This window comes from Acetobacterium fimetarium (assembly GCF_014284475.1).
Lineage (GTDB): Bacteria > Bacillota > Clostridia > Eubacteriales > Eubacteriaceae > Acetobacterium > Acetobacterium fimetarium.
The window spans coordinates 1-57,671 of record NZ_WJBC01000018.1 but is presented as its reverse complement, the minus strand read 5'-3'; the positions used below and the strand labels follow the sequence as shown (position 1 = coordinate 57,671).

39 protein-coding genes and 3 pseudogenes are annotated in these 57,671 nt (G+C 47.4%); 14 read left to right on the top strand and 28 right to left on the bottom strand.

Annotation, left to right across the window (positions count from 1 at the left end; translation table 11 throughout):
* Nucleotides 1–132: 132 nt before the first annotated feature.
* From GH808_RS11555 to GH808_RS11545, 3 genes and pseudogenes are all read right to left on the bottom strand, one after another.
* On the bottom strand, nt 133–1,320 hold the full coding sequence (locus GH808_RS11555) for an RNA-guided endonuclease InsQ/TnpB family protein (protein ID WP_186842952.1): 1,188 nt from the start codon (nt 1,318–1,320) through the stop codon (nt 133–135).
* Nucleotides 1,298–1,915 carry an IS607 family transposase gene (locus tag GH808_RS11550; RefSeq protein WP_186842951.1) on the bottom strand — a complete coding sequence of 206 codons (618 nt, stop codon included), beginning with the start codon at nt 1,913–1,915 and terminating at the stop codon, nt 1,298–1,300. The genes GH808_RS11555 and GH808_RS11550 overlap by 23 nt, the downstream gene beginning before the upstream one ends.
* A gap of 591 nt (nt 1,916–2,506) precedes the next feature.
* Nucleotides 2,507–2,935 (bottom strand): annotated as a pseudogene (locus GH808_RS11545) (Y-family DNA polymerase); the annotation flags it as partial.
* A gap of 208 nt (nt 2,936–3,143) precedes the next feature.
* Between GH808_RS11545 and GH808_RS11540 the strand changes: the two are divergent.
* The gene (locus tag GH808_RS11540; protein WP_186842949.1) at nt 3,144–3,860 is read left to right on the top strand and encodes an XRE family transcriptional regulator; all 717 of its coding nucleotides are present in this window, start codon (nt 3,144–3,146) and stop codon (nt 3,858–3,860) included.
* A gap of 111 nt (nt 3,861–3,971) precedes the next feature.
* Here the strand turns inward: GH808_RS11540 and GH808_RS11535 are convergent, their stop codons facing one another.
* Nucleotides 3,972–4,505 (bottom strand): VanZ family protein, encoded by a 534-nt coding sequence (locus GH808_RS11535; protein WP_243166195.1) that lies wholly within the window; start codon nt 4,503–4,505, stop codon nt 3,972–3,974.
* A gap of 179 nt (nt 4,506–4,684) precedes the next feature.
* Nucleotides 4,685–6,691: a hypothetical protein gene (locus GH808_RS11530; protein WP_186842948.1), complete on the bottom strand. Its 2,007-nt coding sequence runs from the start codon at nt 6,689–6,691 to the stop codon at nt 4,685–4,687.
* A 258-nt stretch (nt 6,692–6,949) separates the two neighbouring features.
* On the opposite strand from GH808_RS11530, the gene GH808_RS11525 reads away from it, so the two are divergent.
* Entirely contained in the window at nt 6,950–8,686 is a 1,737-nt protein-coding gene (locus GH808_RS11525) for a S8 family serine peptidase (RefSeq protein WP_186842947.1), read from the top strand.
* Between the two features lie 193 nt (nt 8,687–8,879).
* Here the strand turns inward: GH808_RS11525 and GH808_RS11520 are convergent, their stop codons facing one another.
* The 4 genes from GH808_RS11520 to GH808_RS11505 form a co-directional block, all read right to left on the bottom strand.
* Nucleotides 8,880–9,134 (bottom strand): hypothetical protein, encoded by a 255-nt coding sequence (locus tag GH808_RS11520; RefSeq protein WP_186842946.1) that lies wholly within the window; start codon nt 9,132–9,134, stop codon nt 8,880–8,882.
* Nucleotides 9,135–9,158: 24 nt separating this feature from the next.
* The gene (locus GH808_RS11515; protein WP_186842945.1) at nt 9,159–13,265 is read right to left on the bottom strand and encodes an Ig domain-containing protein; all 4,107 of its coding nucleotides are present in this window, start codon (nt 13,263–13,265) and stop codon (nt 9,159–9,161) included.
* Nucleotides 13,266–13,523: 258 nt separating this feature from the next.
* Complete coding sequence (locus tag GH808_RS11510) at nt 13,524–17,936, bottom strand: Ig-like domain-containing protein (protein ID WP_186842944.1); 4,413 nt, start codon at nt 17,934–17,936, stop codon at nt 13,524–13,526.
* A gap of 267 nt (nt 17,937–18,203) precedes the next feature.
* Nucleotides 18,204–19,997: an O-antigen ligase family protein gene (locus tag GH808_RS11505; protein WP_186842943.1), complete on the bottom strand. Its 1,794-nt coding sequence runs from the start codon at nt 19,995–19,997 to the stop codon at nt 18,204–18,206.
* 300 nt (nt 19,998–20,297) lie between these two features.
* Here GH808_RS11505 and GH808_RS11500 point away from each other — a divergent pair, with 300 nt between their 5' ends.
* From GH808_RS11500 to GH808_RS11485, 4 genes and pseudogenes are all read left to right on the top strand, one after another.
* Nucleotides 20,298–22,331, top strand: coding sequence for a leucine-rich repeat protein (locus GH808_RS11500; protein WP_186842942.1), 2,034 nt, complete (start codon nt 20,298–20,300; stop codon nt 22,329–22,331).
* A gap of 124 nt (nt 22,332–22,455) precedes the next feature.
* Entirely contained in the window at nt 22,456–22,830 is a 375-nt protein-coding gene (locus GH808_RS11495) for a hypothetical protein (protein ID WP_186842941.1), read from the top strand.
* Between the two features lie 233 nt (nt 22,831–23,063).
* A complete protein-coding gene (locus GH808_RS11490) occupies nt 23,064–23,378 on the top strand; it encodes a hypothetical protein (protein ID WP_186842940.1) in 315 nt (104 codons plus the stop codon).
* Between the two features lie 84 nt (nt 23,379–23,462).
* Nucleotides 23,463–24,542: pseudogene (locus GH808_RS11485) on the top strand (methyl-accepting chemotaxis protein); the annotation flags it as partial.
* A gap of 217 nt (nt 24,543–24,759) precedes the next feature.
* Here the strand turns inward: GH808_RS11485 and GH808_RS11480 are convergent.
* Both GH808_RS11480 and GH808_RS11475 read right to left on the bottom strand, forming a co-directional pair.
* Nucleotides 24,760–25,959, bottom strand: coding sequence for a sensor histidine kinase (locus GH808_RS11480; protein ID WP_186842939.1), 1,200 nt, complete (start codon nt 25,957–25,959; stop codon nt 24,760–24,762).
* A gap of 121 nt (nt 25,960–26,080) precedes the next feature.
* On the bottom strand, nt 26,081–26,809 hold the full coding sequence (locus GH808_RS11475; protein ID WP_186842938.1) for a LytR/AlgR family response regulator transcription factor: 729 nt from the start codon (nt 26,807–26,809) through the stop codon (nt 26,081–26,083).
* Nucleotides 26,810–26,998: 189 nt separating this feature from the next.
* On the opposite strand from GH808_RS11475, the gene GH808_RS11470 reads away from it, so the two are divergent.
* Nucleotides 26,999–27,400: a hypothetical protein gene (locus GH808_RS11470; RefSeq protein WP_186842937.1), complete on the top strand. Its 402-nt coding sequence runs from the start codon at nt 26,999–27,001 to the stop codon at nt 27,398–27,400.
* 109 nt (nt 27,401–27,509) lie between these two features.
* Entirely contained in the window at nt 27,510–29,066 is a 1,557-nt protein-coding gene (gene putP, locus GH808_RS11465) for a sodium/proline symporter PutP (protein ID WP_186842936.1), read from the top strand.
* A 243-nt stretch (nt 29,067–29,309) separates the two neighbouring features.
* Here putP and GH808_RS11460 read toward each other — a convergent pair whose 3' ends face one another.
* The 10 genes and pseudogenes from GH808_RS11460 to GH808_RS11415 all read right to left on the bottom strand — a co-directional run bounded on the left by GH808_RS11460 (nt 29,310) and on the right by GH808_RS11415 (nt 45,408).
* A complete protein-coding gene (locus tag GH808_RS11460) occupies nt 29,310–30,383 on the bottom strand; it encodes a hypothetical protein (protein WP_186842935.1) in 1,074 nt (357 codons plus the stop codon).
* 197 nt (nt 30,384–30,580) lie between these two features.
* A complete protein-coding gene (gene dprA / locus GH808_RS11455; protein ID WP_186842934.1) occupies nt 30,581–31,708 on the bottom strand; it encodes a DNA-processing protein DprA in 1,128 nt (375 codons plus the stop codon).
* Nucleotides 31,709–31,716: 8 nt separating this feature from the next.
* Nucleotides 31,717–33,255, bottom strand: a complete 1,539-nt coding sequence (locus GH808_RS11450; RefSeq protein ID WP_186842933.1) for a YifB family Mg chelatase-like AAA ATPase — start codon at nt 33,253–33,255, stop codon at nt 31,717–31,719.
* Nucleotides 33,256–33,275: 20 nt separating this feature from the next.
* A complete protein-coding gene (locus GH808_RS11445) occupies nt 33,276–34,130 on the bottom strand; it encodes a transposase (RefSeq protein ID WP_186842932.1) in 855 nt (284 codons plus the stop codon).
* A 335-nt stretch (nt 34,131–34,465) separates the two neighbouring features.
* A pseudogene (locus tag GH808_RS11440) lies at nt 34,466–34,588 on the bottom strand (Rpn family recombination-promoting nuclease/putative transposase); the annotation flags it as partial.
* 68 nt (nt 34,589–34,656) lie between these two features.
* On the bottom strand, nt 34,657–35,721 hold the full coding sequence (locus GH808_RS11435) for an STAS-like domain-containing protein (RefSeq protein WP_186842931.1): 1,065 nt from the start codon (nt 35,719–35,721) through the stop codon (nt 34,657–34,659).
* A 453-nt stretch (nt 35,722–36,174) separates the two neighbouring features.
* Entirely contained in the window at nt 36,175–37,185 is a 1,011-nt protein-coding gene (locus GH808_RS11430) for an Rpn family recombination-promoting nuclease/putative transposase (RefSeq protein ID WP_186842930.1), read from the bottom strand.
* Nucleotides 37,186–38,670: 1,485 nt separating this feature from the next.
* A complete protein-coding gene (locus GH808_RS11425; protein WP_186842929.1) occupies nt 38,671–42,873 on the bottom strand; it encodes a hypothetical protein in 4,203 nt (1,400 codons plus the stop codon).
* A 766-nt stretch (nt 42,874–43,639) separates the two neighbouring features.
* Nucleotides 43,640–44,818 carry an anti-sigma-I factor RsgI family protein gene (locus GH808_RS11420; protein WP_186842928.1) on the bottom strand — a complete coding sequence of 393 codons (1,179 nt, stop codon included), beginning with the start codon at nt 44,816–44,818 and terminating at the stop codon, nt 43,640–43,642.
* Nucleotides 44,818–45,408, bottom strand: coding sequence for an RNA polymerase sigma factor (locus GH808_RS11415; RefSeq protein WP_186842927.1), 591 nt, complete (start codon nt 45,406–45,408; stop codon nt 44,818–44,820). The genes GH808_RS11420 and GH808_RS11415 overlap by 1 nt, the downstream gene beginning before the upstream one ends.
* Before the next feature lie 261 nt (nt 45,409–45,669).
* Between GH808_RS11415 and GH808_RS15560 the strand changes: the two genes are divergently transcribed.
* Complete coding sequence (locus GH808_RS15560) at nt 45,670–46,728, top strand: PocR ligand-binding domain-containing protein (RefSeq protein WP_186842926.1); 1,059 nt, start codon at nt 45,670–45,672, stop codon at nt 46,726–46,728.
* Here GH808_RS15560 and GH808_RS11405 read toward each other — a convergent pair.
* Nucleotides 46,725–46,946 carry a hypothetical protein gene (locus GH808_RS11405; protein ID WP_186842925.1) on the bottom strand — a complete coding sequence of 74 codons (222 nt, stop codon included), beginning with the start codon at nt 46,944–46,946 and terminating at the stop codon, nt 46,725–46,727. The genes GH808_RS15560 and GH808_RS11405 overlap by 4 nt on opposite strands.
* 184 nt (nt 46,947–47,130) lie before the next feature.
* On the opposite strand from GH808_RS11405, the gene GH808_RS11400 reads away from it, so the two are divergent.
* The 5 genes from GH808_RS11400 to GH808_RS11380 all read left to right on the top strand — a co-directional run bounded on the left by GH808_RS11400 (nt 47,131) and on the right by GH808_RS11380 (nt 50,609).
* Nucleotides 47,131–47,538, top strand: coding sequence for a phage holin family protein (locus tag GH808_RS11400; RefSeq protein ID WP_186842924.1), 408 nt, complete (start codon nt 47,131–47,133; stop codon nt 47,536–47,538).
* Nucleotides 47,539–48,031: 493 nt separating this feature from the next.
* Entirely contained in the window at nt 48,032–48,580 is a 549-nt protein-coding gene (locus GH808_RS11395; protein WP_186842923.1) for a D-Ala-D-Ala carboxypeptidase family metallohydrolase, read from the top strand.
* A gap of 533 nt (nt 48,581–49,113) precedes the next feature.
* Nucleotides 49,114–49,338: a DUF1659 domain-containing protein gene (locus tag GH808_RS11390; RefSeq protein ID WP_186842922.1), complete on the top strand. Its 225-nt coding sequence runs from the start codon at nt 49,114–49,116 to the stop codon at nt 49,336–49,338.
* A 158-nt stretch (nt 49,339–49,496) separates the two neighbouring features.
* Nucleotides 49,497–49,724 (top strand): DUF2922 domain-containing protein, encoded by a 228-nt coding sequence (locus GH808_RS11385; protein ID WP_186842921.1) that lies wholly within the window; start codon nt 49,497–49,499, stop codon nt 49,722–49,724.
* Nucleotides 49,725–50,030: 306 nt separating this feature from the next.
* Nucleotides 50,031–50,609, top strand: coding sequence for an RNA polymerase sigma factor (locus GH808_RS11380; protein WP_186842920.1), 579 nt, complete (start codon nt 50,031–50,033; stop codon nt 50,607–50,609).
* Between the two features lie 378 nt (nt 50,610–50,987).
* Here GH808_RS11380 and whiA read toward each other — a convergent pair whose 3' ends face one another.
* From whiA to GH808_RS11350, 6 genes are all read right to left on the bottom strand, one after another.
* Complete coding sequence (gene whiA, locus GH808_RS11375; RefSeq protein ID WP_186842919.1) at nt 50,988–51,992, bottom strand: DNA-binding protein WhiA; 1,005 nt, start codon at nt 51,990–51,992, stop codon at nt 50,988–50,990.
* A gap of 177 nt (nt 51,993–52,169) precedes the next feature.
* A complete protein-coding gene (locus tag GH808_RS11370) occupies nt 52,170–53,180 on the bottom strand; it encodes a gluconeogenesis factor YvcK family protein (protein ID WP_186842918.1) in 1,011 nt (336 codons plus the stop codon).
* A 346-nt stretch (nt 53,181–53,526) separates the two neighbouring features.
* Nucleotides 53,527–54,399: an RNase adapter RapZ gene (rapZ, locus tag GH808_RS11365; RefSeq protein WP_186842917.1), complete on the bottom strand. Its 873-nt coding sequence runs from the start codon at nt 54,397–54,399 to the stop codon at nt 53,527–53,529.
* A gap of 21 nt (nt 54,400–54,420) precedes the next feature.
* Complete coding sequence (locus GH808_RS11360; protein ID WP_186842916.1) at nt 54,421–55,152, bottom strand: PHP domain-containing protein; 732 nt, start codon at nt 55,150–55,152, stop codon at nt 54,421–54,423.
* Between the two features lie 207 nt (nt 55,153–55,359).
* Nucleotides 55,360–56,265, bottom strand: a complete 906-nt coding sequence (gene murB / locus GH808_RS11355) for a UDP-N-acetylmuramate dehydrogenase (RefSeq protein WP_186842915.1) — start codon at nt 56,263–56,265, stop codon at nt 55,360–55,362.
* 132 nt (nt 56,266–56,397) lie between these two features.
* Nucleotides 56,398–57,624, bottom strand: coding sequence for a double zinc ribbon domain-containing protein (locus tag GH808_RS11350; RefSeq protein WP_186842914.1), 1,227 nt, complete (start codon nt 57,622–57,624; stop codon nt 56,398–56,400).
* Nucleotides 57,625–57,671: the final 47 nt, after the last annotated feature.

The window sequence follows — 57,671 nt, the reverse complement described above, 5'->3', positions numbered from 1 at the left end:
ATAAGACTTATACACATGCTTTCGTCTTTATCTTCCTGTTTCTTTGCATCCAGTTTTGCCGAAGCTACTTCTGTTTGATATAATGCTCCACAGGCTTAAATTCCGCAGTATCGTTGCGTACATACTCAAAGCTTATTGCGTGTTAAGTCCTTTGAGTTGATAATTTGCTAAATTAACACTGGCATTAAAATCCCGATCCATTTCTAAACCACAGTTACATCGATAAACCCTGTCTTTTAGTTTTAAATCTGATTTTATCTGTCCACAGCATGAACATGTCTTTGATGAAGGAAACCATCTATCAGCCTCAACAAATGCAATACCATACTTTTCGCATTTATACTTTATTTGTCGTTTGAATTCACACAACTTCTGCTGTTGTATGGCTTTTGCCAGATGTTTATTCTTCATCATACCTTTTACATTCAAATCTTCCATCACAATACGAAACGGTTTGGTTTTCACAATTTCGTTTGAACATTGATGTAAATGATTTGTCCGTATATCAGTCAATCTTTTATGTAATAACTGAATAACCTGATTTTGTTTCTGAATGTTTTTCATCTCTTTTAATGATGTCTGATAGACTGGTCTTCTGTTTTTGGTATAACCCTTTGTGTTAGCCATTAATTTACGACTCAACTTTCGCTGCTCACGTTTTAACTTCTTTTCAAGTCGTTTAACTTCTTTTGTCTTGTTGACATTTTTCTTAAAAGAACCGTCTGAACAGACAGCCAGTTCTTTAACGCCAACATCAATACCCAGACTTACGTTTGTCAATTCAACCGCTTCAAAGATTTGGTTATACCCAACTGATAAAAACCAGTTTTTACCATCAAAAGAGATACGAGGGTTTTGATATTTTTCGCCCTCTCTTAGCTCGGGGAGTGGTTGACAGGTTTTAACAACACCAATCTTTTCACCCCTGAAACCATCTTTTATTCGTTTCAGGCTTTCATAGTTTACATAAAAACTTGGTTTGCTTCGATGCTTGCTTTTAAACTTAGGTTTTCCAGAAGTTCCTTTATGCCATCTCTGATAAGCCAGATCAGCATCCTTAACAGCCTGCTTCATGACGTTACTGCCAACTTCTTTCAGCCAAGTATGCGTTGTCTTTTTAATTACAGTGTTAATATACTTTCGTACATCTGACTCTTTTAAGTATTTCTCTGACTCCAACCCCTGTTTATAAGCAACATAATGTTCCTCCCGTCGTCCGACAAGATAATTATAAGACCATCGTGCAACCCCTGCTGATTTTTTAAAAAGGTCTTCCTGTTTTTTTGTAGGTTTCAGTTTAATCCGTATCGCCAGTATCATGTTGTTTCACCTCATCAATCAGACGTTTTGTCTTCTTAGACCGCTGACCATACAAACGATTGGCAAAGACGGTAATGATTTGTACTAAATCATCCGTTAATTCTGCCTCTTTTGTTTTTTCTGTATGGTCAATAACCTCAAGCTCAACACCATTGATATGACAAAAATATTCAATCATTTCATATCCAAACCTCACCAATCGATCTTTATACAAGATTACGATTCGATCAATCATCTGACTGTTTATTTTGTCTATCAATTCTTTCAAACCTTTTTTGTTGTAGTTAATACCAGAACCAATATCGGTAATAACATTAAACTGATATCCTCTGGCTATCATATAAGATTTGACATTTTCAACCTGAGTCTCTAAATCGTCTTTCTGACTCGGTGTACTGACACGACAGTACCCTATTGTCAGTTTCTTTACATCTGATTTTGAAGTAAACTGTTTTAACTGTTCAATCGAATAATAACGTGTACCACCTTCGGACTTATGGGCCGGTATCAATTCACCGCTTTTTTCCATCCGTCGGAGGGTCACAACGTCCACACCTACACGTTTAGCAAATTTACCAATGGAAAGCAATTCCATCTGTACACACCTCCAATCCATTTATTAATTAAATAATAACATAAGATCGGATATTTATCTATATTTTTTGGAATTGTATATATTTTTCTTGTTCACTATAATTCGCAACATTATAGCAGTCTTATTCTCACGAACAGACCTCTCATGCTTTCACATGAGCGCAGACTATATCTTCATCTCACTATAATAATGATGAGATGAGGGATTTTTCTTCCACCCTTAGCTTGTGGTTTTACTCCCCCTCAAGGGGATAGTCGTTGGAGGTTTCCCATATCTTTCGACTTAGGGCTTTCCCTGCTAAACATCCATTTTTACAGCACTTAGCACTGACGTTTTCTGTGTGTCACGATCATCCATTCACAAACACTGATCAGCTTTTGTTTCAGCTTATGCCATCCTTGTTGTTTTTTCTGCTTTCGCACCGTTACGTCTGCCGTTTCCAGTTCCGCTTTGGTCACAAGGCTTTAGGAATTAAAAGCAATTAACACCTAGTCTGCACCGCTCACACGATACAGAGGGTACTCTGTTGAAATCTATACGACTATACAGATTTGTATAGTTTTATCTAAATTTACTGCAACAGTTCTGTTACCCAATCGACACGGTCACGCCCAGCTCATCCTGAATCCGCCGGCTGATCTTCCGGGCGATTTCCTCGCCGCTGCCATGCAGGCCGACACTGCTCGTCACATCAATCCAGGCCTCATCCAGCCCGAACGGCTCCACCAGATCCGAATACTCGTAATAGATTTTTCGGGCCAGTCGTGAGAACCGGAGGTAGCGGCCATAATCAGGCAGCAGCACCACCAGACGGGGACATTTCCCCTTTGCCTCACCGATGGTTTCACCGGTTTTAATCCCGGATTTCTTGGCCAGCTCATTCTTTGCCAGAATGATGCCATGGCGTTTTTCCGGATTTCCCCCGACCGCCACCGGCAGGCCGGCCAGTTCCGGATGGTAGAGGCATTCCACACTGGCATAAAAACTGTTCATATCGCTGTGTAAAATAACGCGGTCCATTGTTTACCTCCTCTGTGCAGCATCACGATGATTATACCCGGCATGATGCTTGGCGTTTTCTTTTTCATCATAACCGTCTGTGATCTTTTCTTTTATAATATACCCATTAATGATAATTTGTCAATCTTTAAATATATTTTTAACCGTTGATGGTTATTATTATTGAAAATTTTCTGTCTATCCTTTATAATAAAGCCGAGGTGATAAAATGATTACTGAAAAAATCAAGACATTAAAAAAACAGTCAAAAATGACTGCTCATGATTTATCTGAAAAGTCCGGCATTCCGTTGCCGACCATCCATAAATTATTATCCGGTGAAACCAAAAATCCCAAATACGACACGTTAAAAGCCGTGGTGGCAGCCATGGATTATCAACTACAGCTGGAGCCGATCCAAACCGAAGGGACCGATCACTATTCTGACCAGGAAATCCAGATGATGGTTCTTTACCGTCAACTGTCAGCCGACGGGCAGTTCCTTTTTGCTGAGAATCTCGCCCAGTTCATTGCCTACGAACAGGAGCGCATTCCAAAGCAACCCGCACAACCCACACGCGAGCTGCCGCTTTATCTGCTGCCCGCCTCTGCCGGGGTCGGCAGCTACCTGGACTCCGACCAGTATGAATTCCGGCCCTTTCCGGTTTCTGCCGCGCCGGCATCGGCCAAATATGCCGTCCGGATTACGGGAGACAGCATGGAGCCGGCCTTTTTCAACGGGGACATCGTCTTTGTAGAACCCGTCGCCGATCTGAATGAAGGGGATGTCGGCATCATCGTCATCAACAGCGAAGGCTACATCAAACAATACCGGGATCAGCAATTTATTTCCTTCAACCCCAAATATCCGCCGATTCTTCCAAAAGCGTATGATTCCGTCCGCATCGCCGGGAGGGTTTTGTCCAAATATCATCAGACGCAATAAAAAATCACGGGTGATCCATGGCTCACCCGTGATTTTCTTATTGATTTCAAGAGCATCATTTTGTCGGGGCGAGGGTCTGACCCCTAGGTCATTATCAATCGCCCGCAGACATTAGTCAATCCGGGAAGGCTGCGGCCTCGCCGGCTTGTCTTCCAATGCTGCTTGCTTCCTTGCCAGATACAAATAATTTATCTTCACAACCAGCTTGATCAACAGCACACAGAGAATGATCCCCATTGCCGCACCGACGCTGTCAATCAACACATCGCGGACTTGCGCTGAGCGCCCCAGAGCAAACAGCTGATGAAGCTCATCGCTGATGGCATAAAAGACACAGATGACGAATGCCACCACCGTGGCCCGGGAAACCCTGCTCCATTTTAAAGCATGCAAGGTCAATCCCCCAAGCATCAGAAAAATAAGAAAATGGGCGCTCTTTCTGATATAATGCTCCAGCGCATCAATCCCCATGTTGACCCCGAAAAAGCTGATCGTCAGCTGGGTGACATGGGTACTGAGTTTGGCTGACTGAACCGCCGGCTGACTGGAAAAATAAAAAATCACAGCCATCCAAAACACCACTAACATCCATGCGATCAGGCACTTCATGTTGTCATTTCGTTTTTCTTTTTGATTGGTCATCATTAATTACTCCGTTCTCCGATTAACGCTCCTGCCAGCTTCCCAATCGCGTCAGCCAAAATTCTTTTTCCTTCTTTCTGCATTTTAACATTTTATTTTATTAAGTTGCTTAAATTCTACCCGATTTCCCCATCTAAAAGAACCCCCGGCAAAACCTGGGGGTTCAAATAATAAATTGTTTCTCAGTTAAGAACTACTTTTACGTTGTCTGTCGTAGCTGCTTCCGAACCATCCTTAGGCGTAACCGTGAAGGTCACCGTTACCGTACCGGGGCCAATATTTAAAATCACACCGGTCGTCGGATTGATCACAGCGATGGTATTATCAATACGGGTAAAGGAAACCGTATAATCGTACTGATTGAATCCGGCATCTGCGATCAGGTGTTCAGCGCGCGTAATGATACTGTCACCGACATGCTGCACGCCAAAGTTGGCCGTGTTGATCTTGGCATTTTGCAACACATAAGCTGCTGTATAGACCAGATTTTTCTGGGCTGCTACGATCTCCGCTGTCGCCGCCGCAACATCTTCCTGTGTATTTTCATAAGTTACAACATTAGCTGCAACAACGGTCTGGTAGGCTGTCCAGGAAGCAGGTGAGTAATTGCTCTCTTTAACAGCAGCTAAAGCCGCATTGTAATCCGTCATATCCGCGCCCATAACCAGTATTTCATTCTGAAGCGCAATCAGCGTATTGGTGTAACCATCCACGACACTCTGCGAATAACCTTTCAAGGTATCAATGGGAATCTCGGTAATCGCTTTGACCTGGCTGTCCTTACTGTAAGCGGCAAAGGAAGCCGTCGTATAAGGGCCATCTGTGACTTTGATATTCTTTGCGGTATTAAACGCTGTGATATCAGCTGTTTTAACCAGTTTCATGATATAACCGCTGATATCGTACATCGCCGTTTTAATCATGTTCTGATCGCTGTTCTTTGAGATTACATCGTATGACCATACGCCGTTTTCCAGGGTTCCGTACAGTTCGCATTCTGCCGTATAGGCATCCCAGGTCGATTTGGTATAAGGCGCATTGTCGGCCTCTGCACCATATTGCAGATACAGCGCAATGGCCTTGTTAAACTCCGTCATATCGGAATAAAACGTCAGGTTTTTCTGGGCCGCTAAAATGGCCGTTGTTGCCGCATTCACTTTCACCTGAGTATCCGCCGCGGTGACGACATTGGCATCCACTACTGCTTTATATTCATTCCAGCCGGTTTTTACCTGATCCTCTGTGACCGCCGCCAGAGCCGCCTCATAGTCGGCCAGATTAGTTAATTTAACCAGCTTTTTCTGTGCTCCAAGAATGGCAACGACAGCCTCATTAACCTTGGCCTGAGTATCTGACTCCGCCACAACGTTAGCGTTCACCACTGTCTGATAAGCCGACCAGGAAGCCACAGTGTAATCTTTTTCTGTTACGGCTGCCAACGCATCATTATAGACGCTTAAATCTGTTTTCTTGACTAAACTTTGCTGGGCTTTAACAATCGCCGCCGTCGCCGCATTGATTTCCGTTTGCGTATTGGCCATGGTGACCACATTACCATCCACCACTAATTTATAGGCAGCCCAGGACTCCGTCCGATAATCCGCCTCTTTAACAGCCGCCAGGGCCGCATTGTATTTGGTCAGATCGGATGTCTGGATCAGCACAATCTTGATCGCTTCCAGTCGCAGGCTCTCACCGGTAGTACCGGCAGCCTCTCCGCCGACAAACCAATTGGTGTTATCATTTTCATCCTTCAACCACCCCTTATTCTCAACCTGCACATTGTACTTCAGCACATAGCCGGGAAGATTATTAAGAACCAGTTTGATGCTTTCAAGACGCAGCCCTTTACCTTCGGTACCGGCCACTGTCCCCATCTCAACAGGACCTAAATCGCCTTGATCCTGAACATGAACATAGGTTTGAATATTGGCACCCGTCGGCAGCGTACCCGTCAGTTCCACTCGCAGCGCTTCCAAACGCAAAGCTTCACCAACCGTACCGGAAAGGGCGCCATTGGTTTTCCAGCTGGACTCCCAGCCCTTATTCTCGATATGTGTTGTATACCGAACGCCGGCAGCTTCAGCCACCGTCGTAACCGTATTTTCTTCAGCGGCAAAAGCACTGGATGATAAAACCATAAACAGCATTAAAATTGCTGATAAAATACCCACCGTAATCTTCTTCACGCGTTAATCCTCCATTTATTTATTTTTAATTCTTTTAAATACTAGCACTTCACTCCTTTGAATTTTACACCTTCTGATGATTTTTTGCAACGTTTACTTCTGTCAGTGAAAAGCCTCTGACAGCATCGCTGCCAACCATCAGCGATGGAAACGGCGCTTTCTTCATTAAAATGAAAAAAAATTGTTTTTTTTAATGTTTTAAGACAACGGATGTATTATAATATGGGCATATACACAAACCAGAAAGGAACACCCCCAGTGAAATTAAAAAAATCAATCGTATTTTTACTGATGATGGCTTTAATTGCAACTACCAGCCCCTTAGGGGTATTCGCAGAGAACCAACCCATTTTAAATCAGACAGCCAGCCAATCAATGGTTGTCCAAAGCCTGGACGAAGTCTCAACGATCAATGAAAATTCAAATATCGACCAGGAAATCATCGTCATTTATAAGGATCATCAGGCCAGCATCGGAAATCTTTCCCTGACCACCTCGGAAATTAAAAGCGGAGCAACACTCTCCCCCCGGGTGGATGTCATTGAAGTCAATGATGGCATCGATGCAGATTCGATGATCACCGAGCTGCAGACCAATCCCAATGTACTGGTGGCTGAAAAAAACAGCTACCTCCAGACGACAGCCCTGCCTGACGATCCTGATCTGACGACCGCCTGGCAGTTCGGGCGCATCGGTACCGACGTCACCTGGAATCAAATAACCAACAGCGAACCCATCGTTGTCGCCGTTATCGATACCGGTCTCAACATCCAGCACCCGGACCTGATCGGAAAAACCGTTGCCGGTTACGACTACGTCGATGACACACTGGATATCAAAGACATTGCCGGCCACGGCACCAAAGTCAGCGGGGTGATCGCCGCCACCGCCAACAACAGCATCGGCATCGCCGGCATTGCCGGAACCGCCAATGTCAAAATTGCCCCCTACCGGGTCGGCGGAACCTTTGAAGGCGATACCAACTTGAGTAAAGCCAGCATCTGCGCGGCCTTGTACGATGCCGCAAGCCGATCTGATGTGAAGGTTATCAACATGAGTTTTGGCTGGTACGATGCTTCGCCGGCTCTGGAAACAGCCATCACCAATGCCACCAGTGCCGGCAAAGTTCTGGTCTCATCATCGGGAAACGAGGGAAAAGCCGATAATATCAACGCCGGGCAATATTCCTATCCGGCCTCATACAACGGCGTTATTTCGGTCGGAGCAACGACCAGTGCCGACACCATCGCCAGCTATTCCCAGTACAACGATCAGGTCGATCTGACTGCCCCGGGAAATGCCGTCTACACGACCACCAGTGATGGCAGCTATAAAGCCGTATCCGGGACATCCTTTGCCAGTCCGGTCGTCGCCGGCGCCTGTGCCGTTCTGATGGCGGCCGACCCCAGTTTGACCAGCGCCAAAGTGGAAACCATTCTAAAAAGCACCGCTCAGGATTTTGGCGATGCCGGTAAAGACAGTTACTACGGCTACGGACTGATTAAACTGGATGATGCCCTGGCGGCCCTGCCTAATACCCCTTCAATCACCTATCAGACCCATGTTCAGGATGTGGGCTGGCAGGGATGGAAGACCGATGGCGAACTCAGCGGCACTGCCGGACAGGCCCTCCGCCTGGAAGGCATTGAAATCAATGTGGACAAAAAAGCCGCCGACCTCGGTGTGAAATACAAAACTCAGGTCGAGAATATCGGCTGGCAGGATTATGTCGCCGATGGCACGATGAGCGGTACCTACGGCCAGTCCCTGCGGCTGGAAGCGATTCAGATCGAGCTCACCGGTGCCGATGCCCAATTGTTTGATGTCTACTACCAGGTGCATGCCGAAAACCTCGGCTGGCTGGGTTGGGCCAAGAATGGCGACAGCGCCGGAACCGAAGGCCTGGCCTATCGGCTGGAAGCCATCCGCATCGAGATCGTACCGAAAGGCATGAAGGCTCCCGGCTCTACCGCTACCGCATTTGTGAGCAATTAAACACGCGTTCACGGGCGATTGGCAATCACCCCTACATATCCAATACCCAATAAAAAAAACTGGTTTCCTAATCTGGAAGCCAGTTTTTTTGTTGGGATTAATTTTTAAGGGGCGACCTGCACGCCCGGATGCTGCTGTTGATAAACAACGATTCTCGGTGATTGAACCTCACCGCTGTAAAATTGCCGGAGACCTATTTTGAAACGGTCAGCGGTGTATAAGCTGCCGGTGACGTTTCACCACCTACTGGCATTGTTACTGTAATTGAAACCGTTTTTTCCACACCAAAATATGTTACCACATCGCCTTTCGGTGCAAATGTCACTGTTGCCGTGCCGGCTGCCGCCGTGTAGGGATCTACTGCACTAACTAAAAGCTCAGGAGATGCGGTTTTTGTTACTTGAATTTTGTTAGCATAAGCACCAGTAGTCGGTACGGTTACTGTCAAATCTGCAAGAGTCGGTGCATCAACTCAAGGCATTGTTATGTCCAATTCGCCTTGATTGGTTGTTTGATCTGCTGCAACGTTTGCTTTGAATGCACTCTCCAAAATAAGCTTGGCATCAGCTTTAGTAGCCGTAACATAGTCGTTCGCTGCGGCTGCCGTGGCGGTGGCAGCCGCATTAACGCCTGTTGGTGCTGCTGCTGTTGACAGTTTTTCCAAAGCCGTTTTTAATGCACCTACCGTTGTCTCAGAAATTCCGTTATCAAATGCCGTTTTCGCAGTAACCGCAGCGTCATAGGCTGTTTTGATGTTCTGAGCGGCGGTATATAGCTGATCTGCCGCGGTCATTCTGGCATCAAAATAAGTAAAGCTGTCATCAGTCTTATAGGCTTTTATTGCATCTTCCGCTGCTTTTTTTGCCGCAGTCGCAGCTGCCGCATTGCTGTCGTCCAGAAGATTTACCTCGGCCGCTGCTTTGGCTTTATAATCGGCCAGCGCCACTTCCGCTGCCGCCGCCTTGGCTTCCATCAGACCGGTTATGGTTACCGTTGTCGTTGGATCGTCAGCATGCGTAATCATAAAGCTGATGGTGATACTGGTCGCACCGGGAATGACCTTCCCGCTTGCATCGATGCCGGCGTTCTTTGGATCGGTGGGTGTGGCCAGCGCAACCGTATAGCCGGTGTATTTAGCGGCAGTAACCAGATCTTTTGCCCTCGTTAACAGATCAGTATCGACATTAACGCCGCCTGTTGCCAGCTTGTCTTTGGTGATCGCGCTTCCCACATGGCCTGCCGAAAATACCAGCGCCGCTCTCAGTTTTTTAAGCTCATCTCCGGCCAGATCATAGTCCGTCTGCGAATTCTTTTCAACACTATAATTGTTGATGTAGTAATTGTATTTCGCTTCATAAGCCGTCCAGGTCGCCGCGGTATAGTTGCTGCTGTCCGGACTCAAATTGCCAAATGCTTCAACTTCATTTCCAAACTTGGTACCGATGCTGATATTCGGTTTTACCACCAGATGGGTCTGGGCCGTCGCAAGAATACCAGTCGCTTTGGATACCACCGCCTGATGCGTAATCAAAATCGGTTCCTTGATGATATTGTCTTTGACATTGTTGTAGGCAATCAGATACACGTCCAGACTGCTTTTGGTATATTTTTTGGTGGTTTCGGCTATTTCCGCTTCCGTCCCATATGGCACTTTGTTCACCGCCGTGTAATAGGCGGTCATGTCCACCAGCGGCGTCACCTTGTTTTTATCCTTCAAAATGGTGTTTGTTGCATCATTGACCACCTCGGCACTGGCACTCAGAAGTACCGCATTCGGGGTACCTTTTCCTGCCGCATCGAAATTTGCAAAGCCTTCCACCGTGGTTTTGTAAGCATTCCATTGATTCAGATAGGTCTGATTTCCGGAATCGATGTAGCGCTTCGTGATGCTCCCGATTTTGTTGGTCTGATGCTGCAGATCATAAGTGTAAAGCTCAATGGCTTTTAAAAACCCGTCAAACCGGCCAACCGGAATCAGTTTTGCCTGGGCCGCCGCAATAGCCGCGGTGGCCGTCTCTATCTCCGTCCTGCTGTTTTCCCGGGTCACAATATTGGCCGGCAGTGCCAGGACTTTCAGGTAATCCGCCCATGAATCTGTCGTATAATCCGCCTTATTCACACCGTTCTTCAGGGCAGTATAGGCTGCCAGCGCGTCTTTTGCGACCAGACCAGTCTGATTGAGGACATCCTGAGCCGCCTGAATTGCGTCGATGGATGCTTCAATCTTGGCCGTATCGTCCTCGGTGGTTCTCACATTGGCCTTGACCACTGTCTGGTAGGTATTCCAGTAGGTGGTCCGATAATCGTCCTTCGTGACCGCTGCCAGCGCCTTCAGGTATTCCTGATAAGGCCCGACGGCAATATCCACCAGCAATAGTTGTGCATCCTCTATTGCCGCTGTTGCAGCTGTAATGTCATCCTGTGTATTCTCCGTAGTCATTTTATTTATACTGATACCTGATATTTTTGTACTGGTTAATTTATTCTGGTAAGCTGTGTAGGAGGCCGTCGTGCACGTCGCTTTTCTTGCCTCGCCTTTTGCCAGCGCCACGTTGTATTTTGTCAGATCGCCTTTTTCAGCCAGGGCTCTCTGAAACTCGGTAATCGCCACAATGGCCGCATCGATCTCTGTCTGGGAATTATCTGTCGTCATGACTTTGCCTTTCAAACTGCTCTGGTAAACGGCCCAGGACTTGACCGTATACTTATCCTGTTCCAGGGCTTTAGTATCGATCAGCGCCCGGTAAGCCGTCAGATCGCCCTTCTTGGCCAGCGCTTTCTGGGCCTCCAGAATCTTTGCCGTCGAAGCATCAATCACAGTCTGGGTATCGTCAAAGGTTCTGACATTTGCATTCAGAACACTTTTATAGACTGCCCAGGTCTTTGATGTATAGGCGCTTTCTTTGCACGCATTAATGGCTGCATTGTACTTGGTCAGATCACCCCGGCGCACCAGTTTCAGCTGCGCCGCTTCAATCTTGATGATGGCAGCATCGATCGCGGACTGCCCGCTGGCCGCGGTTACCGGGCTGGCCGCCACGACTTTGATGTAAGTATCCCAGGATTTGGTGGTGTAGTCCGACTGTTTGACCTTCAGCAGCAGCTCATCGTATTCGGTCATGATACCGACTCTGACCAGTTTTTTCTGGGCAGCCTGAATGTTCGCCACAGCAGTGTTGACCTCAGCCTGGGTATGGTTGCCGGTGACCACATTCGCTTCGACCACTTTCTGATAAATCACCCAGGAAGCGGTCGTATAATTCGCTTTGATGGCAACACTTAATGTCGCTGTATATGCAATCAGATCGCTGGCCCTGACCAGTTTTTTCTGGGCGGTTTCAATATTTTTGATGGCGGTTTCAATTTCACTCTGGGTATTACTGCTGTCCACCACATTTTCACTCAAAATGATCTGGTAGATGGCCCAGCTGACATCGGTATAGTCTTTCTGTTTGACTGCCTCCAGCAGCGCATTGTAAGCACTGAAATCGTATTTGCGCACCATCTTGTTCTGAGCTTCAATGATCTTCTGTGTGGCGGCATCCACCTCGGTCTGGCTGCTTTCCTCGATGATGACGATCCCGCTAATCGTGGCCTGGTATTCTGCCCAGGTCTCTGCTGTAAAGTCTGGTTCTCTCACCGAAGCCAAGGCTTCTTTGTATTTTGTGAAATCGACCTTTCGTTTGAGCTTTTTCTGAGCTGCCAGAAGATTCGCAGTGGCCTTGTCAATTTCAGCCTGGGTATTGAGCTGACTGACTACATTGGCATCTAGGACTTTCTGGTATTCTGCCCAGGTGTCCGCCGTACACTCGACTTCCACCGCAGCAGCAAGCGCTGCTTTGTAGTTGGCCATGTTTTTTCCTTTGACTAGCTTGGCCTGGGCCTTGGTGATATTGGCCGTTGCCGTTTTTATTTTGGTGGCGGTATCTTTCGCCGTTGCCGCATTGGCTTTGACGACCGTCTGATAGGCCGTCCACGAATCGGAGGTATAATCGGATTCCGTCACCTGCGCCAGCGCCGCCAGATAGGTGTCATAATCGGTATTCAGCTTGACCAGCTTGATCCGGATGGCTTCCAGACGCAGGCCATAACCTTTGGTGCCGGCGTATTCGCCGCCGACAAACCAGGTTGAATCGTCCAGCTGATCCCGCAGCCAGCCCTGATTCTCCACATGAACGTTGTATTTGATGGTGTAACCGGGAAGATTCTTGAGTTCCAGCTTGATGCTTTCCATCCGAAGCCCCTCGCCCTGGGTTCCGGCCATTTTCCCCATGGCAACCGGACTCATATCGCCCTTGTTTTCCACGTGGACGCTTGTTTCAATTGTCGCGCCGGCTGGCACATCGCCGGTCAATTCAACCCTCAACGCCTCCAGACGCTTGGCCTGACCGACAGTTCCGGAAAGATTTCCATCCGGCACCCAGCTTGTTTCCCATCCGTAATCCTGAATATGGGTTTCATACTCGACTCCGACCGTTGCTGCGGTATCAACCGAATTATCCTGCGCCAGAGCTGTCGCCGGAAAAGCCCCTGTTGTCAGCAGAACGATGATCAGAATACCTGTTACTGTTTTTTTCATCGATGCAACCGCCCTCTCTTTGTCATTGTAAATCTGTTATCACTTTTCATTTTTTCGCTCCTATTTCTAAAGTATTAAAAATACTTTTATCTACAGTATCTATATCGGATATTTTACACTTTAATTAAGGTTTTTGCAATGATTCACAAAAATTCAATGCAAAAAAGCTCTCCCTGAAACAGCTGACAGACAGGGAGAGCTCCGATGATCATCGGTATTTTTTGTTTTTACCCGAATCCATCCGGGGGTACGCGCTTGTTAGTTTGGGTAGAATACTTCGACGAGGCTACCGTAGGGAATGATTTTCGCATTTATCGTCTGATTGTCTCTGACCACCGACTGGACTTTAAAGTTCATGCTGTCCACATTAGTTGAACTGAAATTTACGGTAAATCCATCTGACTGGTTGAGAATCAGATTGGCCTCCGTCATTGTCAGCCCCAGAATTTTTGACAGATACAGAGTCTGTTGCGAACCATCCAGGTGAACAGGTTTATCACTGCCAAAAGCAGTAATCGTAAAGTCGCCATGGACTCCCGCCGGAATGTAGATCGCCGCATCCGCATAATATCCGTTTAACAGAGCTTTCTCATTCGGTTCCAAAGCTGTAGCCGGCGGGTTTTTATAGTCTACCGTTACTTCATATTTTCCCGTTACCGTGTTTTTCGCCGATGTGATTGTCGGTTCAATGACTTTCAGCACCTGATCCTGGGTCGGCGCCAATATGGTTGTGCCGGCGGCTATTTTAATTACACAGGAAATCTGGTCGTTTTTCGTCTCCCAATTTCCGTCATAGTCAACCGTCAGCGTGATGCTCTGATCCAGGGATGACGCGGCCCCGATATAATAGAAGTAATCATCGCCATCCATCCATTGGTCTTTGGCATCATACGTATTGGTCACGGACCCCACCGACTTGAAGGCAGCCTTGGTTTTATCCACATTTGTCAGCTTAACCTTCAGTTCAAAGAGATTCGTGCCCGCTTTGAAGCCTGCGATGCTGGTCGTCTGATAAGGAATCGTTCCGCCCACCGTTACGATGTTGTTTGCAAAACTCACTGTCGTTGCACCATCGTCCGGCACGTATTTGGTTGTATCGGTATTTTTTGTAATACTTTCAAACGCAAAATCAACCACATCAATCGTGATCGTTTTGATATCTGAACCATTCTTTATTTTGAGGGTTCTTTGTGCGGCAACGTCGGTCTTCATCCAGAAGACAAACTGACCCGCACCGGCACCGACTGTTAACGCTTCTGCTTTATCGGCAGTGGTGAAATCGTAGTATTTGCCGCTGCCGGTATCAACGGAAAGCCCTTCAATGGTTTTCAGCCCAGTATTTATCACAAAACCGGCCCATTTGCCGCTGCCCTGATTCGGATCAGCGGAGAGATAACTTTGCAACGGCGCCTTCGCTCTGAAGGTGTACGCATTATTGGGAGCGCCTGAATCCTGAACCAGGGCCGCCTGATTGGCCTGCGCTTCCGCCGGTAAACTGTTATTGCCTTCCGCTATTTTGCTCAACGTGGTGGCTTGCAGCGTTGTTGTCGTCTGGATCGTCACCGTCACCTTGTGCGTTGCGATCTTGTCGCCTTTTTTAAAGGTGATCAGAATGCGTTCGGTGGCATCACCCGGCGTTATTTTCTGCTGTTTCAGGATAACTTTCCCGTTGTCAATCTTCAGGTATTGGTATTTGTCTTCCGTCACCGTCGAATCCTTATCGTCCAATACGGAGTAACTCAACTCGATATTGGTGCCGGCGGCCTTGCTGTCCAGCAGTTTTGCCACCGTGGCGGTGACGTCTGCATTCTCTGCCACTTCCCTGGGAACAGTCACCGCATCCTGATACTTCAGTGCTTCAGCATCGACGATTGCCTGGTTCTGCGCATTGGATGCCGTCACCTTCACTGCGCAGGTAGCCGCTTTCTTGCCATCATAACTGATCGCTGTGATAAACGCCAGTCCTTCATAATGCGCGGTGATCAGACCGTCCTGATCAACCGAAGCCACGACATTTTCACTTGATTTCCAGCTCAGGGTTTTTATCGAAGCGGACTCCGGCAATACCGAGGCCGTCAGCTTGCTGCTTTCTCCCGCAGTCAGCTCCAGATACGGCGAAATTATGATCGCATCAACCGGGATCGGCGGCACCGTCACGGCAACCTCGTTGCTGACTTCGGCATTGACTGTCGCCGTTTCCTTGGTCTTAAGCTTAAAGTCGCCATACTGGGCCGTCCCTTTCAACAAAATGGTGACCTGGGTATCACTGTCTCTGGTAATGGTATCGATACTCAGTCCGGTTGTGCCGGCTACCGTCCAGTTATCCTTGTTCTCAACAAGCGACCTGGCGGTAAATTTGTCGTTGGTCAGCGTAATGACAAGCTTCGGATCTTTGCTTCCATTGGCAATGGTGGTCGGATTTGCCGAAATCGTCGTCTCAAACTGGTTGGATACCTTGATGGTGACCTCACTGTAAACGCCCGAGCCATCGGCCGACGTGCCCCGGACGACCACATCGCCATCCTTCAAGGCCGTCAGCAATCCGTCTTCACTGATTTTGGCACAGCTTGCACCGCTTGTGATCGACCAGATGATTTTCTTGTTCGTGGCATCCGTCGGCGATACCGAGGCGCTCAGCTGAGCACTGCCGTTATCGGCGGTGATATTGGCCCCCGCAACGGCAACGCTGGTAACATGAATAACCGGCACATCGATGGTCAGGATATTGCTTTCCAGACCTCTGGTAAGGGCAGCTGACTTGGCTTTGATCGTGATCGTGCCCGCTTTCGCTTTTCCTGCGGTGTGTACCGTTACCTGGGTGTCGCTGTTTCGGTCGATCGATGCGATTGTCAGTCCCGTCTCGCCCATTGTGCTCGTCCAGTTGGTCAGGACATAGGCCGCCTGCGTAAAGGTATCATTTTCAAGCGTCAGCACAAAGTCCTGATTTTCAGCATTGTAAAGTATATTCGTATTGGAAAAAATGGTTGGCACTCCGGGATCATTGATCACAATGGTTCTGGTGGCGGAAACCTCTGAGCCATCCAGCGCTTCGGCCTGAACCGTCACTGCTCCGGTTTTTCTGGCATAAACCAGCCCAGTACTTGTGATCGTCGCAACCCCGTCCGGATTCAGCAGTGACCATTTCACATTTTTATTGGTGGCATCGGAAGGTGTGATGACCACACTCATCTGCAGCGAACTACCCACTGCAATCGTTGTTGTGTCATCGGCACTCTGAATTTTCATATCGGTAACCAATACGACCGGTACAGTTACCTCAACTGGTGGTACGGTAACATGAGAATCCACTTCGACAGCATCCGGTATTTTTTGATAGGTGACATTGTCCGCATTGATTTCTGCCTTGACGATTTGTCCCTGTCCCCGAATGTCCATCTTGGCATCGACGACCAGCTTATCCACACAGGCGCCGGTATTGATGACGACCTTGCAACCGGCTGCCGCTTCGGATACGATCATCTTCTTGATAACCGTCGTGCCGCTGGTTGAAACAATCACCCCTGGTGCATCAACCTGAACGGTATCAAAACTGCCTTCCAGAATGACCGTATCGTTAACATCACCTTCCGCAATTTCAACATCAAGACCGGCCACATTGGTCGCGACGATGCGAACCTTTCCGGTGGCGGTCTTCTGTACCGTTATCTTACTGTAGCTGCCGCCATTGATGTGGATGCTGTCCACTCCGCCGCCCCGGACAAAGGTATTGCCATCCACGGTGACATTGTTGAGCATCACATCACCGTCCCCCACTTCTTCGGAAATAATCAGATTTCCGGTGATATGGGTGTTCTGAAGCGTGACGCCATCCGCTTTGATCACCACGTCCTGAGCCAGCTCCGCCATCCCGGTGGCCGGTCCGTAGGTTCCGGCCTTACTGTAGTAAAGAGCATTATCCTTTAAAACAAGGGCATTGAAAGCGTTCTGGATGGCTCTGGTTGCCACATCCACCTCGTTCTGGGTGCTGGTTGAAGCGACTGCAAAGCCGGTCAATGTCGCCTGCAGATAGGCCCAGGATTCCGGCGTATATTTTTCCTGATCGACGCTTTTGGCAACGGACAACACTTCGTTGTATTTCTCCAGATCACCCGCATTTTTAACGATCATGATCTGAATGCCTTCCAGTCGCAGACTTTTCCCGACGGTTCCAGCAATTTCGCCATTTTCGGACCATTCCGATTCCCAGCCCAGATTCTGGATGTGACAACGATAGCGGACCGAGTAGCCCGGCATGTTCACCAGTTTGATCTGAATGGCTTCCAGTCGCAGACTTCTTCCGACGGTTCCGGAGATATCCCCGTTTTGCGACCATTCCGATTCCCAGCCCTGATCCTGAACCTGGGTCCGATAGATGATCCTTGCGTCCGCCGGCACCGCTCCCGTCAGTTTGATCTGAATGCCTTCCAGCCGCTGACTGCGTCCCTGCGTGCCTGCTGTATAGCCGTTGGTCATCCAGTTTGTTTCCCAGCCGATATCCTGAACTTGGGTACGGTAGGTTACGCCGCATTCCTGAACTGAACGTGTTGTTAAGCTGCCAAGCAATGATTTCAACCCGGTAGCCATTGGATTTTCTTCCGCAAAAACGCTGGTTGCACACACCGTCAGAATCAACATAATCCCCGTTAAAATGCCGATACATTTTCTTTTCATTGATTTTTACCTTTCCTATTGCACTTGTCTTATTATTTCAATTTATTCTATATATATTATCGTTTCTTTTTACCAGTAGTTTACCATCAATATAAGAATTTGTGAAATAATTTATCGAAAAACAGGATTATCCCGATCGTCTAACCAAATCAGGGTCACACCGGGCCCTGATAACGCCATTAGAAAAACTATTTGCAAAAAAATTTGAACTTTATTTTAAGAGGAGTTCAAAATACCGTTTCGCTATGTTTTGCTTTGCCCCCGGTTTTACTTCGCCGCCAGTTCATCGATCACTTTTTTCAGATTCAACAGATAAACCTGTTCGTTTTGGGTCAGCTCCAGTTCCGGTTTTTCTTCAATCTGATTGGCCAGTTTGCTGGTTCTGTTTTTCACTGCGTCCAGACGCTCCGGTATGCTTACGGCAATCCGGGCAAATTTTTCCAGCTTTTTGGTATCGCCCTGATTATTATAATAATTCATCGCTGTCTCCAGCGCTTTTAAATACTCCTGGTATTTTTCAAGCTGATAGGGATCATTTTGCAGCACTTTATCCATATTTTCCGCCATGGCATCAAAATCATTCCGGCTGACGGCAACGGCTGCCCGCCCTTCATAGGCCAGGGCGATGGTTTTGTTTTGAGCAAGGACCTGGTCCGACCAGTATTCAAAGGCCTCCGCTGTTTGCGCCTGACTCAGGGCGTAGATTTTTATTTCTGTATTAAATGGCAGCATTTTCAGGGCATTTTCCCGATCCCCCAGACGTTCCGTCAGAAGGGCCGCAAAGAAATACAGATATATTACCCCCAGCGCAATCAGCGAAACCTTAGCCGCCGTCAGCGCCGAGCCCGCTGCATATCCTTTGCTTTTTCCGAAATCGAGGGTCATCATCAGAATGTAAAGAATCACCAGATACTGAAAATCAAAGTCCAGACAGGCATGAAGTAAGACCACCGTCAGAATGAGCTTTTCCATTTTTGACCGGCTTTTTGAAAACAGGCTGCGGATGCAGACAAACAGGAAGGCCATCATTGCCGGAATGCCGGCGTCCAGTCCCATCTGCAGAAATTCCTGATGGACAAATCGGGTGGTGTAAACGCCGGTCTGAAACTGGGGCTGCAGATAATAATAGCCCATATACCCCGTCCCCATCGGGTGTTTTAGCAGCATGAACCAGGCATCCCGGGCATATAAAAGACGTCCCAGCAAGGTGCTGGAATCCGAAAAAATGGTCGTAATACGGGTTATCGTACTGAGACTGCCACTCAACAAAAAAAAGCCGGCAATCACTGCCAATGCGGTTGCACCGATAATGATGACGGTTTTTCGCATTTTTTTTGAAAAAACCGCATAGTATATCAGCACCCCCAAAAGCATGATCAGAGTAATTCGCGAACCCGTTAACAGCATGCCGCCCGTCAGCACCGCCATTTTACTGATTTCCAGAGAATTGATCAAATTTGACTCGGCCAGAACAATTACGCCAATCAGCAGAAACAGTGCAAAGGTGTTGGCATACTGAAAAAAGCCCCCCAGACGTCCGGCATCGATAAAACAGCCCGCCAGATCCGGAATAAAATAAGTCATGCCGGTCAAAATGACCATCGCACAGCCGGACCAGGGGATCACATTGAAACAATCGGCTATTTCAGCCCGCTCGAACTGCATCAGCACCAGGATAAACAGAATGACTGTTGAAAACTTCATAAAACCGATCAGTCCGATTCCCCAGTCTACCGACCAGGGTAAAACCAACAGGTAGCTTAGGAAGACAAAAATGAGCAGCAGCGAATAAAGATTGCATGCTAGCCTGATTTGTCCGTTCTTTTTTATCAGATACAGCAGAAAAACAACCAGAATGATCCCTGCAAATGCTACCGTAAATTCAAAAAATAAACCAAACAGGAACGGAAAGGCAAAGAGCATCCATTTGAAAATACGAACTTCATTGCTGATCGAGTGCGCCATTCCATTATCTGACGCAGAGGTCGTTTGTTGCGATGCCGTTTGCCTGGTAATCGGATGATTCTTTTTTGATTTCTGCTTTCGTCGATTATGGGTCATACAAACTCCTTGTGAAATAAATTAAGTGTCGAACTGAAAAGACACGGCTTCTTCAATTATAGAGTGCTTGCTTCTTCATTTCAACCTGTGGCAACTGGTGTGCCAGTTTTTTTTTATTTTTTATGTGAGCTAAATGCATTTAGTTGTAATGCTATGCTATTTTCATTGAAGATACTCATACTAGTGTCGCTGTTTTATTCAAATTTAAAAAATAATCATGGCACACAAACTGCCACATCTTGTAAACCTATTCAAATTATGCAAAAATAGGACATGACTTAAAAGTTGAGAGGAGAGCTTATGAAAAATGAATTTAAGAAAACTTTGTCCTTGATGATGGTGTTTCTATTCACCATCAGTATGATGCCTGCGGGTGTCTTCGCTGAAAACGTTCAGCCTGACCCGACTATCGGTGCGGTTGCAAGTGTGCCGGTAGAAGAAAAAGTGACTATGGATCTTTCCGTTAAAACGGATACCGTCTCGGCCGAAAATCCTGCCACTGAAAAAACGGCCGCCGAGACCCCTTCATCCGTTGATCAAAAAATCAATCTGCCCCAACTGGATAATCCGGCATCCGTGATTTCGGATACCGCGGTTCCGGAAACAGTTCAGACTGAAGCAGTTTCCGGAGAATTTACCTACGAGGTAATTGCCGGTGGCGTTGCCATTACAAAGTATAACGGATCGGCTAATGACGTAACCATACCTGATACCATCGACGGTAAACCGGTTATTGAAGTCCGCAGTGGTTTTTCCAAGAATAGCCTAACCAGTCTGATTCTCGGCAACAATGTCAAGACCTTTAGAGCCGTTTCTTATGGTTATACCTGGGTTGAGAGGATTGTCGTTCCGGAGGCAACCACTCAAATCGATAGTGCTTGCCTGTATTCTGGTAATGCCTTGAAAGTAATCGGCAAAAAAGGTTCGTATGCCGAAACTTATGTTGCAAATAATTCGAATAGTGCGGTATTTATCGATATGGATCTTCAGGTGAATGGTTTTTATGGCGAAGAAACACCAGGCGGCATTAAAATCGTCGATTACAATGGATCGGAAACAAATCTGACCATTCCGTCTGCGATAGCCGGAAAACCGGTTGTTTCCATTGGCTTAAAAACCTTTAGCAAGAATACTAATATCACTGAGGTTGTCATCCCTGATTCGGTTACGAATTTTGAAGAAAGCAGTACGCTCTATTATTGGGACGGAATTTTTGCCTCTTGCAAATCACTTGTCAAATTAACCTTTGGTAAAGGCATCACAAAAATTCCTGCCAATGTGGCCATGTCGTGTTCTAATTTAGAAGAAGTTGTTTTCAATGGCAATGTCGTTTCAATTGGCAACAATGCCTTCGATCAATGCGCCAAACTTCAGGCTCTAAAATTGCCTGAATCACTTGAAACTATCGGCAACAATGCATTCAGTGGATGCGCCAAACTTCAGACTCTAAAGTTGCCTGAATCACTTGAAACTATCGGTAACAATGCGTTTTTCCGATGCAATAGTATGACCAGCCTGACGATTCCCGATAAAACAACAACCATCGGTTCAGGCGCTTTTGTCTATTGTGACAAACTGGAAAATTTAGTCCTTGGCAACAGTCTGACCACCCTTGATAACAGAGCATTTGAATATTGTAGCAGCTTGAAGGAAGTGACATTGCCCAAAAGTTTAACGACCATTAACGCCGGGAATGTTTTTACCGGCTGTTTATCCCTGTCAAAGGTCGTCATCCCGAACACCACCACATCGATCACCAGTAATATTTTTGATCAGAGTCCGTTGACCACCATTTACGGGTCAAACGGCTCCTACGCCCAAACCTTTGCTGAAAAGTATGGCATTCCGTTTGTCCCTGTCCAGGCAACCTCTGCCATCGATGTCCTCTACCAGACCCATGTTCAAAATTATGGCTGGCAGGACTGGAAAAAGAATGGCGAAATGAGCGGCACCAGCCACGAAGCCCTTCGACTGGAAGCCATCAACATCAAGCTGGACCAGCAGAAATACGATCTGTCGGTTAACTATGCCACCCACGTTCAGAACTATGGCTGGCAGGACTGGAAAAAGAATGGCGAAATGAGCGGCACCAGCCACGAATCCCTCCGCCTGGAAGCCATCCGGATTAACCTTTCCGGTGCCGATGCCGATAAATTTGACATCTACTACCATGTTCATGCCCAGAACGTGGGCTGGATGGGATGGGCCAAAAACGGTGCCGATGCCGGAACCGCCGGTTTTGCCTATCGCCTGGAGGCCATCGAAATCCTGATATTGCCAAAAGACAGCCCAGCTCCCGGATCAACCGAAAATCCATTCCAGGAAAATAAATAATTCACATTCCCCCATAAGAAAGCAGCGCACTCATAACGAGTCGCTGCTTTTTACTTAGCATCGAACTCCCCGGAACAATGATAACGATGCCGTCACACAAAAAATTATAACCGATGAAACCAGCGTGCTGAAAACCATCCGCTATACCATCGACCGGGAGCTATTCAATAGCGAAAAAACCCACATCCGTATGTTTATCCCCGGTGAAAAAGAGCCAGTTTACGACCATATCTTTCAGCAGATGATGGGAAATAAAAAATACCTTATTTTAGACGATGTGATTCACCTGCCCATGCTAAGCGACGGGTCAGCCACCGATAAATACCTGACCACGCTGAAATACCTGATCTCCATTTCGGTTTTAAAAAACGTAACCTACCAGTCCAATTATGTCTATTATACTGAAGCTGGGGAGATTGAACATCGTGCGCTATTTCCTTACTACATTCTGACCTCGGACCGGACTCTGACCATCTCATCATTTTTTCGATATTTATGATTTCATCACTCCTCTTGCTCCCCTAAAAACAAATAATGTGATTGCGTTTACTAATTGCATCAGATATAATATTGAACGTATGTAAACAGGCTTGATTGAATACCCCTGCTGTGAAGAGTAACAGCATCTATGGAAACATAGACCAGTGGTATAATCTTTCATGGAAAAGTGGTGACGAAAAGGCAAAATGATCAACTGAATATACGTAACCCCAAATTAGAAAGGAACAAAGAATGAAGCATGAAAAAAGTTTGTTGTCAAAGATCCTGATGACCGTTGTTTTGCCAGTTGCTTTGGTTTTTTTGGTAACCGTCGGCATTTCAATGGTGGTTGTGGGGCAGAATTCCAGCCAGTTTTCTGATATTCAAAGTAGTCTGGTGCTGATTGACGGAATCGGATTAGCTGTCATCATTGGCGTGATGGTGCTGGGCATGAAAAAAACCTCCAATCAACTAGCCAATCTGACCGAAGTTGCCAACCGCATCGCTGATGGTGATCTTGAAGCAGCTCGAGGCGTTGAAAAATCACCGGATCAGCTGGGAGAATGAGGCCATCGGTCAGGTCAATCTGGTAATGGCAACGCTATCCGATCAAAGAGACTACTTTCGGGCCATCCTGGATGCGATGCCTTGCAGAAGCTGATTAAAGGCATGAATGGCATTCTTGAAAAAATCGCATAACCGCTGGACGAAGTCGTGACGGTTATGAACGCCATGTCCGAAGGCAGTTTGAATGTCTCCGTGGACGGTACTTATAAAGGAAGCTTTGAAGCATTAAAATCGTCCGTCAATACAATGGGAAGACGTTTCACCACCGTTGTGACCGAAATTTCTGAAATCACTGAAGAAATTGGCAACGGGAATCTCAATATTGACGATGTCCGGACTTACACCGGCGATTTCAACACGATTTCCAAATCACTCAATACCATTATTCTGAAACTGAATTCCCTGTTGAGCGATATCAACAATGCCGCCGAGCAGGTCAATGTCGGCGCCAATCAGGTTTCTGACAGCAGTCAGTCGCTGGCCCAGGGTTCCACCGAACAGGCCAGTTCCATCCAGGAATTGACCGCCTCCATCGCGGAAATTGCCGATCAGACCAAAAACAATGCTGTTGACGCGAATCGAGCCAAAGAACTGGCCACCGATGTCATGGGAAATGCCGAAAATGGCAATCATCAGATGACGGAAATGCAGCGATCGATGGTCGAAATCAACAAATCTTCCGAGGATATTTCCAAAATCATCAAGGTCATCGATGATATTGCTTTCCAGACCAATATTTTAGCGCTCAACGCAGCGGTGGAAGCCGCCCGAGCCGGGCAGCACGGAAAAGGATTTGCTGTCGTTGCGGAGGAAGTCAGAACACTGGCAGCCCGAAGCGCCGACGCTGCCAAAGAAACCACCGGATTAATCGAAGGTTCGATCCGAAACGTCCAGGAAGGTACCAAGATTGCCGACGAAACCGCCGGCGCACTGGATGAAATTGTCACTGGTATCAGTCAGGTTACCAGTCTGATTGGCAACATCGCCACCTCTTCCAACGAACAGGCCACCGGCATTGCCCAGATCAGCATGGGTGTCGAACAGGTTGCGCAAGTCGTGCAGCAGAACTCGGCGACCGCCGAGCAAAGCCCTGCCGCCAGTGAAGAACTGTCGGGTCAATCGATTATGTTAAAAGAAATGATTGGCCAGTTTCAGCTGCGCTGATCTGAGCACCACAACCATTTGGAAACCATTATCAAACAGCATTAAAAAACAGCAGGGGCTTTGCACTTAAACCGCTATCATTGTCCGAGGCTGCTCATTATCCGGTGATGCGCGTTGTAGCGAACACTCATTAGAGTGTCCGATCTCATGCGTGTCATGGATAATAGCAGCAACGGACAATCACATCGGAGTTTTGCAAAAGCCTCCTGCTGTTTTTTTATCCCCGCATCACGATCGATACCCGGAAGCGCTGATCCCCCGCTTCAAACGATGCCTGACCCATATATTTCTTGGCAATGGCCGTCACTGACAAGATGCCGATGCCGGGTTCTTCTTTTCTCTTTTGAGAGAGGTAGACCCCTTTTTTTATCTTTAATTCTCCGGCATAACTGTTGTCCACCGTGATGAATAATTGATTGCCGACCTGATGGGATGAAACTTCGATGACCCGATTTGCATCCGCCATTCTGCGGCATGCTTCAACGGCATTTTCCAGCAGATTACCAAAGACCACGCACAGATCCGATTCATCAACTGAAAGATCACTTGCCGCTTCCGTGGCGATGCGCAAGTCGATGCCTTCCTGCTTGCAGACATTTGCGTAATAACCCAGAATGGCATTGACCGCATCGTTGCTGCAATACATCATGTCGGAAAGGTTCAACTGGTTCCCCAGCAGTTCCTGAATATAATCATCCGCGTTTTCGCCATTACTCTGGTGAATCATGCCCTGCAGGGTTCTGAGATGATGGCGCAGATCATGCTCGGCTTTTCTTGTTTCTTCGATGCATAAACTGAATTTCCGGTAATAATCCGCCTGAACCAGAAGCTGCTGGCGGATGGTCCGGTTACTTTCAGAAAGCAGAATGTTCTTTTCCGATTGTTCCAGCATTTCGATGACAACATAATAGATCAGCAGAAATCCAAAAAACGAGACCAGATTGAAAACCAGAAACTGCCACTGGGCAATCAGGGTGTAATTCATGGCTGTAAAAGACAGACTGATGATGTAATAGACCAACGGAATGATCCATAAAAAGCCCCAGGCTTTATTGTGCGTCTTCATGACATGGGTGACTTTCTTTCTCAAAAAAGCCCAGACCAACGGATAGGTCAACAGCAGAATCAGGCACTGAAACAGATTAAAATAAAACGAATAGGAGCTCTGAACATAGATCCGATGTTCAATATGACTGATATAATTGACTTCCAGCAGCTTGGCCATGTTGACGATGAAATCGGCATAAGTCTTGACCAGAAAAGCCAGAAAAACAAGTTTGGCCGGCGTCCCCCTGACCATCACAATAAAAATAACGACATATAATAACAGGAAAAAAATACTGTGAAAAAAGCGGAAATTGTTCCAGTTGGGAAATGTATGAATAATCACAATAATCGATGCAATATTCAAAAACATGCATAAACCTGCTGACAGCACCGCTGCTTTTTTCGAATAGCGCTATTGATCCCAGACCGGTATGAAGGCCAGAATAAAATATGGAAAAACTGACAGAAACACGCCCCAGACGATATTTAAATTAGTGAATGTCACGATGCTTACCTCTAATCTTATTGAAGATGAAATCCAGATAGAGCTGTCGAATCTCCACACTGCCATTTCTGCGAATGGCAACCTCATGATCGTTCTTCATCACAAAACAGTCATTGGTGTAGTCAGCCACCTGGTTCATGTTGATGATGCTGCATCGATGACAGCGCAGAAATGGACTACCGCCCAATTCCTGCTCCAGTTGCGATAACGGCATGTGGATTTTAACATCTTCGTTTACCGTATGCAGAATACACAGTTTATCAAACACTTCCGCATAAATGATATCTTTGAGCCGGACATTGATCACCAGTTTACCGGTCGGAATACAGATACTTCGGCCATCTTCATTCACCATTTGTTCACAGCGTTTTAACGCCTCAAAAAGCTGTTCTTCTGACACCGGTTTCGTGATATAGTGCTGGGCATTCAGTTCAAAGCCTTCAATGGCGTGACTTCTGCTGGATGTGATAAACACAATGGCGCAGTCTTCTTCCAATTGGCGGAGTTTTCTGGCGATCTCAATGCCGTTTCCATTTTTCAGATAGATATCCAGAAATACGATGTCCGCTTTTTCATCACGCTGCCGCCAGAAATCATCATCCGTTTCAAAGAAGTTTATTTCCAGATCCCAGCAATTGATATCAGCATATTTTTTTATCAGCAGATTGATCCGCTCCTGCTGTTCTTTTTCGTCCTCACATACCGTTATTTTCAATATTGGTCCTCCAAATGACAATTTGCTTCCACTCAGTCTCTGATTGAATTTTACCATAGTCCTGCTGCTTTTACAATTTTAAGTCGAAAATTCATTGCGCGAAATGTCGTTTTTCTTCGCGAACGTGAATTGCTATCAGAGCGGTCGCCTGTTATGATAAATGTAATAAAACTTTATAAGAGGTGTAAAATGAAAAAACTAAAAATTATCAGTTTGTTATCGGTTGTTTTGTTATCTGTGTTTCTCCTGGCCGGATGTGGCGGTTCTTCGGATAAGTCATCATCAGATGAGGAAACCAGTTATTCTCAGGACTTCACGGTTGTCAATGACACCGGCATTGAAGTCTATTCACTTTATGTATCACCAACCGGCGAAGACAGCTGGGGCGACGACATCCTGACCACCGATACCTTACCCAGCGGCAGCTCCACAGACATCGTCTTTGACAGCGAAGTCAATGATCAGTACTGGGATTTAATGATCGCCGACTCTGCCGGAACCACCGTGGAATGGTCAAAGATCGATTTATTCTCAGTTTCAGAAATTACCCTGAAAATAGAAAATGGCACGCCTACTGCATCTTTCAAATAAACAACTGCCTTTCCCAAAAAACCGTCTGGAATCAAATTTCCAGCGGTTTTTTTTGTATACTTATTCATTCTATGCTATAATACATTGAATTCAATTTAGGAGGAAAAGAATGAACAATGACAGCATTCAAATACTGATTGCCATGATTGTCTATATCGTGGCGATACTCGGAATCGGCGTCTATTTTTTAAAGATTGCCAACGAGAACAGTGACAATTATTTTATCGGCGGCCGCTCGCTGGGACCATGGGTTGCAGCCATGAGCGCGGAAGCCTCGGACATGAGCGGATGGCTCCTGATGGGATTGCCCGGCGTAGCCTACTGGTGCGGCTTCGCCGATGCTTTCTGGACAGCCCTGGGGCTTGCTTTGGGAACCTATCTGAACTGGAAGATTACCGCCAAACGACTGCGGAACTATTCCTCAATCGCTGGTGATGCCATCACCATTCCGGAATATTTCAGCAATCGTTTCAAAGAAAACCGGAAAGTGATCATGCTGATTGCTTCCATCTTTATTCTGGTTTTCTTCACGGTCTATGCCGCCAGTTGTTTTGTAACCGTGGGAAAACTCTTTAATTCCCTCTTCGGCATTCAGTACCAGGTGGTCATGATCGCCGGCGCCTTTTTTGTTATTTTATATACCTTACTAGGCGGATTTCTCGCCGAGAGCGTTTCCGACTTCATGCAGGGCGTCATCATGTTCATCGCCATCATTCTTGTGCTCGTCATGGGTGCTGCTGCTGCCGGCGGTTTTGGCGCTGTTATGACGAATATCCAGAGCATTCCCGGATTCTTTGATTTCTTCGGGATTGCCAGCCCAACGCTTGTTGACGGTGTCCAGCAGGTCAGCGCCACCGGCGACCCCCTGTTCGGGGCCGCCTTGCCTTACACCTTCCTGACCATCATCTCCACAATGTCCTGGGGATTGGGCTATTTCGGTGTTCCCCAGGTACTGCTGCGATTTATCGCCATCCGGGATGCTGATGAAATTCCCAAGGCCAGACGGATTGCCACCAGCTGGTGTGTCATTTCGCTTTTTGCCGCTGTGATGTTCGGGATGATCGGCCGGGTCCTGTTCCCAACTGAGCTGCTGACACCAAGCGGTGCGGAAAGCATTTTTATCGTGATGGCAACCAATCTGATGCCGCCACTGATTGCCGGGTTTGTGATGGCCGGCATTCTGGCCGCCACCATGAGTTCTTCGGACTCCTACCTGCTGATTGCGGCATCGGCTTTTTCCAAAAACATTTATGAGGGCATTCTGAAAAAGAACGCCAGCGACAAAGAAATCATGCGGGTTTCCCATATCATCCTGATTTCGGTAGCAGTCATCGGCGTACTGCTGGCTTTGGACGAAAACAGCGTCATCTTCACGATTGTCGCCTTTGCCTGGGCTGGATTCGGTGCCACCTTTGGACCACTGATGCTCTTCTCGCTGTTCTGGAAACGCACCACCCGCGAAGGTGCGATCGCCGGCATGCTGGCCGGTGGCGGCATGGTCTTTATCTGGCGGCTTTTAATCAAGCCTTTAGGCGGTGTTTTCGGTATTTACGAATTATTGCCGGCCTTTTTAGTATCCTGTGCCTTTATCGTGGTGGTATCCCTGCTGAGCAAGGAACCATCCGCGGAAATCCAGGCTGAATTTGAACAGGCGAAAGCCGCCTAGGGACTACGTTCCTGGCGCTTAGCCGGCACTAAAAAAAACCGCTGCAAATAAATTTGCAGCGGTTTTTTTATTGGGATATCGCATTATTGCCTACATGGCCTCGCTATGATTCTTTACTCCAGGTAGTTTCCTCCAATTTATATGTTCCAGCCGCTTTTCCGTTATTATCATACACTGTTTTAAACCAAGCTCCCCGGGTGCCTATTGCCTCACCGGTGCCAATATCGACATCTGCTCCAATGGTTATTTGACATTAGGGTTGTGTATTTGTACAAAAACAGAGTAGTATAGAATGCTCTTGTCTTCTGCCGTAACCCGAATAATGAAAATATCACCGTCAGCTATAGCTTCATTATTATAAGCATCTGCTTCTTCAAAGTTGCTGAAAGCTGATGTACCGTTTGGATACTTAACAACTTTTACTGCTGCTGCAGCATCCGCCGGATCAAACAATGTGATGAAAGGTTCTAAAGGTGAAGTATCCGCGGCTTGTTCTGGAGTAATTGATACGTATCCTTGCGTTGCTGAATCAAGATCGGCATTAGGTGTTCCTAAATCATCAACAGTTACGCCTTTAATTGTAGCTGAAGCTAATTGGGCAACACTGCTTGCTGCTGTCTTAGGAAACACTGCTGTTACTACTCCTGTATCAGCCGCATTTGTTGCTGCAGCTTCTGCTACAGTAAAGAAGTTTTCAGCCACACCTGTCAAAGTATATCCTGCTTTTGGTATGATTGTAATTGTTGCTGTGTATTCTGTATCAGCAGCATAGGTTGCAGCTGATGGAGACCAGGCAATTGCTGCTGTGTATTCAGCAGTTTCCGCAATTGAATCTACTGGAGCCGCTCCTTTTACTGGTGCTGTTACTCCTGCAATTGCTCCGGTTGTGATTACTTTTTGTGCAACAACTCCTGTAGCCACACTCGTCACCGTCCCAGAATAACTACCTACCCCAGTTGCTTTCAACTTAATGTATTGCCCAGCATCATCAGCTGCCGGTGTATACGTACTTGATGTAGCGCCGGTAATATTTGTATATGGGCCATCTGCTGTATTACATATCAGCCATTGAAAATTGATCGTTGCGGCGTTCGGTGCTATTGTCCCGGCTGATAACTCGACACCAACCTGTGGAACGCCAACAATGGCCGAAATTGAACTTAACGGTGTATAGCTGGAACCCCCGCCGCCTGGCGTCGGCGTCGGCGTCGGTACTACTGGTGGTGGCACAACCGGCGGCGGCGGTACTACCGGCGGTGGCACAACCGGCGGCGTCGGCGGCGGTACTACCGGTGGCGTCACAATCGGCGGCGTCACCCCTGGCTCCACCACCTGTTTAACCGGGGCTTTCTTGCATATACGGTACCTGTCACTTAACTTATTAACTTATTGAGTTGGCGGTTGAGAAACAGAGCAATAAAAAAGAGAGACGATTCGGGTTCTTCGGAACTCGGGTCGTCTTTTTTAGTTTTTTAAGTGGTTAGAAAATCTAATATTAACCATCCCTGATTGGCTCAATAAAACGGCTCCTCATCCGTCAATTTATAGCAGCCACTGCCGGATAATGTGACCAAGCCTTCCAGCTCCATGATCGCCAGTTGTTCAATCAGATGCACCTGATCGATGCCGGTGAGCGCTTCAATCTGTTGAATGTTCTTTTCCGAGCTGATCAGAACCGCCTGAATCTTGGCTTCATCCGGCGTCAGTTTTCTCGGTGACCGCTTTGGCAGCCGGTTTGACGGTGAAGTTGTCACCGGTGCCGCCATTTCATCCGTTTCACTTAAAAACGGTGCTGCCGAAAAAATAAGCTGGGCCGGCTTCAGATACAGGGTGGCCCCGTTTTTGAGCAGCTGATTGGTTCCCTGACCGCTCGTACGATAAATTTCATGCGGCGGAACCAGGATTTCCCGATTCAGCGCTTTGGCAAACTGAGCGGTGCTCAGCGCGCCGCTTTTTTCGCCCGCTTCCGCCACCAGCAGTTTTCGGCTCCAGCTGCTGATCAGCCCGTTTCGCTGGGGAAAATGTTCCGGCCGGGGCTTTGTTCCCGGCAGATATCGGGAAATCACGGCGCCGTTTTCAATGATGGCCGCCTGCAACGCCCGATGTTCCTTCGGATAACACAGATCCAGGCCGTTTCCCAAAAAAGCAATGGTATAACCCCCGGCTTTCAGACAGGCGGTGTGGGCATAGCCATCAATCCCCTTGGCCAGTCCGCTGATGACCGGGATGTCTTGTTGCGCCAGCCACTCAGCGGCTTCCACGGCCACTTGCTTGCCGTAGGCCGAACATCGTCGGGAGCCGACAATGCCCAGACCAACGCTATTTTTTCGGATGGTTCCCAGATAATAAAGAACCAGCGGTGTGGCCGGCCATGCTTTGGCCAGATTCGGGTATCGGGGATCATCATAGACCAGCACTTTCATATTCTGCTGATTTAGCTCCTCCAAAACGCAAAAAGCCCCGTCCAGTGAACGGGCTTCGCCGATTGACTGCGCCAGCGCCGAACCCATTCCCGGAACGCTCGCCAGTTCGTCTGCAGATGACTCGTAAATGCGCTGCGGCGTTTTGAAATGCGCAAGCAGTTTTTTCTGAGTGACGGGGCCGATGCCCCTGAGTTGATTTAACCAGATCCAGTATTCCATTTTTCCCCTTACAGAACAGTCATGCCTGCCCGATCCTTCTCTAAATCTCTGGCCATGATGGCCAGGGCCACATCCTTTTTGCGGATCTTTGCCGATGCTTCCATATCGGCAAAGGTTCTGGCCACCTTGAGATACTTGTGATAGGCTCTGGCACTGTACTGATACCGCTGATAGGCCAGCATCAGCAGCTTTTTTCCATCGTCTTCCAGGATACAGTGTTCCTTAATCAGTTGATTGCTCATCTGGGAGTTGCAGTTGATCCCCGGTATCTTGGCAAACCGCTGCTGCTGGATTTTACGGGCCGCTTCAACCCGCTGTCTCAGGCTTTCAGAGGTGGCGCCCTGATAGTCGTTGGACAGATCCATAAAGTCAACCGGCCGCACATATTTCTGGATATCCATCCGATCCATAATCGGCCCGGAAATTTTCTGCCGGTATTTCATCACTTCATAATCGGTGCATTTGCAGCGATCCGTGCCAAAGTAGCCGCAGGAACAGGGGTTCATGGCTGCCACCAGCATGAAGCTGGCCGGGTAGGTGTTGGTATATCTGACCCGGGAGATGGTAACCCGCTGATCCTCCATCGGCTGGCGCAGGGATTCCAGGGTATTTTTCCCAAACTCGGCAATTTCATCCAGAAACAATACCCCGTTATGGGCCAACGAAATTTCACCGGGAGTGGCATCCTTGCCGCCGCCAATCAGAGAGTTGGTGGAAGCATTGTGATGAGGCGATCGGAACGGCCGGTTGCGGATCAGGCCGCCTTTTTCCTTCAGAATGCCGGCAACACTGTAGATTTTTGTGACTTCCAGAGCTTCCTCTTCCGTCATGCTGGGCAAAATGGTCGGGATCCGCTTGGCAATCATCGATTTACCACAGCCGGGCGAACCAATCATCAGCAGATTATGACCGCCGGCAGCGGCCACAACGATGTACTCAATCAGGCCATCCTGTCCCTGAACGTCGCAAAAATCAACCCCTTCCATCCCGTCACGGGCAGGGGATTCGGTATTCTTTTCATCCGCCTGATAGGGCTTTTTATCCTCCAGAAATTCCGCCACATCCTTCAGCGCCGCAAAGCCGTAAACCTGGATACCGGCGACCAGCGACGCCTCCCGCAGATTATCCCGCGGCACGATGATGTTTTTGACGCCGGCATTTCTTGCCGCAATCACCATTGGCAGAATCCCGGAGCAGGCCCGCAGCCGGGAATTCAGGGACAGTTCACCGATAATCCCGAATTTTTCTTCTTTTTTCAGTACCAGCTGGCCAGTTTCAATCAGAATGCCGATGGCAATCGATAAATCAAAATGAGACCCGCTTTTTCTCAGATCGCTCGGAGCCAGATTGATGACCACCTTCTTCTGGGGAAAGGTGTATCGGCTGTCGTTGATCGCGGCTTCAACCCGTTCCCGTGCCTCTTTGACCGCCGTGTCACCCAAACCCACTATTGAGATCATCGGCTGGCCGGGGATGGTTTTCACCTCAACATCCACCAGATAGGCCTCAACTCCTGAAATCGCAAAACTGTTTACAATCGATGCCATATTTCCCTCCCGGAAGATTTTCACTCTTTAACTGACATTTTATAAATCGCCACTTCGCTGACGGAGATATGCTCACCAATCTGCCGCATCGTGTAGTTTTCCCGGATCGCCATCAGAATAAAAGTTTTTTTATGGGTGCTTAAAAACCGCTTTCGCGAACCCGATTTGATGGCATGATAGATTTCTTCATCCCCTGAAGCAGCTCTTAAAAGCTCATCCAGCGTTCGCTGACTGGTTTTTTGCTCTGATTTTTTATCCGGCGCCAGGGGCGTCGCCGTTTTTTTCGTCGTTTCATTTTGGTCTGGTGTTTCAAAATCAGACTGATTTTCCAGCTGTCTCGCGTCCATAAACTCGCAGTAGGCCGGTATCGCCTGGCTACGATCTTGCGAAAATATAGCCAGCACGAAATCGATGTTGACCAGGCTCAGGGGATTGTTTTTTCGATAATACTGATCACTGCTCCACCGGTATTCCCAGACATGGCCACAGATTTTTGCCGACACCGGATTCTGATGCACGTATCTGAGCAGTGACAACAGGTAGCGATCATCCTTGACATGGTAGCCTTTGTACCGGTTTTCAAAAACGTGGCCGGTACGTTTGTTTTTCTGGTTGTAGTAGCGACTGAACTGGGAATTGATCCGATGCATGATCTCATTGATCGGGACCTCATGCCTTTTGAAGATCAGGTGATAATGATTCCCCATGATGACAAAACCGTAGCATTCAAACCCCATCCTTAACTGAACCTCACGGATCAGTTCCAGAAAGAATTCCTTATCCTCATTGCGACTGAAAATGTATTCGCGGTTATTTCCCCGCTGGATCAAATGATAGACCCCGCCACTGTATTCCACCATCGGTTTTCTGCCCAAACAATCACCCCGCTTTGATATTATTTTATCAGAAACTGGCATCGTTTGCAATCTTTGGTGGAAGTAAATTAATTTTGATGAATGGTTACTGAACGATCATGACTGGCACTATATCTTTTTCTTGCTTGGTCAAAAAATCGCCCATCATGAATGCAAAAAGACGTCCCGCATTCCGCAGAAGCCGAATCGTCTCTAATCTCTGTTTCGCAACCATCCAGCTCAATCAGTTAAGTGACAGGCACCGTATGTCTAATCGTCTCTATTCTCTGTTTCTAAACCTTCCACCTCAATAAGTTAAGTTGAATAAGTTAAGTGACAGGCACCGTTTGTTGAGTCAGTAACTGTAAGGCAACCATTCGATCCGGATAACTCTTGTGTTCAAATAGAAAATAGAGATATCCGTCGCTCTGATTGATTTTTGTCCTGAACAACATATCTGAAAATACCTCACTGAGTTCTTAAGTTAAGTGGTGCCAGGCACCGGAACCCATTTCGGAGGTTTCCCAGGCACCGTATACGCGTATGACTAATTCTTCTTCAATAGGTTAGCTGTATTCAACACCCTGGTGATCATTCCTTTAATGGAATCGCTGGCATTAACATAATTGATTTGGATATCAGGGCATCTGTTTTGGAAGACTACAAATATTTCATGACAAAACGCCTGCCCAACATCATTAAACCCTTCAAAATCCAAGGTGACTTCTTTAAAAAGGTTTAGGCGCTCAAGAATCCGCCTCGCTTGAGACCTGGAAACCGGGTATCCATGCTCACAAAAATTTTTTAACTTGATTTCAGTTTTAATAAAACCTTCATCAACCGGTGCAAACTCGTTGAAAACATCATTCAATTGTTTTGGTGTGTCTTTTGATAAACGCATCATGACATTTGTCCCCCTATCTGAAATATGCGCATCAGGTGCGACATCGGATATTTTTGCTTCCATATCTTTGTAATTATCGTGAGAAAAGATCAGTCCACCCGAAGCGATTATAAACAAATCCATAATACGTGATGTGAAGAAAATCCCCTCACCCGAATGGTTTTCGGATTTGGTGGTAAATTTTCCTACAAACAATTCCCGCATTGCGTCTTCCAGCGTGATATCATCACCTGTGGTTTTAATGATAAAATTTCGAATATTGTTAAATATTCCAATCCCATCATCCGTAATCAACATGATTATATCCAGCGCCGTTTCCTCGACAGATACGCTTATATTGTCCGATGAAGAGTGTTCAATAGCATTGTTCATGATTTCAGTGAAAGCATAATACCAGATGTTTTGCACATTTTCCGGCAAATTTTCGATAAATCGGAAAATGTCTTTGCGAAAAACTGCATCTTCTTCCAGATTTGCATTGCGATAAAAGAAAAACTCTTTTCGTATCTCTACAAGATGATATTGGTCATTTTCCTTTTTCTGAATAAGGTTTCTGGTTTCTAGGCTTTTCAGATAACGATAATAAGTAGTTGTCGAAATACCGAAAGTACTCATCGTTTTACTTTTGCAATGCTCTGTATCGTCGTTTTTAATCAACTCCAAAATATATTTTTCAATTCGTTCTTTTTTTTCTTTTGGGAATGACATCTTACCATCTCATTTCTTTATCCATGATTTTTATAATCTTATTTTAACATAGGTATAACAATATTTCCTTTATTATTTAAAGATATTTCTATAAACTTTGAAATGAGAAATTATAAACATTTTCTTTCAGATTTTTCCCACTTGCAATTTGCCGGCCAGATTTGCCATGGTAATATGAATTTTTGCCCCACGGTGCCTGATATATCGGCACGGACGCATGCAGACTCAATCATAACTATAAAAAGTGCCTCAAATAATGATGTCATCAGTATAACAGGTTTGGATCAGACTTGCTATTGCCATCTAGGCACTTACTATTCTTTTCAGTACTTGGCCAGCAACTTGTCCACTTACTGACGACGTCTTCCGTTTTTCTGAATCAACTTCTCAACCCAATAAGTTAAGTTGAATAAGTTAAGTGACAGGCATCGTATGTCTTAACTCCTGCAAGCATCAGAGGTCTAAATATTTTTTGACATCATCTAAATTTTCAAAACCTTTAATTCCATCAATTAGAATCTCTAAATTTGTTGAATCCAATTTTGTAATCGCTTCAGAATACTCAGCAGGCATGACACCGAATTTTTGAGTCAACAATTTGATTGCCATTTTGATTAATGTTTTGATTTCGCCTTTTTCAATACCTTTTTCAAAACCTTCTTCTCTTAAAATTTCAGCCAATGTCATGGTTACTTCACTCCCTTTCTTGTAGGTTACTTCCAATTCCTTAATCACAGTATTCAATTGCTCCCTTGAAAGCTTTGGACCGGATGTCAGAATATAGCGCATACAGGTTTCAAAATACTGAATACCCGTTTCCTTTTCATCTAACTCTGCTAAAGCTCTGGCAGCCTTGAAAATCGTTTCCAGAAATTCCTCACCGCTTTTTTTGAAAATATCCCTGGCAACGGACAATGCAATCATCAGCTCTGCCTTTCCTTTGATATCTTCATCCGAAAACTGCGATAAATCATAGAGCTGGTAGCGATAATCCGGTATCAGTTGTTTGACTTCTTCCGGAAACGATTCAAAATTCAGGATCAGATCACTGAACATCGATCCACTCTTCCATTTCGTTTTTCCATGGCTAATCACCATTGGAATAATCACCGGAATATGAGTCTGATTTTCCTTGTTGACCTTCTGATTCCAGATGCGAACCATGTAAGTCAGTAGCTGCAGGGCAACCATTCGATCCGGATAACTCTTGTGTTCAAACAGAAAATAGAGATAGCCATCTCTCTGATTGATTTTTGTCCGGAACAACATATCTGAGAAGACCTCACTGAGTTCTTCATCGACGTGACTGCCATTCTGAATCTCCAGTTCATTCAAATCAACTAGTTTTAAAATAGGTTCTGGCAGATAATTCTCAACAAAGTCTCTGACCAATACCGGATTTGAGAATGTATCTTTAAAAAACTTATCGTGGGGATTTTGCACTTTTGTCTCAGTCACTTTCATTCATTCACCTTCTTTGCTATTAATATCATTATAATTGATCTCCCTTTAAAATGCTATTAAATTTGATTCTGGAAAATAATCCAATTTTTTACCATACCAGCAGCTTGTCCACTTTCCGCTGACCGCCGCGCCTCCAACTTAAAAAAAGAAAAGACGACCCGAGTCCCGTAGAACCCGAATCGCCTCTCTATTTTCTCTAGTCCCTCCGCTCACCAACTCAATAAGTTAAGTCAATAAGTTAAGTGGTGCCAGGCACCGGAACAGTGAAAAAGATGGGACTGGTTGGAGAATTCAAATTCTTCAGTGTGTTTGGCTAGGCAGAAACTGGCGCAACTCATTGGAAACAGACAGAAGCTGGAATCCAGAGCCACTAGCGAAAATTTTTCCATTCAGATTCCTCCAGGTTTTCCAGCCAGCAAAGTGCACAATAGAACCGTCCCCTTGTGTTCTACTATCGTCCGGATTGGGTGGCTCTGTCGTCATATCGACTGGCACTGGAGTCCGGAATCATCACAACTGAACTGATCTGACACGACTGTCGACACTGACGGCAATTTTAGGACAAAAAAGATGGACTGGTTGGAGAATTCAAATTCTTCAGTGAGTTTGGATGGGCAGAAACTGGCGCAACTGATTGGAAACAGACAAAAGCTGAAAGCCGGAGCTACCAGCAAAATCTTTTCCAGACAGATTCCTCAGTATTTTTCAACCAGCAAAGTGCACAATAGAACCGTCCCCTTGTGTTCCCCGTAGTGAGTTTGGGTGGGCAGAAACTGGTGCAACTGATTGGAAACAGACAAAAGTTGGAAATCAGAGTCACCAGCAAAAACTTTTCCAGACAGATTCCCCCAGATTTTTCAGCCAACAAAGTGCACAATAGAACCGTCCCCTTGTGTTCCCGAGTCCCGAAGAACCCGAATCGTCTCTATTCTCTGTTTCTAAACCATCCACCTCAATAAGTTAAGTTGAATAAGTTAAGTGACAGGCACCGTTTGTTTAATCCACCTCAATAAGTTAAGTTGAATAAGTTAAGTGACAGGCACCGTTTGTCATTAACTATCCAGCTCAATAAGTTAAGTTGAATAAGTTAAGTGACAGGCACCGTTTGTCTCCAAAAGAAAAGACGACCCGAGTCCCGAAGAACCCGAATCGTCTCTCTGTTTTATTTCTCTGTTTCTCAACCGCCAACTCAATAAGTTAAGTTGAATAAGTTAAGTGACAGGCACCGCTTGTCAATAAGTTAAGTTGAATAAGTTAAGTGACAGGCACCGTATGTTCTAAGAACCCGAATCGTCTCTATTCTCTGTTTCTAAACCATCCAGCTCAATAAGTTAAGTTGAATAAGTTAAGTGACAGGCACCGTATGTCTCGAATCGTCTCTATTCTCTGTTTTCTTAACCACCCAACTTATTAAATTCTCTCAATAAGTTAAGTTGAATAAGTTAAGTAACAGGCACCGTTTGTTTTTGGCACCGATTGTTTTTATTAAACCGCTGGGCCTGCTGTGAACGCAGTAGTTGTAACAGCTGACTCATTTCCAGCAGCATCAACAACTACAACATATAATTTGTAAGCAGTTGCTGCAGTTAAACTCGTAACATTAATATTTTGAGGTGTAGCAGCCGTTGTATAAGCTGCTGTCCCTTTAATAGACTGTGTTTGAGCTATGATCTCAGCTGCGTTAGGTGCGGCTGATGCTGCAGGTAAAACAGCATAGTAGTAAGTAGCTACTTCATTTGCAGTTAAAGCAAGTACCGCATCAGTGCCTGGAGCGCCTCCAGGAGTAACTGTAGCAACACTAATTGTTGGCAATGTATTATCAACAATTACTTTATTATCTGAAGCTGCTGAAATATTACCTTTGGCATCTACAATGTATACAAAGTAGTTACCTTCAGTTGTTGGTGCAAGAATTGTTGTCGCTGCTCCATCACCTACTAATTTAGTCATGGTAGAACCTTCACTAAATGATGTAGTACCGTCTGGTGCTAACCATGCAGTTTTAGTTGTAGCAGGTGCTGAACCTAATGTAACACTTGCTCCACCTTTTTTAGAGACATCAGTATTTGACACTAAGTTAATTGAAGCCGGTAAAGTCGCACTCGTTACAGCAAAATCAATAGTCTTTGACAAACCATTGCTTGTTGTAACAACTGCTTTAAAGGTTGATCCAGCTTTAAAAGTTGTTTTATCAGCTGTAACACCAAGTTTAACAGTAGCAGAATCGTAATTTGCTGCACCACCGCCATCAACTAGAGCGAAGGCAATTTTATCATTAGTGCCATAAGCAAAATCACTATCAGCTGTTACGTTACATAATAATGTAATACCTTTAGTTGTAGTTGTAGCATTCAATGCTGGTGCTGCTACTCCAAATTGGTCATACACTCTTACATAAGGTTGACCAAGATTACCACAGTCTGCAAGTAAATCAATACCTGCCTTTAAAGCTGCTTGATCTGCAAAAGTCCATGATGGTGCAGTCATTTCATCATCAACTCCATCTAAGTTAGCATCAAGATTTCCATCTAATACTTTTATTGATGTAGCTACTAATGCTTCTTTAGACACTGTTACTGTTTTTTCTACTGTGACAACATCACTGCCTGTGTTAACAAGCGCACGAATTTTTACGTCTTTTGTTGTTACACCAGTACCTGTAATGCCACCAGCAATACCAGATACTACGTATTTATCTTGAAGTGACGGTGTTGCTGCACTTGATGATGTTGCTTTGCCAACGGCTGCGGTTGCAGCATCTTCAGTAGTTACACTTACAATAGATGAAGATGGGATAGAAACAGTATTACCGCTACCATCTTTAGCAACTACTTTAATTTCTTTTGCATATGCACTGTCAAGGTTCAATGATGCATTACCATATATTTTCGGAATATCTGTGATTGAATAGGTTAAGCCTGTAGCATTTGTAACTGCATAAGTAACAGTTTTAGTATCTACTAACTCACCTGCATCCAATGTACTGTTTCCATTAGCATCATTGAATAATTCAGCAGTCATTGTTGTTGACTTGCCAGCTGAGCCCGATAAAGCAGTAACTGTTTTACCTGCTGTTACCATATTTGCTAAAGATTCATTAGCTGGTGCTGCTGCAACAGACGTATCTGAAGATGTGAATTTAACTTTATAGGTTAAAGCTGTGGTGATTGGATCACCATATTGATCTACGAAAGTAGCTTTTAATGTCGATGCTGCACCTTCAGTTAATGTGGTTGAAGAAGGTACTAATGTCATAGCTGCTGGAACTTTTGCTGCAACCAATGTGAATGCTTGTGTTGCTACTTTACCAGAAGCAGTAACTGTGAATGACAATGTTGCACTCTGGCCTGATGTAGCACTTCCACCTGCAGCAATATAAATGAACGCACCAGTAGTATCTTTAGCTACTGAATTAGCAGCCGCAACTGTCATAACGGCTGTATTTGTTGATGCGAATTGGAATTTGTTAGCTTTTGATGCTGTCACAATTTCATCAGCTGTTAACTGTTTACCATATTGATCGGCTACTGTTAAATAAACTTTGAAATTTGAAGCACCAACGCCAAAGTTAGTTGTTGGCGGTACGATGGTAGGTTCTGAAGCATCAGCTACAGGATTAACTGTAAATTTAACTTGAGAAGTTGCCCCCGTATTTTTGTTAATAGCTGTCAGCGTAACTTCTTTAGCTGTAGCTATACCTGATTTGAAGTCAAATGTCAGTTTTTTATTTACAATCGCAGCACTTGCTGGATCAACCACAGCTGTATCAGTCGACATAAACTGTAATTGTGATAAATCAGTGCTGAGAAGAACAACTGCATTTCCGTATTGATCTGCTGCAGTATAATTAAACACTACATCATTTTGACCTGATGTAAGTCTAGTAGCATTAGTTGGTACTACTGGTTCGCCATCAAAACCAAATGTATTTACATTTGATGCTGCCACTGCTGTTAATTTCTTAGCAGCTGTTTTGGTAGTTGCTGGATCAAATGCAGTTAAAGTAACTGTATCAATCGCTGTACCAGTTACAACAATTGCTGAACCTTTATTCCATGTCGCTTTACCTTGGTTATCATCAGTTACTGTACCTGCTGATGCTGTCCAAGTTAAGTTCATAGCAACAGTTTCTTTAGTTACATCTGTACCATATTGATCTTTAACGATGTAATTAACGATCCCTGTAGAAGCACCAGCTGCTGTTGCAACTACATTGTCGCCTACGATTTCAATTGAACCTACTTTTTGAGCTTCAACTTTAACGGTAGCTGTATCTACTCCAAATGTCATACCAGCTGCTTTGATTGTGTAATCGCCAGCTGTGTAATTTGTTGTTGATGTTAAGGTTGCTTTGTTTTTGTCAGAGTTCCATGTTACTGTTAAACCAGTTACATTGATTGCTCCTCTTTTAACTGCAAAAGTTACTTTAGAAGTATCTGCAATAGGAGTATTGAATGCTACTTCAATTGTTTTAGCTGTTGCTACTGTAGCACCATCAACTTTTACTACTAATTCTAAAGCATCATAAGCATCGTTAATAGCTTTCGTAGCTTCATCAACCTTAGCTTGTGTATCCTGGTTAGTCACTACATTGTCAGCCAATGCTTTTTCTAAAGCTGCATAAGTATCAGCGGTGTAATCAGCTTCTACTGCTGCTTTAGCTTTAGTTACTGCTGCATCATAAGCTGTCATGTCAGCAACTTCTACCAAAGCATCATAAGCATCGTTAATAGCCGTTACCGCGCCATCAACTTTAGCTTGTGTGTCGTCATTAGTAACAACATTGTCAGCCAGCGCTTTTGTCAGTGCTGCATAAGAATCAGCAGTGTAATCAGCTTTGACAGCCGCATTAGCTTTAGTAACCGCTGCGTTGTAAGCGTCCAGATCAGATACAGGCACTAATGCATTGAAAGCAGTTGTGATAGCTGTTGTTGCTGCATCTACTTTTACTTGAGTATCAGTATCAGTTACAACATTATCAGCCAGAGCTTTTGTTAAAGCTGCATAAGTAGTTGTTGTGAAAAGTTCGCCATCAACTGCTTTAGCTTGTGCTACGGCGGCAGTGTAAGCAGTCATATCAGCTTTAGTCTGAACGACTTTAACTTCCAGGCATTCTAAACGTTGGCTTTTGCCAGTGTTGTTAAAAGAAGCTCCGTCAGAAACCCAAGCGGTATCGCCTTCATTTTCAACATGGCCAGCATAGCTTACGCTGTAACCTGGCAATGTTTTGCCATCAGCGCCAACCAGGACGATTTTGATATCTTCGATACGTTTTGATTCGTCTTTGGTTCCGGCATAGATGCCATTAGCTTTCCAGGTAGTGGTATCATTGATATTACCCATCCAGCCATAATCTTCTACATGCACAATGTATTTGATACTTGCGCCGGTAGGAATAGCACCGGTTAATTTAATCTGGAATCCTTCAAGTCGTCGACTTAAACCAGGAGTTCCCAATCGACCAGGTCCGGTAATGTAGGTCCCATCTGTTGGTGTCTGACCAACATCCTGAACCCAACCCGCATACTCAACGCCCATCGTTTCAGACGTTGTTGCTTTTGTGAACAGTCCCACAAACGAATCCCATGCAGATGCTTGAGTCGCATCATTGGCAGCGAAAACGCTTGAAGAAAAGACCATAGAAAGCATCAGCATTGCTGAAAGAATACTTGCTGTAAGTTTTTTCATACTTTTTTAAATCCTCCGTTTAATATATTTTGTTGTCTACCCGAATAGCAACGATCTTTATGATCTACTCACGTTAAAATCCAGGATTTAATTATGCTCCATTTCAGCGGAACCACTTTACGCCCTCTTCCTCCTTTCCTAATAAGTATTGTCCTCATAGGGTAAACCAATTCTACAACACCATCTTAGAAAAGGTGTTAGGTTTACACATATCATGGAACGCTAAATGAGTAAGAGCATTCTCACAATGAATTCTACACCTTCTTGTGCTATTTTGCAATAAATTATTATACTTTTTTTAAAGATATAATACGAATTACACCATTTCGCACAATTAAATTAATCTGCTTGCCGATAAAAACGAACACATTATCTCATAATCTCTCGAATACATCCAATTGTCTCAACTATTTCGAATCGCAAGGTTTTTTTTACAAAAATAACACATTGTCTTCATCTTCGTTACACAAACCACTGTATTTATTCCGATGATGACTGCTGGCCCTGTCGCTCCGATCGCGCTGCTGTATTCGCTGGCATTCCACCTTTCACGTGCTGTTATTCCCGCCACCGGCAGACACTGCCGGGGCTTTACCCCCATTCTTTATTCAGCACTGCTTTAAAAAAATAGTCCGGGGTTTTTTCTCTATAATCAGATAACGGAACCGGCTGCGGTTTTATTGCAGCCATTATTCGTTTTTTTTATTTTTTTAATATTTTTTTGTGATAATTGTTACAAATGGGAGCGGGCGGTCAAGGACCGCCCCTACTCGACGGGGATGGCCGCCGGCACGGTGCCGGTTTCGGTCGGCGCGATGACGCTGCTGCCGGCCGCCGGCCTGGTCACGACCGGATCGCTGAGATCCGACTCGTTGGTGGACGCCCCGCTGTCTGTGCCCGCTGCCGGTGGCGGTGTCACGACCGGTTCATCGCCGCTGGCGGATTCGTTGGCGCTGGCGTTGTCATTGTCTGACGGCGTCGGCAGCGTGACCGTTTCAGCCTCGCTGGTGCCGGTTTTGGCCGGATTGACGGCGGCAGTGTCAGACGGGACGGTTTGCGTCTCTTTGACCGCGGTCGGTTCGGTGGTCGCCGGGTCGGCCGGGACGACTGGATCGGCGATGGTTTCCTTGACGGCGGCGGCACTGTCGGCCTTGCTGTCCGGGGTGGTGGCCGGTTCGTCAAACTGAACGATTTTGTTGAGATCCACGGCTTTTTCGATCGAAATCTGCAGCAGTTCGGTGACGGATTTGCCCGCCAGCGCGTCGACCGTCAGGGTTTCATCAGCCGCGGCAATCTCCTGAACCAGCTTGATCTTGCCGGTGGAAACACTGTACTGATCCGCCAGGGCGGCGGTTTCATCATCGGTCTCAGTCAACGTCTGCCGCAGCACCGTCGGTTCAATGTCCTGGCTGGCGGCACTGTCTTTGATCGAGTGATCGACGGCGACGGCCAGATCATCGGCTTTATCGGCGTCTTTGTTGGCCACCGAGACCAGCACGACATTGCGGTCGGCATTGAGATAGCCCTGATCGATCATGGAGGAGACGAGGGCATCGACGGACTCATCCAGATCGGCCTGGTCAAAATCCAGATCGGCGACAATCTTTTTGGCATCATCATTGAGGGCCCGGACCGACAGCACCTGGTTGTGGCGGTTGGTGACGATCTCGATGCTGGGGTTGACATCCAGGGCGACGGTGCTGTCGGGTGACCTAAACTGGATATACCAGCCGGAATAGCAGACCACGGCAACGGCACAGCAGGCGACGGCCGACGAGAGCTGCCTAAAGTAGCGGGGTCTTCGTTTGACACGGGCCGGCTGCCGGGTAATATAGTCATGCTCGGTCATTTTGACCACCGGCATCGCGGCCAGCTTGGCAAAATCCAGCAATGGCGCCTGGCTGATGCCGTGGCGGATGGATTTCTCGATATCACTTGTATTCATTATAACACCTCCTGTTCTTTTAAATATTTTTTGAGCTTTTTTAAGCCGCGATGATATTTCGATAGTACGGTAGATAAGGGCATATTCAGGCTTTCGGCGATCTCACGATGGGCAAAGCCGGATATGGTATGCAGTAAGATGATTTCCCGCTCCTGATCGCTGAGAATTTTAAAGGCCGTCTGAAGCACCAGTTTGTCACCGCTGTCGGTGACATAGGAGAAGGACAGGTCGTTCTCCAGATCGTCGACCTGAACGCTGTCGCCCTGTTTCCGGGAACGGATTTTGCTGATCGCCAGATTCCGGGCGATCGTGAAAACCCAGGCCATCGGTTTGCCCATCGGCTTATAGAGATGGGCGGCGGCGCGGATTCTCAGGTAGGTATCCTGAGCCACGTCCAGCGCATCGTCATGGTTCTTCAGAATCGAGAGGACAAAGGCATAGACGCTGCGTTCGGTCACCCGGTACAGTTCTTCAAAGGCGGCCATGTCGTCGGCCGCGATGCGGGCGAACAGCTTTTCATCAATTTTAAGTTTTTTATGATGCTCGGTGCTTGGGTCCGGGGGTACCACCATACTCAAAAATAGTATCATTAAGTATTATTCCTCCATAATATAGTAACGTTTGATTAGAACGTTTTATTGCAGTTGGGATTAAATATTTTGTAGGTGACAATCGTAAATTGACGTGATACAATATGTTTATTATAGCAAAGGTTTCGGGAAAATAGAAATCATATATTAAAAAAGTATCAGAAATGTATACGATTTTTTTAATTTGATCTTATTATATCATATTTTATTGGTATAACATTAAATCGTTCCCCTGGGACAATCAATATGGAGGCGTATAAAATGGAAAAAAGTGTAGAGTATTCAGTAGACGAACTGATCGATGTTAATGTATTGCAGAAGTTTCAGGATGCTTTTTCCGCGGCGACAGGAATGGCCAGTATCTCCTGCGACAACGTAAAAGGTGAAATTACTCAGCCCAGCTGTTTTACGGATTTTTGTATCAAATATACCCGCGGCTCTTCAACGGAAGGCAATCGGCGCTGTGTCGAATGCGATATCAGCGGCGGTAAAAAAGCGGCGGCTTCCGGCCGGCCGGCGGTTTATTCCTGCCATGCCGGGCTGGTCGATTTTGCCGCTCCGATTGTCATCGACGGGGTCCAGATCGGCGCCATCCTCGGCGGTCAGGTGCTGACCGAGGAACCGGACGAGGAAAACTTCCGCAAAATCGCCCGCGAACTGAGGATCGACGAGGATGAATACATTGAGGCACTGCGGAAGGTTTCGATCGTTCCCCGCGCGCAAATTGACGCGGCGGCGGAAATGCTCTATGTTTTTGCCAACTCCATCTCCCAGATGGGCCATCACAACCGGCTGCTGGTGGACGAAACCGAAAAATTCGAGCTGATTTCCCAGAATATGTTTGACAATGTCCGCTCGATCAGTGAATTCATCGACGGTTTTTCCGGGCAGATCGAATCGCTGACGCAAACATCGGATGATCTGCTGGAGTCTTCGACGATCTCCAAGAACAAGGTCAAGGAAACGGATTCGATTTTGAAATTTATCCGCGATATTGCCACCCAGACCAATCTGCTGGGGCTGAATGCGGCCATTGAAGCGACCCGGGCCGGTGAATTCGGGCGCGGTTTCAATGTCGTTGCCGACGAGGTCCGGAAACTGGCTTCCCAGAGTGTGGATTCGGCCAAGAAGATCGAAACGATTCTCGACAGCATTGTGGCCAGCATGAACGGGGTTGAAGCCCAGGCGGCGAAGTCCAACAAGATCATCGGCGAACACAAGGATTCGATGACGGAAATCAGTGCCAAGCTGACGCTGCTCAACGAGATTGCGGACAAGCTGAAAGCAGAGATTAAGACGCTGAAAGCGAATCTGTATTAGATCGTACCGACAATGGCCTGATCGACAGGGCGGGTGCAGCCTGCTCGATGCGTTGGTTTTGGGTATTGACGTTGCGGGCGAGCGAGGCTCGCCCCTACAGTTCTTAATAGCGATTTTTTTTGACCATCCTTTATCGGATGGTCTTTTTTTGTGTCATCTTTTTTAAATGTCTTCCATATATATAAAGAGACAGTTGCACTGTGTAATTTTAAAGGCATAAACCAACTTGCTTTGATGCCGGTTTTCACAAACTATTTTGTAACGTGTAGGCGAACAGTCCTAAGACTGTCCGCCGTACAGTGTAAAAATAGTTTCGTGTAAACCGGCAGCGAAGTTAACGGCAGTTTTTAAACGGTGCCAGCGCATCTGTCTCAATCTGATGAAAGGAGGATTAAAGGTTTCATGAAAACAATTCTGAACCGGCTGCCGGAGGGGTTCGCGGTCATCGGGTCGGTGCTGGGGTTTCTTTTGGGCGGCTTCGACGGGTATCTCTATACCCTACTGGGCTTTATCCTGATTGATTACCTGACCGGCGTGATGGCGGCGGTGGCGCTACGGCAGATCGCGAGTGAAATTGGTTTTGTCGGCATTCTCAAGAAAATCCTGATTCTGGTGATGGTGGCCATGGGCCATCTGCTCGATCAGAACCTGCTGGGCGGCGGCGCGGCCATGCGCACCGCTGTGATTTTCTTCTACACCGCCAACGAAGGCATCAGCATCACCGAGAATCTGAGCCGGCTGGGTTTTCCGATTCCGGCCCGGCTCAAAAGCGTATTGGCGCAGTTATCGGAAAAGGAGGCGAAATCTTAACGGCTGTTTCAGAGCGGACGGGATTTGGGAAATCATTGCGTTGCGGCGGATACCGTACCGACCAATTGTAAATCAGTTGTTTGCAGACTGGAAGTATCGTTTCAGAGTGGACAGGATTTTGGAAATCACTTCGTTGCGGCGAATACCGTACCGACCAATTGTAAATCAGTTGTTTGCAGGCAGTTCGGACAGGCTATCGCCTGTTCGCCCTGAGGCAAACAACACGATGTTACAATTGTCGGTACTGGGTTTTGGCTTGAGCAACGGTGGTTCGATTGATCTCCGTCCGCTCTGCTCTTTTGGTTTGGTATCCAATTGTCGGTACTGGGTTACGGCTTGAGCGACAGGGAGGATATGGCCTGCCCTGTGCGTTGGCTTGTGGTATTGACGTTGCGGGCGATCAAGGATCGCCCCTACGGGGTTCATTGTGGGATCAAAGGCGGGCGTGGTCCGCCCCTACGGGTTCGTTGTGAAATAAAAGGAGGGATTTGATATGTATATGGAATTGATTCAGGAAGCTTTGGTGGCGGCCGGATATGATCCGGGGCCGATTGACGGGATCGACGGGCCGCTGACGCGGGCGGCGATCGCGGCGTTTCAGGCTGACCGGGGGCTGGAAGTGGATGGAATGGTGGGGCCGCTGACGCATGCGGCGCTGTTTCGGGGGGATGGGCCGGCGCAGGAAGTGACCGATGCTGCCGGGGAGCAGCTGACGGCCCACTTCAAAAGAGATGAGTTTGCCTGCTGCTGCGAAGGGCGTTACTGCACCGGGTTTCCGGCGGAGATGAACGGCGAGCTGCTGGCCCGGCTGGAGGCGGTCCGGGTAGCGCTTGGTGCTGCGGTCATCGTGACGTCCGGTGTCCGCTGCCCGATCCGCAACCGGGAGGTCGGCGGCATTGCCAATTCACGCCATCTGGTCGGCTATGCGGTGGACTGCTACGCGCCGGACTTTTCGGTCTTTGAGCTGGCGGCGGCCGCCGAGAACCAGGGGCTGGGTGTGATCATCTATGAGGATGAAGGGTTCTGTCATCTGGAGATTTAGGTTTTGTTAGGCGGGTAATACCCGCCTTTTTGCGTTTGTTCCTGACATTGACGGGGCGGGCGATCAAGGATCGCCCCGACGGGATGATGCCTGACGGGAGTGGTGAATATTCCCGGGTGGTTTGAAATTGACGGGGTGGGCGATCAAGGATCGCCCCTACGGGATGATGCCTAACGGGGGTGGTGACTGTTCCCGGGTGGTTTGAAATTGACGGGGCGGGCGATCAAGGATCGCCCCTACGGGTTCTTATTTCATTTTAGCCGTTAAAATGAAATAAGGAAGTGTAAAATACATTCTTATTTCTTTTTGGCACCTTTTTCCGGTTTGTTCCATTTATAGAGTATACACAGGAAGTTGCGAAACTTAAAGCCACGAACAGAAGTTGTTTTGCTGTCGGTTTCGCAACCAATTTGGTAACGTGTAGGCGAACAGTCCTAAGACTGTCCGCCGTACAGTGTACAAATTGGTTCGCGCAAACCGGCAGCGAAACTAACGGCAGTATCGCTAATGCCTGAAGAAAGGAGGTACACAGAATGCCAGTAACTACTGATTTTCTTGGAAACAAAATCCAGATCCGTTCCAACTACGGGATGGTCGATGGTAAGGAAGTGATTAAGTCGAAGACTTATTCAAATCTGAAGGAAACGGCTGTCGATGATGATATCTACGCTGTGGCTCAGGCGCTTGCCGGACTACAGACGCCGACCATGGAAGAAGTTATCAAAATTGAAAGCACGCTCCTGATTCCGGGCGTCTAAGAGACAGCCGATAACCGTACCGACCAATTGTAAATCAGTTGGTTGCTGCAGAATCGGACACTCTTCGAGATGTCCGCTCTGAGGCAACCAACACGATGTTACAATTGTCGGTACTGCGTTAGGAGTAGAAAAAACAATTGTGAAAGGAGGTGAATCTTATGGCAGATATTAAAGCGACGATGGTATTTAAACGTGCGGATGGGAAGAATTCGACCATTTCCGTATCGGATGCGAAACCGGCGGTGACGGCGGCTGACATGAATGCGGCAATGGATCTGATCCTGGCTAAAAATGTGTTTGCGCCTGACAGCTCCAACCTGACCGCCAAGGTCAGCGGACAGCTGATCAGCACCACCACAACAGATTTTGCAATGGCCAGTGTTTAAATGATTTTGAAGAGCCGGTGCAATGCACCGGCTCTTTTGCATATTTTAAAAAATGATTGAAATTCGTTTGGCAAGTATGTATAATGGATATGCGAACATATGTTCTATTTTATGGATGCTTGCTAAATTTAGATAGTATGAACAATTGTTGCTTTGATGTCGGTTTCGCAATCAATTTGGTAACGTGTAGGCGAACAGTCGATGGACTGTCCGCCGTACAGTGTACACATTGATTCGCGCAAACCGGCAGCGAAGCTAACGGTCGTTTTTTAAATATATGTTCTATTTTATTGGAAGAGGTGAAATATGGAAAATAATGAAATCATTTTTTTGGTTCGCGGCGCAAAGAAAAAGGACGCCGGCTGCCAGCTGGCTTTGATTGAGGGCTTTCGGCCGTTGATGCTTTCGCTGATTCGCCGTTATGTTTATGATGCCGATGCGGTTGATGATTATCTCAATGAAGGTGCGATTGTGCTGCTGAACTCGGTGGATGCTTATGAGGAGGCTTTGGGGGTGCCGTTTTCCGGCTACCTGAAGAAAGAGTTATTTTATTATTTTGTCAATATCGCCAAGTCTCATCGCAATGCCATTTCGCTGGATGCGCCGGATCAGAACGAAACGGCCACGCTGCTGGATTCTCTGGCGGATAAGCAGACCGACATTGAAAACGATTATGTTCATGCGGAGGATCTGTCGTCGCTGCTCTGCTATCTGCCGAAGCTGCGGCCGCGGCAGCGCTGGATTATCGAGGAACATTATTTTAAAAACCGGAGCATCAAGGAGATTGCCCTCAGTATCGGCGTGACGCCCAACAGCCTGGTCAAGCTGCACCGCCGGGCGATTCAGGATCTGCGCACCTACTTCGGGATGGATCTGGTCAACTGAACTGCAGCGATGCGATTGTCCGGTGCTGCTATTATCCGTGACACGCATGAGCTCGGACACTCTGCGAGATGTCCGCCACAACGCGCATCACAGGATAATGAGCAGCCTCGGACAAAATATAGTTGAAGTGTACAACCACGTGGAGCACAAGGGCATCTGTTTTTAACCAGACGCCGACGCGTCTGCGGGCGGGCAAGGCCTGCCCCTACGGGATGATGCATGACGCTTTTGTAAACCCTCGAGAAGCACAAGGCAAGCACAAACGCAGTACCGACAATTGTAACATCGTGTTGGTTGCCTCAGGGCGAACAGGCGATAGCCTGTCCGAACTGCGCGCAACCAACTGATTTACAATTGGTCGGTACGGGTATCCGGCAGCTACTTCTGTCTGAGATCTTCGGCGATCTGGCTGAGCTTTTTGAGCCGGTGGTAGACGCCGGATTTTCCGACGGGCGGGTCCAGCCGTTCGCCCAGCTCTTTGATGCTGGCATCCGGATAGTTTAACCGCACTTCGGCGATATCGTACAGGTTCTGCGGCAGATTCCGCAGTCCCAGCTTTTCTTTGATGATTAAAATGTCGGCGGCCTGATCGTAGGCGGCGGCGACGGTTTTATTCAGGTTGGCGGTCTCGCAGTTGACCTGACGGTTGACGTCATTGCGCATCTCTTTGACGATCCGGATGTTTTCCATCTCCAGTAATCCGCGGTGGGCGCCAATCACATTGAGAAAGTCGGCCACGCTTGATCCTTCTTTGAGGTACAGCACCCAGTGCGACTTTCGGTGAATCAGATTGGATTTGATCCCGAAATCATTGAGGATGTCCTTGATGCTCTGCAGATAGGTGCACTGCTCGGTGCCTGCGGCGGCGCCGCGGTCATTTGATTTCGTCTGGACCGGGGTCTTCTTTCCGACCAGTTCCAGATGATAGTTTTTTTCCGGATTGGACACCGAGCCGCAGCCCAGAAAAGCCCCCCGGATATAGGCTTTTGTCTGGGGCGGCTGCTTTTTGAATTTTTCGGGCATCCGGTTGTCGAAAAAAGCCTGTCCGGCATGGTTGAAGCTCAGGATTTCGCAGTCGCTCAGGATTCGTTTAACTACCTTCGGGTCTTCGATGAGAACGTTATAGGCCCGGTGTTCTTTGAATTTTTTGGTCTTTTCGATTTTGATTCTGGCTTTGATGGCGTACAGCTTTTTGATCAGCTGGTAGCTCCTGGCGGCAACCGATGGGTTTTCGGTTTTGATGCTGATCGCCATCTCCCCCGCTTCATCGACGATGATAGTTGCCACCGCTCCGATAATCCCGGACAGTTCGGCCTGACGGGCCGCTTTTGAACCGAAGGGAAGCCGGGATAGATCTTTTTTCAATAAGGCCGAAAATGTCATGGTTTCTCCTTTTGGGTTATGGTTTTCGGGCGATCACGGATCGCCCCTCGTATCACAAGAGGATGCGACGGGATGTCTCATCCTGGCATATTACTGAGTTGCCCGGGCATGACATGGGGACGCGACGGGATGTCATCCCTATCGGGCTGACACGCCGTATCGTCCCCAAGTCATGCCCTACTTGATGTAGGTCTCGAAAATGCGTTTGGCCAGCAGATCGGCATCGTGGCGGACATAGCCGGATTCCATGGTGACGTAGTCGCCCAGCAGGTATTCGTAGCCTGCGATGGGCGTCCCGATTTTCACCGTTTCGGCATTGCATTTTTGGTACTTTTCCTCGATGCTTCTGGGCAGATTGCCGGTATTGGCGACGACGTAGTCGAACAGTCGGCCCTCGTCCTGGTCGAGATGGGCTTCAATGGCCCGGATGTGGTCCTCCTGGGTGTAACCGGTGCTTTCACCGGGCTGAGTCATGATATTGCCGATATAGAAACGCTTGGCACGGCTGTCGAAAATCGCCCGGGCCACATCATTAACCAGCAGATTCGGAATGATGCTGGTATAAAGACTGCCGGGTCCGATGATGATCAGATCGGCGTTGCGGATGGCTTCGATGGTCTCCTGCAGCGGCTTGGTATCGTTCTGTTTCAGAAAGAGCTGAGCGATGGGGCTGTGCTGTGCCAGGGAGGCTTCGGGTATGGCGGACTCGCCCTGAATGACGGCTCCGTTTTCCAGCGTCGCCATCAGCACCATTTCTGACAGGGTGACCGGCAGCACTTCGCCCTTTACCTGAAGCACGTCGGAGGTGCGCCGCACGGCATCGTAGAAATCCTGGCTGATGCCGTTCATGGCGGCCAGAAACAGGTTGCCGAAGCTCTGGCCTTCCATGTTGCCGCCCTGGAAGCGATAGTTGAACAGCTCCTGCATGACATTTTCGTCGTCGGCCAGGGCCAGAATGCAGTTTCTGATGTCGCCGGGCGGCAGGATCCCTAAATCTTCTCTGAGCATACCGGAACCGCCGCCGTCGTCGCCGACGGTGACGATGGCGGTCAGCCGGTCGGTATATTTTTTGAGTCCACGGAGGATGACGGATAAACCGGTGCCGCCTCCGATGGCCACCACTTTCGGGTTTCTCACTTTTACGATATCTTTCAGAGTAAACTCTCTGATATATTCTTTCATATCCATGGAATCACATCCTTTTATTTTATTAATTACGAAAGTGCCGTGAGCTTTGCGATCAGTTTCGCACGAACCATTTTCTACACTGTACGGCGGACAGTCTATCGACTGTTCGCCTACACGTTACGAAATTGGTTGTGGAAACTGATTGCAAAGCAATAATTGTTCGCGTTTTGAGCACAAAGGAAACAGTTCTTTTGTGTTTTTTCGATTAAATATGCTTGGTGAAAATACAAGCAGAACCGTAGTATGTACTCCGTCGTGTTGGCGGGCGCGGGCGGGTAATACCCGCCCCTACAGTATGATGCTTTGTGTATTATTCAAAGCAGGTGGTGCGCTATCTTCCTGTGCGTTAATGATCCTGTCTGTTGTTTTTGATGTCCCGGTGTCTGAGACTGGTTTCGTAGCCTTTTTCTTTCAGGGCGGCGGCCAGCAGCCAGGCGTAGGTGACGGAGCGGTGCTGTCCGCCGGTGCAGCCGATGGCAATCTCAACGGTGTCTTTTGAAACTTTTGTAAATTGGGGAATGACAAACGCCAGCAGATCCAGCAGCTTGTCATAAAACAGTTGGGCTTCCGGGAAGGACATGACGTAGTCTCTGACAGCCTGGTCTTCGCCGGTCAGACTTCTGAGTTCCGGTTTATAGAAGGGGTTTGGCAGGAAGCGCACGTCAAAGACGTAGTCGGCGCCGACGGGGCTGGCGTATTTGAAGCCGAAGGAGTAAATGTTGACGCGCGGGCTTGTGTTTTCTTCCCCTTTTTTGATCAGTAGCCGCAGCTTTCTTTTCAGGTCTCCGACTTTGATGTCCGAGGTGTCGATCACGTCGTCGGCCATTTCCCGCAGCTGTTCGAGGATTTTTCGTTCCGCCTGGATGGCTTCGAGCAGGTTGCCGGCGCGGCCGGACAACGGATGGTTTCGCCGCGTTTCCTGATAACGTGAAACCAGTACTTCGTCTCGTGCATCGAGAAAGATCAGCTCGACATTGCTGGCCTGTTCTTTGTAATCGATGAATGAAAAAGCCTGTCCGGCGGAAAAGATCTCGCCGCGGATGTCGGTGACCAGGGCGATGTTTTCGATGCCGGTGGCGGACTGCTGACAGAGGTTGATGAAAGTCACGATCAGCTGGGATGGCAGGTTGTCGATACAATAGAATCCCAAATCTTCGAGTATTTCGATTGCCTGGGACTTCCCTGCTCCTGACATGCCGGTAATGATGATAATTTTCATGACTCTCTCCTTTATATGTAGTTATTCTTCGATATTGATGATGCGGTCGAGGGGGATGCCGGCGTTTTTGAGCATTTGGGGAACGTCGCGCATATCGCCCAGGGCCTGAATTTTATGGGCATCGCTGTTGACGGCAAAATCGACCGGGTATTTCAGGGCGGTCTTTATTTCTGCGGCGTTTAAATGGTCGTGCCGGGGGTTGATCTCCAGAATGACGCCGTGTTTGGCGGCGGCTTTGGCCACCTGATCGATGTCGATGGGCATTTTATCGCCGGGATGGGTAATCAGTTTGATTTCATGCTGTTCCATCATGCTGATGTAGCTTTTGGTGTTCATCTCGATCACATATTTTCTCAAAAACGGCAGTACCCGGGCGGCGTAGTTGGGGATCGAAAAGCGGAAGATGTCTTTGATGCTGGCGGGGATATAGCCGTAATGATAGCCGGCCAGGATCCAGTCGCAGTAGGTTTTTTCTTCCTCTTTGATATCGATATCGCCATTGGCGCCGATGATGTTGGATTCCACTGACAGGTAGATTTCGATGTCGTCGTATTTTTTTTTGAGCGCATCGATTTCGGCCCGCATTTTTGCAAAATCATTTTTTCTCACCCCGAAAACGGGATGACTGCGGCCATGGTCGGAAATGGTGATCGCTTTCAGGCCGATTTTCCGGCCCTGCTGCACCATTTCTTCGATGGTGTTTTTGCCGTGGCTCCAGATCGTGTGGGTGTGCATATCGTGTATTATCTTCATCTTTTTCCTTATTCGTCGTTATTGCTTTGGTAGGACACGGGGGACAGGGGGCTATCATTCTGGTAAAACAAGACACGGGGACGCGACGGCATCCAAAGACAAGGGGACGCGACGTCTGTCATCCTGTAAATTGGGGGCTGACAGCCGTAGCGTCCCCTTGTCTTCCTCAGCCGTAGCGTCCCCGTGTCTTCCCCTTGTCTTCCGTGCTTAGTCCTCGCCGATGACAATCACTTCGGGTTTCAGGTCAACCCCGAATTGCTGGTGAACACCGGTCTGAATCAGGGTGATCAGCGCGAGGATATCAGCGGTAGTGGCGCCGCCGGCATTGATAACAAAGCCGCTGTGTTTTTCTGACACCTGAGCGCCGCCGACCGAGCGGCCTTTAAATCCAGCGTCCTGAATCAGCTTACCGGCAAAATAGCCTTCTGGTCGTCTAAAGGTGCTCCCGGCGCTGGGGTATTCGAGCGGTTGTTTGGTCCGTCTTCTGGTGTTGAGATCGTTCATTTTTTCCTTGATGGTCTGGGCCTCGCCTTTTTTGAGGATCAGGTTGACACCAACCAGCACCCACGGTTTTTTCTGGAGGATGCTGCTGCGGTATCCGAAAGCACAGGCATCGGCCGGGATGGTTTCAAAGCTTCCATCTGCGGTGATCACTTCAATGCTCTTGATGACATTTTTCATTTCGCCATCGTAGGCACCGGCATTCATGGTGACTGCCCCGCCCAGAGTTCCCGGAATGCCTGATGCAAACTCCAGCCCGGTCAGGCTGTTTTCCTGCGCAAAATCGGCCAGCGCTTTCAGGCTGATGCCGGCTTGGGCCGTGATGGTCTCGCCTGCTGCACAAACGCGGTTCAGGGCTTTCGTCTTGATGATGATCCCGCGATATCCGCCGTCTCTAACGATCAGATTGCTGCCGTTTCCCATGACGTAAAACGGTTTGGTTGATTCCCGGCAGATGGTCAGGACTTTCTGCAGTTCTTCTTTTGTCTGCGGCAATAATAAAAGGTCCGCCGGACCTCCTACTTTAAATGATGTATGATTTTTCATGGGTTCATTTTTTTTTATATTTTCTGAAGCCAGTACGGCTGCGAGTTCTTTTAAAATTAATTTCATGTATTTTTCCTTATCTCTATTATACACTTCTTATTTGTAGGTTTATCTTACCATTATTTATTAAGATTCGCCATAAAAAAAGCCCCTAAACAGGGCTTTTTAAGGAATTTTTTGGTTATTTTTTTTATTTTTCTATTCGGCAACAGCACAGACGGTAGCAATGTAGATTCGTTTTGCACCGGCTTCAAGCAAGGTAGCACTGGCTTCTGCCAGAGTGGCTCCGGTGGTGAGCACATCATCCACCAGCAGAATTGTTTTTCCCTGAATGTCTGCCACAGCTTCGGCGCTGAAGGCGCCAGTCAGATTTCTGAGCCGTTCGGCTCGGCCCTGGCCAATCTGATGGGGCGTATCCCGGCTGCGTCGCAGGTATTGAGGTCCCAGGCGGACCGCGGCGGCGGCCGGGAACGGCGGCGCTGGGCGAAGGGGCTGACTCGGGTTGCGTGAAAACGGTGGCGCAGCAGGGGCATCCGGCTGTTCTGCTTTTCCATCCGCCTGAACCAGACCTTCCAGAATGCCCCGGGCTATTTTTTCGCTCTGATTATAGCCTCTTTCCCCCAGTCGGTTGGGGTGCAGGGGAACCGGCACGATATAGTCGATGTCGGCTGCCCATTCTTGTCCGGCGATGGCTTCTCCCATCCGGGTGCCGATCCAGATCCCCAGATGGGGGCGGTCTTTGAATTTGATGGCGTGAACCAGGTCTTTGGCGGAATCTTCATAACGCAGGTAGGCGTAGCCGCCGGCAAAGGGCAGGTTTAGTTTGGCGCAGACCGAGCAGTGTTTTCGTTTCGCACGAAAGATGGGACGGCCGCAGCGTTCACAGGCGGGGTTGTTGATTCTGGGCAGATCTTCCCAGCATTGCCGGCAGAGAAAATTGTCGGTGACAAAAAGAACCTTGCCGCAGATGGGGCAGGTTCCGTTTTTGAGAAACAGGTTGTTTTCGAGAAAGGATATCAGGATCTCTTTGATGCCCATTGGAGCCTCCGATTTCTGGTTTTTTTGTCTGGTTTGGGTGGACGACATTCGTTGATTGGCGATCAGGGATCGCGCGTTCGGGATGATGCCTGGCGGTGGTGTGTATGCCTGACGGTGGTTTGGGATTGGCGTTTGCGGGCGATCACGGATCGCCCCTACGGGGTGATGCCCGGTGGTGGTGTGTATGCCTGACGGTGGGTTTGGGATTGGCGTTTGCGGGCGATCGCGGATCGCGCGGACGGGATGATGCCTGGCGGTGGTGTGTATGCCTGACGGTGGTTTGGGATTGGCGTTTGCGGGCGATCGCGGATCGCCCCTACGGGATGATGCCTGGCGGTGGTGTGTATGCCTGACGGTGAGTTTGGCATTGACGGTGCGGGCGATCACGGATCGCCCCTACGGGGTGATGTGAATGCTTTGGGTTGGTTTGGAAT

Coding starts and splice junctions, on each gene's coding strand:
- GH808_RS11370 (WP_186842918.1), bottom strand. CDS start 53,180: ATGGATATGAAAGAATATATCAGAGAGTTTACTCTGAAAGATATCGTA.
- putP (WP_186842936.1), top strand. CDS start 27,510: ATGAACAATGACAGCATTCAAATACTGATTGCCATGATTGTCTATATC.
- GH808_RS11555 (WP_186842952.1), bottom strand. CDS start 1,320: ATGATACTGGCGATACGGATTAAACTGAAACCTACAAAAAAACAGGAA.
- GH808_RS11490 (WP_186842940.1), top strand. CDS start 23,064: ATGAAGCATGAAAAAAGTTTGTTGTCAAAGATCCTGATGACCGTTGTT.
- GH808_RS11425 (WP_186842929.1), bottom strand. CDS start 42,873: ATGAAAAAACTTACAGCAAGTATTCTTTCAGCAATGCTGATGCTTTCT.
- GH808_RS11540 (WP_186842949.1), top strand. CDS start 3,144: ATGATTACTGAAAAAATCAAGACATTAAAAAAACAGTCAAAAATGACT.
- GH808_RS11430 (WP_186842930.1), bottom strand. CDS start 37,185: ATGAAAGTGACTGAGACAAAAGTGCAAAATCCCCACGATAAGTTTTTT.
- GH808_RS15560 (WP_186842926.1), top strand. CDS start 45,670: ATGGAAAAAAGTGTAGAGTATTCAGTAGACGAACTGATCGATGTTAAT.
- GH808_RS11435 (WP_186842931.1), bottom strand. CDS start 35,721: ATGTCATTCCCAAAAGAAAAAAAAGAACGAATTGAAAAATATATTTTG.
- GH808_RS11515 (WP_186842945.1), bottom strand. CDS start 13,265: ATGAAAAAAACAGTAACAGGTATTCTGATCATCGTTCTGCTGACAACA.
- GH808_RS11550 (WP_186842951.1), bottom strand. CDS start 1,915: ATGGAATTGCTTTCCATTGGTAAATTTGCTAAACGTGTAGGTGTGGAC.
- GH808_RS11535 (WP_243166195.1), bottom strand. CDS start 4,505: ATGATGACCAATCAAAAAGAAAAACGAAATGACAACATGAAGTGCCTG.
- GH808_RS11510 (WP_186842944.1), bottom strand. CDS start 17,936: ATGAAAAGAAAATGTATCGGCATTTTAACGGGGATTATGTTGATTCTG.
- GH808_RS11405 (WP_186842925.1), bottom strand. CDS start 46,946: ATGCCTTTAAAATTACACAGTGCAACTGTCTCTTTATATATATGGAAG.
- GH808_RS11380 (WP_186842920.1), top strand. CDS start 50,031: ATGGAAAATAATGAAATCATTTTTTTGGTTCGCGGCGCAAAGAAAAAG.
- GH808_RS11390 (WP_186842922.1), top strand. CDS start 49,114: ATGCCAGTAACTACTGATTTTCTTGGAAACAAAATCCAGATCCGTTCC.
- GH808_RS11450 (WP_186842933.1), bottom strand. CDS start 33,255: ATGGCATCGATTGTAAACAGTTTTGCGATTTCAGGAGTTGAGGCCTAT.
- GH808_RS11505 (WP_186842943.1), bottom strand. CDS start 19,997: ATGACCCATAATCGACGAAAGCAGAAATCAAAAAAGAATCATCCGATT.
- GH808_RS11415 (WP_186842927.1), bottom strand. CDS start 45,408: ATGATACTATTTTTGAGTATGGTGGTACCCCCGGACCCAAGCACCGAG.
- GH808_RS11420 (WP_186842928.1), bottom strand. CDS start 44,818: ATGAATACAAGTGATATCGAGAAATCCATCCGCCACGGCATCAGCCAG.
- GH808_RS11470 (WP_186842937.1), top strand. CDS start 26,999: ATGAAAAAACTAAAAATTATCAGTTTGTTATCGGTTGTTTTGTTATCT.
- GH808_RS11480 (WP_186842939.1), bottom strand. CDS start 25,959: ATGTTTTTGAATATTGCATCGATTATTGTGATTATTCATACATTTCCC.
- GH808_RS11385 (WP_186842921.1), top strand. CDS start 49,497: ATGGCAGATATTAAAGCGACGATGGTATTTAAACGTGCGGATGGGAAG.
- GH808_RS11395 (WP_186842923.1), top strand. CDS start 48,032: ATGTATATGGAATTGATTCAGGAAGCTTTGGTGGCGGCCGGATATGAT.
- whiA (WP_186842919.1), bottom strand. CDS start 51,992: ATGACATTTTCGGCCTTATTGAAAAAAGATCTATCCCGGCTTCCCTTC.
- dprA (WP_186842934.1), bottom strand. CDS start 31,708: ATGGAATACTGGATCTGGTTAAATCAACTCAGGGGCATCGGCCCCGTC.
- rapZ (WP_186842917.1), bottom strand. CDS start 54,399: ATGAAAATTATCATCATTACCGGCATGTCAGGAGCAGGGAAGTCCCAG.
- GH808_RS11500 (WP_186842942.1), top strand. CDS start 20,298: ATGAAAAATGAATTTAAGAAAACTTTGTCCTTGATGATGGTGTTTCTA.
- GH808_RS11400 (WP_186842924.1), top strand. CDS start 47,131: ATGAAAACAATTCTGAACCGGCTGCCGGAGGGGTTCGCGGTCATCGGG.
- murB (WP_186842915.1), bottom strand. CDS start 56,265: ATGAAATTAATTTTAAAAGAACTCGCAGCCGTACTGGCTTCAGAAAAT.
- GH808_RS11360 (WP_186842916.1), bottom strand. CDS start 55,152: ATGAAGATAATACACGATATGCACACCCACACGATCTGGAGCCACGGC.